67 protein-coding genes and 1 tRNA gene (2 of these 68 running past the window's edge) are annotated in these 53,360 nt (G+C 60.8%); 25 read left to right on the top strand and 43 right to left on the bottom strand.

From position 1 onward, the window contains the following. From PAN31117_RS15440 to PAN31117_RS15555, 25 genes are all read right to left on the bottom strand, one after another. Positions 1-581, bottom strand: partial view of a phage tail tape measure protein gene (locus PAN31117_RS15440; protein WP_150738949.1) — the start only. The gene continues 1,537 nt to the left of window position 1, outside the view; only the first 581 of its 2,118 coding nucleotides appear in the window; its start codon is at positions 579-581; its stop codon lies off the left edge, out of view. Continuing rightward, positions 578-892, bottom strand: coding sequence for a phage tail assembly protein T (locus PAN31117_RS15445; RefSeq protein WP_150738950.1), 315 nt, complete (start codon positions 890-892; stop codon positions 578-580). The genes PAN31117_RS15440 and PAN31117_RS15445 overlap by 4 nt, the downstream gene beginning before the upstream one ends. After that, entirely contained in the window at positions 892-1,215 is a 324-nt protein-coding gene (locus tag PAN31117_RS15450; protein ID WP_150738951.1) for a hypothetical protein, read from the bottom strand. The genes PAN31117_RS15445 and PAN31117_RS15450 overlap by 1 nt, the downstream gene beginning before the upstream one ends. A 7-nt stretch (positions 1,216-1,222) precedes the next feature. Continuing rightward, positions 1,223-1,705, bottom strand: coding sequence for a phage tail tube protein (locus PAN31117_RS15455; RefSeq protein WP_150738952.1), 483 nt, complete (start codon positions 1,703-1,705; stop codon positions 1,223-1,225). A gap of 63 nt (positions 1,706-1,768) precedes the next feature. Next, positions 1,769-2,131 carry a DUF3168 domain-containing protein gene (locus tag PAN31117_RS15460; protein WP_174990975.1) on the bottom strand — a complete coding sequence of 121 codons (363 nt, stop codon included), beginning with the start codon at positions 2,129-2,131 and terminating at the stop codon, positions 1,769-1,771. An 11-nt stretch (positions 2,132-2,142) separates the two neighbouring features. Continuing rightward, positions 2,143-2,655 (bottom strand): HK97 gp10 family phage protein, encoded by a 513-nt coding sequence (locus tag PAN31117_RS15465; RefSeq protein WP_150738954.1) that lies wholly within the window; start codon positions 2,653-2,655, stop codon positions 2,143-2,145. Continuing rightward, complete coding sequence (locus tag PAN31117_RS15470; protein ID WP_174990976.1) at positions 2,648-2,983, bottom strand: head-tail adaptor protein; 336 nt, start codon at positions 2,981-2,983, stop codon at positions 2,648-2,650. Before PAN31117_RS15470 ends, PAN31117_RS15465 begins: the two co-directional genes overlap by 8 nt. Position 2,984: 1 nt before the next feature. After that, positions 2,985-3,296: a head-tail connector protein gene (locus PAN31117_RS15475; RefSeq protein ID WP_174990977.1), complete on the bottom strand. Its 312-nt coding sequence runs from the start codon at positions 3,294-3,296 to the stop codon at positions 2,985-2,987. A gap of 771 nt (positions 3,297-4,067) precedes the next feature. After that, positions 4,068-5,270: a phage major capsid protein gene (locus PAN31117_RS15485; RefSeq protein ID WP_174990978.1), complete on the bottom strand. Its 1,203-nt coding sequence runs from the start codon at positions 5,268-5,270 to the stop codon at positions 4,068-4,070. Between the two features lie 9 nt (positions 5,271-5,279). Continuing rightward, complete coding sequence (locus PAN31117_RS15490; RefSeq protein ID WP_246189109.1) at positions 5,280-5,999, bottom strand: head maturation protease, ClpP-related; 720 nt, start codon at positions 5,997-5,999, stop codon at positions 5,280-5,282. Between the two features lie 142 nt (positions 6,000-6,141). Further along, positions 6,142-7,440, bottom strand: a complete 1,299-nt coding sequence (locus PAN31117_RS15495; RefSeq protein ID WP_150738959.1) for a phage portal protein — start codon at positions 7,438-7,440, stop codon at positions 6,142-6,144. Next, a complete protein-coding gene (locus PAN31117_RS15500; RefSeq protein WP_150738960.1) occupies positions 7,437-9,155 on the bottom strand; it encodes a terminase large subunit in 1,719 nt (572 codons plus the stop codon). Before PAN31117_RS15500 ends, PAN31117_RS15495 begins: the two co-directional genes overlap by 4 nt. Further along, the gene (locus tag PAN31117_RS15505) at positions 9,148-9,564 is read right to left on the bottom strand and encodes a P27 family phage terminase small subunit (protein WP_150738961.1); all 417 of its coding nucleotides are present in this window, start codon (positions 9,562-9,564) and stop codon (positions 9,148-9,150) included. Before PAN31117_RS15505 ends, PAN31117_RS15500 begins: the two co-directional genes overlap by 8 nt. 79 nt (positions 9,565-9,643) lie before the next feature. Beyond that, positions 9,644-9,928 (bottom strand): HNH endonuclease, encoded by a 285-nt coding sequence (locus PAN31117_RS15510; RefSeq protein WP_217429661.1) that lies wholly within the window; start codon positions 9,926-9,928, stop codon positions 9,644-9,646. Positions 9,929-10,017: 89 nt separating this feature from the next. After that, positions 10,018-10,194 carry a hypothetical protein gene (locus PAN31117_RS27165; protein ID WP_174990980.1) on the bottom strand — a complete coding sequence of 59 codons (177 nt, stop codon included), beginning with the start codon at positions 10,192-10,194 and terminating at the stop codon, positions 10,018-10,020. A 346-nt stretch (positions 10,195-10,540) separates the two neighbouring features. Continuing rightward, positions 10,541-10,900: a sigma-70 RNA polymerase sigma factor region 4 domain-containing protein gene (locus PAN31117_RS15515; RefSeq protein WP_150738963.1), complete on the bottom strand. Its 360-nt coding sequence runs from the start codon at positions 10,898-10,900 to the stop codon at positions 10,541-10,543. A gap of 181 nt (positions 10,901-11,081) precedes the next feature. After that, the gene (locus PAN31117_RS15520) at positions 11,082-11,480 is read right to left on the bottom strand and encodes a Ref family recombination enhancement nuclease (RefSeq protein WP_150738964.1); all 399 of its coding nucleotides are present in this window, start codon (positions 11,478-11,480) and stop codon (positions 11,082-11,084) included. Next, on the bottom strand, positions 11,477-11,824 hold the full coding sequence (locus PAN31117_RS15525) for a hypothetical protein (protein WP_150738965.1): 348 nt from the start codon (positions 11,822-11,824) through the stop codon (positions 11,477-11,479). Before PAN31117_RS15525 ends, PAN31117_RS15520 begins: the two co-directional genes overlap by 4 nt. Continuing rightward, a complete protein-coding gene (locus PAN31117_RS15530; protein WP_246189110.1) occupies positions 11,821-12,303 on the bottom strand; it encodes a DUF1064 domain-containing protein in 483 nt (160 codons plus the stop codon). The genes PAN31117_RS15525 and PAN31117_RS15530 overlap by 4 nt, the downstream gene beginning before the upstream one ends. Before the next feature lie 175 nt (positions 12,304-12,478). Continuing rightward, a complete protein-coding gene (locus tag PAN31117_RS15535; protein ID WP_150738966.1) occupies positions 12,479-13,138 on the bottom strand; it encodes a DUF6475 domain-containing protein in 660 nt (219 codons plus the stop codon). Continuing rightward, complete coding sequence (locus PAN31117_RS15540; RefSeq protein WP_150738967.1) at positions 13,135-13,941, bottom strand: helix-turn-helix domain-containing protein; 807 nt, start codon at positions 13,939-13,941, stop codon at positions 13,135-13,137. The genes PAN31117_RS15535 and PAN31117_RS15540 overlap by 4 nt, the downstream gene beginning before the upstream one ends. After that, entirely contained in the window at positions 13,938-14,201 is a 264-nt protein-coding gene (locus tag PAN31117_RS15545; protein WP_150738968.1) for a helix-turn-helix domain-containing protein, read from the bottom strand. Before PAN31117_RS15545 ends, PAN31117_RS15540 begins: the two co-directional genes overlap by 4 nt. Next, positions 14,198-14,350, bottom strand: coding sequence for a hypothetical protein (locus PAN31117_RS27170; protein WP_174990981.1), 153 nt, complete (start codon positions 14,348-14,350; stop codon positions 14,198-14,200). Before PAN31117_RS27170 ends, PAN31117_RS15545 begins: the two co-directional genes overlap by 4 nt. A gap of 8 nt (positions 14,351-14,358) precedes the next feature. Further along, positions 14,359-14,607 (bottom strand): hypothetical protein, encoded by a 249-nt coding sequence (locus tag PAN31117_RS15550; protein ID WP_150738969.1) that lies wholly within the window; start codon positions 14,605-14,607, stop codon positions 14,359-14,361. Further along, positions 14,604-15,044: a phage regulatory CII family protein gene (locus PAN31117_RS15555; protein ID WP_150738970.1), complete on the bottom strand. Its 441-nt coding sequence runs from the start codon at positions 15,042-15,044 to the stop codon at positions 14,604-14,606. Before PAN31117_RS15555 ends, PAN31117_RS15550 begins: the two co-directional genes overlap by 4 nt. Positions 15,045-15,185: 141 nt before the next feature. On the opposite strand from PAN31117_RS15555, the gene PAN31117_RS15560 reads away from it, so the two are divergent. Beyond that, positions 15,186-15,449, top strand: a complete 264-nt coding sequence (locus PAN31117_RS15560; RefSeq protein WP_150738971.1) for a hypothetical protein — start codon at positions 15,186-15,188, stop codon at positions 15,447-15,449. Then, the gene (locus tag PAN31117_RS27515; protein ID WP_246189111.1) at positions 15,439-15,918 is read left to right on the top strand and encodes a hypothetical protein; all 480 of its coding nucleotides are present in this window, start codon (positions 15,439-15,441) and stop codon (positions 15,916-15,918) included. The genes PAN31117_RS15560 and PAN31117_RS27515 overlap by 11 nt, the downstream gene beginning before the upstream one ends. A 17-nt stretch (positions 15,919-15,935) precedes the next feature. On the opposite strand, the gene PAN31117_RS15570 is transcribed toward PAN31117_RS27515, so the two are convergent. Further along, positions 15,936-16,190 carry a helix-turn-helix domain-containing protein gene (locus PAN31117_RS15570; protein WP_150738972.1) on the bottom strand — a complete coding sequence of 85 codons (255 nt, stop codon included), beginning with the start codon at positions 16,188-16,190 and terminating at the stop codon, positions 15,936-15,938. A 22-nt stretch (positions 16,191-16,212) separates the two neighbouring features. On the opposite strand from PAN31117_RS15570, the gene PAN31117_RS15575 reads away from it, so the two are divergent. The 9 genes from PAN31117_RS15575 to PAN31117_RS15610 all read left to right on the top strand — a co-directional run bounded on the left by PAN31117_RS15575 (position 16,213) and on the right by PAN31117_RS15610 (position 22,286). Continuing rightward, on the top strand, positions 16,213-16,659 hold the full coding sequence (locus tag PAN31117_RS15575; RefSeq protein WP_246189112.1) for a helix-turn-helix domain-containing protein: 447 nt from the start codon (positions 16,213-16,215) through the stop codon (positions 16,657-16,659). A 374-nt stretch (positions 16,660-17,033) separates the two neighbouring features. Continuing rightward, on the top strand, positions 17,034-17,471 hold the full coding sequence (locus PAN31117_RS15580) for an HIRAN domain-containing protein (RefSeq protein ID WP_150738973.1): 438 nt from the start codon (positions 17,034-17,036) through the stop codon (positions 17,469-17,471). A 414-nt stretch (positions 17,472-17,885) separates the two neighbouring features. Next, a complete protein-coding gene (locus PAN31117_RS15585; protein WP_174990982.1) occupies positions 17,886-18,227 on the top strand; it encodes a hypothetical protein in 342 nt (113 codons plus the stop codon). A gap of 86 nt (positions 18,228-18,313) precedes the next feature. Next, a complete protein-coding gene (locus PAN31117_RS15590; protein ID WP_246189113.1) occupies positions 18,314-18,547 on the top strand; it encodes a hypothetical protein in 234 nt (77 codons plus the stop codon). Between the two features lie 297 nt (positions 18,548-18,844). Next, a tRNA-Gly gene (locus tag PAN31117_RS15595) sits at positions 18,845-18,918 on the top strand. A gap of 526 nt (positions 18,919-19,444) precedes the next feature. Beyond that, a complete protein-coding gene (locus tag PAN31117_RS27175) occupies positions 19,445-19,591 on the top strand; it encodes a hypothetical protein (protein ID WP_174990983.1) in 147 nt (48 codons plus the stop codon). A 255-nt stretch (positions 19,592-19,846) separates the two neighbouring features. Then, positions 19,847-20,758, top strand: a complete 912-nt coding sequence (locus PAN31117_RS15600) for a recombination-associated protein RdgC (protein ID WP_150738975.1) — start codon at positions 19,847-19,849, stop codon at positions 20,756-20,758. A gap of 92 nt (positions 20,759-20,850) precedes the next feature. Next, positions 20,851-21,756, top strand: coding sequence for a ParB/RepB/Spo0J family partition protein (locus PAN31117_RS15605; protein ID WP_150738976.1), 906 nt, complete (start codon positions 20,851-20,853; stop codon positions 21,754-21,756). 2 nt (positions 21,757-21,758) lie between these two features. After that, on the top strand, positions 21,759-22,286 hold the full coding sequence (locus PAN31117_RS15610; protein WP_150738977.1) for a hypothetical protein: 528 nt from the start codon (positions 21,759-21,761) through the stop codon (positions 22,284-22,286). Here PAN31117_RS15610 and PAN31117_RS15615 read toward each other — a convergent pair. Continuing rightward, on the bottom strand, positions 22,246-22,923 hold the full coding sequence (locus PAN31117_RS15615) for a hypothetical protein (protein ID WP_150738978.1): 678 nt from the start codon (positions 22,921-22,923) through the stop codon (positions 22,246-22,248). The two genes, PAN31117_RS15610 and PAN31117_RS15615, sit on opposite strands and share 41 nt — an antisense overlap. A gap of 366 nt (positions 22,924-23,289) precedes the next feature. Between PAN31117_RS15615 and PAN31117_RS15620 the strand changes: the two genes are divergently transcribed. Next, entirely contained in the window at positions 23,290-23,910 is a 621-nt protein-coding gene (locus PAN31117_RS15620) for a hypothetical protein (RefSeq protein WP_174990984.1), read from the top strand. Between the two features lie 97 nt (positions 23,911-24,007). On the opposite strand, the gene PAN31117_RS15625 is transcribed toward PAN31117_RS15620, so the two are convergent. Beyond that, entirely contained in the window at positions 24,008-24,604 is a 597-nt protein-coding gene (locus PAN31117_RS15625) for a hypothetical protein (protein ID WP_150738980.1), read from the bottom strand. Between the two features lie 31 nt (positions 24,605-24,635). Between PAN31117_RS15625 and PAN31117_RS15630 the strand changes: the two genes are divergently transcribed. Next, on the top strand, positions 24,636-25,319 hold the full coding sequence (locus PAN31117_RS15630; protein WP_150738981.1) for a hypothetical protein: 684 nt from the start codon (positions 24,636-24,638) through the stop codon (positions 25,317-25,319). Between the two features lie 5 nt (positions 25,320-25,324). Here PAN31117_RS15630 and PAN31117_RS15635 read toward each other — a convergent pair whose 3' ends face one another. Then, on the bottom strand, positions 25,325-25,660 hold the full coding sequence (locus PAN31117_RS15635) for a hypothetical protein (protein ID WP_150738982.1): 336 nt from the start codon (positions 25,658-25,660) through the stop codon (positions 25,325-25,327). Positions 25,661-25,692: 32 nt separating this feature from the next. On the opposite strand from PAN31117_RS15635, the gene PAN31117_RS15640 reads away from it, so the two are divergent. From PAN31117_RS15640 to PAN31117_RS15650, 3 genes are all read left to right on the top strand, one after another. Beyond that, the gene (locus PAN31117_RS15640; RefSeq protein WP_150738983.1) at positions 25,693-26,526 is read left to right on the top strand and encodes a DNA adenine methylase; all 834 of its coding nucleotides are present in this window, start codon (positions 25,693-25,695) and stop codon (positions 26,524-26,526) included. Continuing rightward, positions 26,523-27,833, top strand: coding sequence for a DNA cytosine methyltransferase (locus PAN31117_RS15645; protein ID WP_150738984.1), 1,311 nt, complete (start codon positions 26,523-26,525; stop codon positions 27,831-27,833). The genes PAN31117_RS15640 and PAN31117_RS15645 overlap by 4 nt, the downstream gene beginning before the upstream one ends. Positions 27,834-28,170: 337 nt before the next feature. Then, complete coding sequence (locus PAN31117_RS15650; RefSeq protein WP_150738985.1) at positions 28,171-29,160, top strand: tyrosine-type recombinase/integrase; 990 nt, start codon at positions 28,171-28,173, stop codon at positions 29,158-29,160. A gap of 240 nt (positions 29,161-29,400) precedes the next feature. Here PAN31117_RS15650 and PAN31117_RS15655 read toward each other — a convergent pair whose 3' ends face one another. The 3 genes from PAN31117_RS15655 to PAN31117_RS15665 all read right to left on the bottom strand — a co-directional run bounded on the left by PAN31117_RS15655 (position 29,401) and on the right by PAN31117_RS15665 (position 32,504). Continuing rightward, positions 29,401-30,570: an alpha/beta fold hydrolase gene (locus PAN31117_RS15655; RefSeq protein ID WP_150738986.1), complete on the bottom strand. Its 1,170-nt coding sequence runs from the start codon at positions 30,568-30,570 to the stop codon at positions 29,401-29,403. A 100-nt stretch (positions 30,571-30,670) separates the two neighbouring features. Then, on the bottom strand, positions 30,671-31,465 hold the full coding sequence (locus tag PAN31117_RS15660) for an inositol monophosphatase family protein (protein ID WP_150738987.1): 795 nt from the start codon (positions 31,463-31,465) through the stop codon (positions 30,671-30,673). 79 nt (positions 31,466-31,544) lie between these two features. Continuing rightward, positions 31,545-32,504, bottom strand: coding sequence for a phosphatidylinositol-specific phospholipase C (locus tag PAN31117_RS15665; protein WP_174990985.1), 960 nt, complete (start codon positions 32,502-32,504; stop codon positions 31,545-31,547). 65 nt (positions 32,505-32,569) lie between these two features. Between PAN31117_RS15665 and PAN31117_RS15670 the strand changes: the two genes are divergently transcribed. Next, positions 32,570-33,616 (top strand): LacI family DNA-binding transcriptional regulator, encoded by a 1,047-nt coding sequence (locus tag PAN31117_RS15670; RefSeq protein WP_150738988.1) that lies wholly within the window; start codon positions 32,570-32,572, stop codon positions 33,614-33,616. Positions 33,617-33,634: 18 nt separating this feature from the next. Here the strand turns inward: PAN31117_RS15670 and PAN31117_RS15675 are convergent, their stop codons facing one another. Genes PAN31117_RS15675 through PAN31117_RS15685 form a run of 3 tightly spaced genes read right to left on the bottom strand, consistent with a single transcriptional unit; the run spans position 33,635 to position 36,627 of the window. Further along, the gene (locus PAN31117_RS15675; protein WP_150738989.1) at positions 33,635-34,471 is read right to left on the bottom strand and encodes a carbohydrate ABC transporter permease; all 837 of its coding nucleotides are present in this window, start codon (positions 34,469-34,471) and stop codon (positions 33,635-33,637) included. 20 nt (positions 34,472-34,491) lie between these two features. Then, positions 34,492-35,364 carry a carbohydrate ABC transporter permease gene (locus PAN31117_RS15680; protein WP_150738990.1) on the bottom strand — a complete coding sequence of 291 codons (873 nt, stop codon included), beginning with the start codon at positions 35,362-35,364 and terminating at the stop codon, positions 34,492-34,494. A gap of 15 nt (positions 35,365-35,379) precedes the next feature. Beyond that, a complete protein-coding gene (locus tag PAN31117_RS15685) occupies positions 35,380-36,627 on the bottom strand; it encodes an ABC transporter substrate-binding protein (protein WP_150738991.1) in 1,248 nt (415 codons plus the stop codon). Between the two features lie 309 nt (positions 36,628-36,936). Here PAN31117_RS15685 and PAN31117_RS15690 point away from each other — a divergent pair, with 309 nt between their 5' ends. Then, positions 36,937-37,656 carry a hypothetical protein gene (locus PAN31117_RS15690; protein ID WP_150738992.1) on the top strand — a complete coding sequence of 240 codons (720 nt, stop codon included), beginning with the start codon at positions 36,937-36,939 and terminating at the stop codon, positions 37,654-37,656. 70 nt (positions 37,657-37,726) lie between these two features. On the opposite strand, the gene PAN31117_RS15695 is transcribed toward PAN31117_RS15690, so the two are convergent. The 3 genes from PAN31117_RS15695 to PAN31117_RS15705 form a co-directional block, all read right to left on the bottom strand. Further along, positions 37,727-39,292, bottom strand: coding sequence for a complex I subunit 4 family protein (locus tag PAN31117_RS15695; protein WP_150738993.1), 1,566 nt, complete (start codon positions 39,290-39,292; stop codon positions 37,727-37,729). Between the two features lie 386 nt (positions 39,293-39,678). After that, positions 39,679-40,305 carry a flavin reductase family protein gene (locus tag PAN31117_RS15700; protein WP_150738994.1) on the bottom strand — a complete coding sequence of 209 codons (627 nt, stop codon included), beginning with the start codon at positions 40,303-40,305 and terminating at the stop codon, positions 39,679-39,681. A 73-nt stretch (positions 40,306-40,378) separates the two neighbouring features. Further along, entirely contained in the window at positions 40,379-40,894 is a 516-nt protein-coding gene (locus tag PAN31117_RS15705; RefSeq protein WP_150738995.1) for a cupin domain-containing protein, read from the bottom strand. Between the two features lie 267 nt (positions 40,895-41,161). On the opposite strand from PAN31117_RS15705, the gene PAN31117_RS15710 reads away from it, so the two are divergent. Both PAN31117_RS15710 and PAN31117_RS15715 read left to right on the top strand, forming a co-directional pair. Beyond that, positions 41,162-41,815, top strand: a complete 654-nt coding sequence (locus PAN31117_RS15710; protein ID WP_150738996.1) for a DsbA family oxidoreductase — start codon at positions 41,162-41,164, stop codon at positions 41,813-41,815. A 6-nt stretch (positions 41,816-41,821) separates the two neighbouring features. Then, entirely contained in the window at positions 41,822-43,240 is a 1,419-nt protein-coding gene (locus PAN31117_RS15715; protein WP_150738997.1) for an MFS transporter, read from the top strand. Positions 43,241-43,337: 97 nt separating this feature from the next. Here the strand turns inward: PAN31117_RS15715 and glmS are convergent, their stop codons facing one another. Continuing rightward, positions 43,338-45,167, bottom strand: a complete 1,830-nt coding sequence (gene glmS / locus PAN31117_RS15720) for a glutamine--fructose-6-phosphate transaminase (isomerizing) (protein WP_150738998.1) — start codon at positions 45,165-45,167, stop codon at positions 43,338-43,340. A gap of 159 nt (positions 45,168-45,326) precedes the next feature. On the opposite strand from glmS, the gene PAN31117_RS15725 reads away from it, so the two are divergent. The 4 genes from PAN31117_RS15725 (at position 45,327) to PAN31117_RS15740 (ending at position 49,159) form a co-directional block, all read left to right on the top strand. Beyond that, positions 45,327-45,821: an Lrp/AsnC family transcriptional regulator gene (locus PAN31117_RS15725; RefSeq protein ID WP_150738999.1), complete on the top strand. Its 495-nt coding sequence runs from the start codon at positions 45,327-45,329 to the stop codon at positions 45,819-45,821. A 103-nt stretch (positions 45,822-45,924) separates the two neighbouring features. Beyond that, positions 45,925-46,683: a DeoR/GlpR family DNA-binding transcription regulator gene (locus tag PAN31117_RS15730; RefSeq protein WP_150739000.1), complete on the top strand. Its 759-nt coding sequence runs from the start codon at positions 45,925-45,927 to the stop codon at positions 46,681-46,683. A gap of 60 nt (positions 46,684-46,743) precedes the next feature. Next, positions 46,744-47,703 carry a glycerophosphodiester phosphodiesterase family protein gene (locus PAN31117_RS15735; RefSeq protein ID WP_150739001.1) on the top strand — a complete coding sequence of 320 codons (960 nt, stop codon included), beginning with the start codon at positions 46,744-46,746 and terminating at the stop codon, positions 47,701-47,703. Between the two features lie 220 nt (positions 47,704-47,923). Further along, the gene (locus PAN31117_RS15740) at positions 47,924-49,159 is read left to right on the top strand and encodes a porin (RefSeq protein WP_150739002.1); all 1,236 of its coding nucleotides are present in this window, start codon (positions 47,924-47,926) and stop codon (positions 49,157-49,159) included. Positions 49,160-49,247: 88 nt separating this feature from the next. On the opposite strand, the gene PAN31117_RS15745 is transcribed toward PAN31117_RS15740, so the two are convergent. The 3 genes from PAN31117_RS15745 to PAN31117_RS15755 all read right to left on the bottom strand — a co-directional run bounded on the left by PAN31117_RS15745 (position 49,248) and on the right by PAN31117_RS15755 (position 51,320). Then, on the bottom strand, positions 49,248-50,138 hold the full coding sequence (locus PAN31117_RS15745; RefSeq protein WP_150739003.1) for an AraC family transcriptional regulator: 891 nt from the start codon (positions 50,136-50,138) through the stop codon (positions 49,248-49,250). Between the two features lie 137 nt (positions 50,139-50,275). After that, positions 50,276-50,575 carry a DUF4148 domain-containing protein gene (locus PAN31117_RS15750; protein WP_150739004.1) on the bottom strand — a complete coding sequence of 100 codons (300 nt, stop codon included), beginning with the start codon at positions 50,573-50,575 and terminating at the stop codon, positions 50,276-50,278. Between the two features lie 253 nt (positions 50,576-50,828). Continuing rightward, a complete protein-coding gene (locus PAN31117_RS15755) occupies positions 50,829-51,320 on the bottom strand; it encodes an Rrf2 family transcriptional regulator (protein ID WP_150739005.1) in 492 nt (163 codons plus the stop codon). A 306-nt stretch (positions 51,321-51,626) separates the two neighbouring features. On the opposite strand from PAN31117_RS15755, the gene PAN31117_RS15760 reads away from it, so the two are divergent. Then, positions 51,627-52,706, top strand: a complete 1,080-nt coding sequence (locus tag PAN31117_RS15760; protein ID WP_174990987.1) for a GNAT family N-acetyltransferase — start codon at positions 51,627-51,629, stop codon at positions 52,704-52,706. Positions 52,707-52,760: 54 nt separating this feature from the next. On the opposite strand, the gene PAN31117_RS15765 is transcribed toward PAN31117_RS15760, so the two are convergent. Further along, positions 52,761-53,360, bottom strand: partial view of a transporter gene (locus PAN31117_RS15765; protein ID WP_150739007.1) — the 3' portion only. Its footprint extends 135 nt past the window's final position; the window shows 600 of its 735 coding nt (coding positions 136-735); its start codon lies off the right edge, out of view; the stop codon is at positions 52,761-52,763.

Raw genomic sequence — 53,360 nt, forward strand, 5'->3', positions numbered from 1 at the left:
GTGAAACTGTCGACGCTATCGGCCATGTCGTTCAGGACCGGCAGCAGATTCGCGCCAGACTTTCCGAACAGATCCGTAACGAGAGCTGTTTTAGCTGCACCGTCTTGATAGTTCTGAAGACTCTTAGCGACGTCGATCAGTACCTGCGCAGGGTCGCGGAGGCTTCCCCCGGCGTCTTTTGCCGCAACACCCAGCGCCGCGAGCGCCTTATTGGTCTTGTTCGACTCATCATCGACAGTCGCCATCCCCTTCGCAAGGCGGCCGATGGCGCTATCCACTTCGTCAAAGTTGTGGTTGAACGCCATCGTCGACTGCTGGATCTTCGACAGGTTCTCCACTGATGCGCCGGTCTTCTGAGCGGCATCATCCAGAGCGGCCAACTGATCGATCGCATTCTTTCCGATCAGTACGGCAGCGCCACCGGCAGCAGTGAGCCCGAGGCCAATTCCGACGCCCAGGCGTGCGAACGCTGCATCGATCTCCTTGGCTCGCTTCTCGGCAAGCTTCGCGGCACGGTTTACGTCCGTCTCAAAGCTGCCGGTCTTGGCGAGAAGATCGACTGTGATCGTTCCAATGCTCATACTCGGCGCCCCGCTGCGCGGAAAATGTCAATATCTGCTTGGGTGTGTTTCGGCTTTTCAGCGGCACTCGGCTGCAACCATTCGAGGCGCTTGCGCATGGTGTCTTCCGGGTCGTCGCCCGAAGCCATAGCGCCCGCGATAAGTGCTGCGGGCCTGTGAAACCGGTGATAGTCGTCAAACGGCCATGCTTGGTAGAACTCGGCCCAGCGCTGGAATTCCTGGTCGCCCATCGCCGCTTTCCACTCGGCGACCGTGCGGCCACCGAGAGCCAGCGCCAGAACGTGCCAAAGCCATTCCTCGCCCCGGGCCATTATGCGTTTCCCGGTTCGTCCTCCTGGCGCTTGTTCAGTTCGAGCGCGACAGCAAACAGACGCTCCAGCACGCCCTCTTCGAGGTCCTTCGCCTTTTCAAGCGAGAGTGCCGCTTTGCCATCGGCATCGCAGAGGCTGGCCGCGACAAGGACGTGATACGCCATCCCGCGATCGTCGATCGAGGGAGATCGTAGGCAGTTCAGGAAGCGTTGGTAGTCATAGGACGACACGCGACGGAAATACAGCTTGTGCGTCGAGCCGTCCTTGAGTTGGACGTCCTTGCCGACGACCTCGGGGCTTACGAAAAACGATTTGTCGAGCATGCTCACCTCACACCGTGCTCAGGTCGAACGACACCTTGCCGGAGCGCTGGATCGTGATCGTGCCCTTCCAAATGTCGTTGCCCTGGATGTCGATGTTGATATCCGACACATACCCCTCGAAGATCGCCGAAGCGCGCCCAGTGACCGGCTGCAAAGTGCCGTTGCTGTCGACGGTCGGCGCCGTCGTCCCGTCGGACGAATAGATGCCCCACGACACGGTTGCACCGCTGTCCTTCAATGCAAGCAGGTCTTCGTGGGCAACCTCGTTTTTGTGGACGTTGAACGCCACCGAGACTTGCCCCGGGTTACCGAGACCTGCCACGAATTCACGGTCGCCGGTGTTGTCGAGGCACGTGATATCAATCTGGTCACGTGCACCGCCGAGCCCGGAGATCGACGTAGCACATACGACGCGCTCGACCGTATGGGCCGTCGGCTTGACGAAGTAGAGTTCGGTCCCTTGGGACTTGATGATTTCTTCAGCGGCCATTCTCGGCTCCAGAAAAAGAAAAACCGCCTGGAGGCGGTTTAGTACAAAGCAATTCGGTTACTGTCAGCGCGGCAACCACCAATCGAAGACCATGGAGATTCGATATTTCTCGGTCTGAGCGTCGCGCTCGTCGGCCACATACCCGACGCACAGGGCGTACGGCTCCAAGGCTGCACGAACTGCGGCGGCGAGCAACTCAACCTCGGCATCGTCTTTGGACCAGCAGTCGACCTGCGCGCGAAACTGATCTGCACACGCGCCTTCAAGCGCGTTCTCAGGCGCGCCGCCAGGGAACGAAAAAGTCAGATACGGAGAAGCAACACCTTGGGGCGCACTGCCATGCCGATACGCCCGTACGGGCGACGTTCCGACAAGGTCAGTGACCGCCGCGCTCGCTGAGAGCGCCTTGAATACCTTCGGGTACACGTCCGCTCGCCTTATGCTTGACTGGACTTCGACAGCCGCCGAATGACCCTGTCGATTCCCTGATTCAATTCGTAGACCACTGTGCTCAACGCCTGCTCACGAGCGGCGAAGAACGCCGGAGCCATCCAAGGCGTTGGCGCACGCTGCTCGGTGCCGAATTCCAGGTATCGAGCCGTCATGATCGTCTTGATTTGGTGCTTCTCGCGAAGCGTTTCCGGATACACATACTTCTTGCTCCGGCTGATGAGCACGCGATAGCGCTCGTTCGCACCACTGCGCTGGGGGTTCGGATCACGCCGAACCGCAATCGACTGTGCAAGCAGGTCGGTGGAAACGTAGTGATCAGGGTCGGGCTTCCGTACGATCGCGCGGACCTGGCGCTGCGCCTCCTTCTGGATGACGACGGCCCCCTTGCGCAAAGCCGTCTTCACCGGTCCGCCACGTTTCGAGACGATCTCGGCCGGCAGGCTCTTGAGCGCCGCCAGCGTGCCGTCTAAGCCGTGGAGTGTTCTGGTGTCAGCCATCGAGTACGCCAGCCTTCACCATCAGCGTCATGTCGTGGCGCCCGGTTCGATCCAAGATCGGCGGCGCGATGATCGACCATACTTGCCCATCCCAGAACACGCGCATGACCGATGTCACACCCGGCAGGTAGCGAATGATGAATCGTCCATCGGCTTCGGCATGCACTGTGCCAGACGCGGCAAACTCACGCCCCGGACCGGCCTTAAACTCCGCTGGCACTTCGTCCTGAAACAAAGCCCACGTCGTCGATACCGCGCCGGTCTCTGGATCCTGCGTGACCGCCTTTTGGTCGATCCGGATTCGCTGACTCAGTCTCGGACCAAGCACGTCAGACTCCCAGACCGACGCGATACGGCATAAGAAGCGTTTCGGCAGACCTGCGCAGAGCGTCGATCTCCGAAGCCGTCGCGGCTTCGTACTTGCCGCGAACGAGAATAGAGACTGCCGTAACGACGTCAGGTTCGACATCCGCACCATCAGGATCTGAGGACTGCACGTCTTGCATCGGCAATGCCGCCAGATTCATGAAATGGATGGCCTCCCGCTCGGAGGCGTCGAGATGCCTTTGCAGCATGTCGTCGTCCGCGTCATGGATTACTCGCAGATCCTGCTTGACGACTTCCAGTTTGATGATGCTCATGCGCCGCCGTTTAGGCCTCATTCAGAAAGGCATGACTCCAGGGTGCGCCTGGGGAACGAAGAGAGCGCAGTCTGCCGACTGCAATTTATGACCGGCGTGTTGCGCAAGCGCGCAGCCACGTTGGCGAAATGATGCGGCCAGTGTTCCAACGATCCGGCGTTGCCTAGGCCCTTCGGATGGTCTCCGTGCCAGTGTGCTCGACCGTGTGTTCGTTGGACGTCATAGCCCAACAACAGAATGGAACAAGCCCCCCAGTGGGCCGCCAGCAAAATCGCGCCAGCACCTGAGTTCTTGCTCAAATCCCACCGGACCCGCTCCACATCCTTGACGCCGGACGCAACGGTAACGCGAGCCCCGGCACACGCGGCTTTAACTTCACTGCCGTACATGTCCCACCAGTCCTTATCCATCGCATACACGGCGTCAGCCCATGGGGCGGCGCGAAACGACGAATTTACGACGACGACCCGCCGCCCTTCTTGTTTGCTGCGCCACGCGCGGACTGCTTCGCAGTCGGCTGCTTCGAGGCTTGGGCCGCTTGCGATGCAGACGACTGTTGCGTTTCGCCAGCGGCCGTCGGAGGGACGTCACCGTCTCCCAAAATGTGAACGAGATTCGCCCGCTTCAAGCCAGTTGCATGCGCGTCACTCACTTCGAACTCTTCACCGCGGCGGCGAGGGCCACCGTGGTCGAAACTACTCAGAGCCAGAACTTTCGGCATTTCCCTTCTCCTATAGCGTCAGTGAGACGGGGCCGAAGCCCCGTTCAGTATTAGGACGCCGGGGCGTCCTTCAAGTCGCCCTTCACGAAGGCTTCCGGACGGAACACCGTCAGCCCCACGCGCTCCTCACACAGGATCGTGACCATGTTCTTCACGAAGTTGTCGCGGTCCTGGTTGCTGATCGTGATGTTCGCGTCTTCGCGATCCCAGCCTTGCACGCCCAGTTGGAACGAGCCAGTGAGAAACTCGTTGTGATCCATCGCCTGCGTAGCGACGACGGGGCGGCCCCACAGCCCGGGAGTTGCCAGCCCGCGCGGCGTAGCGAAGAGATACGCGTTGTCAGTCGTCTTCGTCAGTTCGATGCCGGTCCAGTCGATGGGATTGAGCACGATGCCGTCGGCCTCGTACTCGGCCAGCGTCACCTGCAGCATTGCGATGCGCAGCCGATCAATCGGCGTTTCGCTCTGCACCGTCACGCCCGGATTCGCGTACGCCGTTGCCTGCGTGTAAAGGCCGTTGAGATTCAGACCGACGCCGGAACCTTTCAGAAGCTGAAGCTCTTCCTTCAGCTTCAGCCCGTACATCAGGCGACCGTTGATATAGGCCTGCAACATCGCTGCATCGGCCAGCACCTGCTTGGATGCGCGGATCCAGTGAGCGATGGTCACAATCGGCGCTTGATCGAGCTCGAACGTGATGTCCGATTCCGGCTTCGGGTTTGCCGGATTTTCCGAGACGACGTTGGCGTTGTTGGTGAAGCCCTTTTCACGCACGTACTCGATGCTGTTCGAGCCGGTCCGGCCCCAGTTCAGCAGGTCTCGAAGAAACAGCCGTTGCTGGGGCGGCATCAGGATACCGGGCAGGCGCGTCGGTTGGATCAGTTCGCCGGCCGACGCGTCGTTGCTGGTCACGGCCGCGTGGATCGAACCCACTTTGACGCTCACGGAGCCCTGCATCCCCGCGTTGAACGCCTTGACCTGCTCGGCCTCGGCGACAATCTCGCCCAGAGATTTCGGCGCCGCCGGCGAACCACCGCCGTTTTCGAGCTTCACGATCGCTTGCTGCGCAGCCCGCAGATCGGCTTGCAGTTCGCCTTGCTGGACCAGAAGTTGGTCGACCTTCGCTTTCGACTCGGCCGACATGTCTTGATGTGCCTTGAGGTCCTTCTGGGACTGCTCGGCGTGCGCCTTGAGTTGGTCATTGACCTTGCCCAAGTTCGCATTGATGGTCTTGATATCTTCTTCCAACGGCATGATTTGCTCCTAGTTCGGAAAGTTGAGTGCGGCGGCAAGCGCCATCGTTTCGCTAAGAACGGTGGGATCTCCCTCACCGGACGCAGCGGGATCACCCTCGCCGCCGCCAGCACGCAGGCCGGACTTGAATTCGGAAATGAGCCGCATCGCCTCCGACTTCGGAAGGCCAGACGCCCGTAGCGCCGCCTCCAAACGCCGGGCTGTTCCAGCCTTGGCGGAAGCGCTGTCTCGGTCAACCTGATCCGAAGCCAGAAGCTCGTCAGCGAAACCCTGATCGATGGCAGCTGAGCCGCCCAGCCAGGTTTCCTTGTCCATCAGCTTCGCGATCGCCTTGGCGTCGCCGCCCGCGCGAGCGGCATAGATATCCGCCATCGCCGCGTCGAAAGGCTCCAACATGTCCGCAACGTCGCGAAGGTTGTGACGGTTTCCAACAGCCATCAACCACGCGTTGTGGATCATCAGGAAGCCGGACCGCGCGATCTGAACTGTGTCACCGGCCATCGCGATGACGGACGCAGCCGAAGCAGCAAGTCCAAGCACTTTCACGGTCACTTCACCCTCGTGCTCTCGCAGGAGGCTGTAGATCGCAAGGCCCTCGAACATGTCGCCGCCGGGGCTATTCACGTTGACGGTCACCGGCCCGCTGCCCATCGTGCGAAGTGCGGCCGCGATCCGCTTCGCCGTGACTCCCTCGCCAGTCCAGTAGTCTTGTCCGATGACGTCGTACATGCTGATCGTTCGATCTTCGCCAGCGGAAGACGCTTGTACACTCGCATCCCAGCGATCAAATGCCGCCATCGAAACGTGCGAACGAATGCCGTCATGCGGGCGGCCGTAAGGCACGCTCGGCAATGTGCGAAGGCTCATTTGGTTATTCCCTTGTGGATGTGTCGTCTTGCAGGCCGAGTAACGTGCGCAAGTGCGCCCGCGCCTGCTGCATGGGATCGTCGGCGCCGATCGCGTCAAGCATGGTCATTGCGGACTGAACCGTCAGAACCGCCGCATTACCCCCCATCGGCTCGCGCTCTTCCAGTTCGCGCACTTCGTCACGAGTCAAGATCCCGTTGTTGACCATCACGGAATAGAAGGTCGCGCGTGCAACGCTGTCAGCACGCAACAAGCCCTCGACCGAGAACTTGGCGTAGTAACGAATACGCTCCGCCGGGGTGAGAAGGTCTTTGCTGATGGCCTGCTCAATCCTCTTCAACCATGGCGCGAGCGTGAACGTCAGGAAAGCGATCATCTGCTGCTCGATCCCAGTTCCCCAACTTGTCGACTTCTCCGAGTGACCCACCATCCAAGGCGGCACACGGAACCATCGGCAGATTTCTTCAACACTGAACCCGCGAGACTCCAACAACTGGGCATCGGACGGATTGATGCCCACCGACTCGGTTGACATTCCACCTTCGAGCAGCGGCGACTCACCGGCGTTGAGTGCGCCGGTGATCTTCTTGAGGTTCTCTCTAAAGTCTTCGCGCTGCGCCGGGGTCAGCACGCGATCCATCTTGAACGCGACAGCGGGCAGAAGTCCGCTCTCGAAAGTCTTGTTTGCAGCAACGTCCGCCGCCTGTGCGGCACCGAAGACATTGGCTCCATACTGGATGACAGAAACGCCGCTCTCACCGTCAAGCGAGAAGCCGGGGATCAGCCAAATCCTGTCCGCAGGAATATCCCGTTGTCGGCCATCTTTTTCGGTATAGCGGTAGCTCAGCGTGCCGTTACCACGCTTACTTATTGCGAGTCTCTGAGGAGCCAGAAAATTGAGGCCCACGACCTTTCCGCCGAGCACGAGTTTCTCGGCACGCGCGTTGCCGCGCAGCAACATAGCCGCGACAACTGACTCCCAGAACACAGACGCAGTCGTGTCGGCATTCGGCTGGTCGTGAATGATCCAGTTGAGCGGATGCGTCGACGCCGCGCGCTTACCTTTACCCGTCCGCTCATACATCGATAGCGGCAGCGTTGAGATCGTCTCGGAAATCAGACGAACACAGCCCCACACGGCCGACAACTGAAGCATCGATTTTTCAGTGACGGCCTGCCCGCTGGATGATCCGGCGGCCAGATATGCATCCCAGAATGCACCGTCTGAAAGGCCGATAGGCACGCCGAGCCAGTCCAGAACAGCGGCTTTAATCCGCCCTGGCTTCTTTGCAGTTCCTTTCATGCGATCAGGGGTGCTCTCAGGAAGTCATCGAAGTTGCCCTCTTCACTGTCGCCAGCCATAGAAACGCCGACGGCCATCAGGAGAGCGACCATGTCATCAATCTTGTCGGCGGACCGCTTCCGGTCAGGCGCCATATTCAGGTTCTGGTCCCTGCGTGCAACAAGGTTCGACGCACACCATGTAAGGACGGGGTCACCGCCGTGGGCGACGTTCCTGCCTACGTATGCACGCTCCAACGCCTGCATCGCGGGGTGATACGACTTCGGCCCCTGTACGAACTCAATCAGCGGCACTTCCTGCTCAACCAGACGATTGACCAAATCGGAAGCGTTCCATCGGTCATAACCGATAGTCTGAACGTTGAAGCGAGCAACCGCGTCGAGTACGGCGGCCTCAATGACGGCATAGTCAGTGACGTCGCCGTCTGTTTGTTCGATGAGGCCAGCGGTCACCCATGCTTGGTATGGAACGGTGCCGCGCTCAGTACGCTGCGAAACCGCATGCGCAGGCACCCAGCGCCGCCCCCACGTGAGGAATACGTCACCGACGCGCCAGACCAAACGCAGCACGGTCAGGTCGCTCGTGCTCGCAAGGTCCAACCCTCCCCAGCACGGACAATCGGCCAGAGAATCCAAGTCCACCTCACCAGAGCATTCGCCCCACCGAGTAAGATCGATCCACGTGTCAGCCGAACTGGCTGGCCGATTCAGTCTCTTGATCTTGAATTCAGCGTACTTCGAGGGCATTTGCTTCGCCTCGATCGCCTCTTTCCTGATCGCGTTCAGCAAATGCGGGTTCGCATCGAGCAGAGGATTGGCCTTGATCCAAACCCTTTCGTCGAAGTCTTCGTCGGCCTTAATCCCCGCCGATTTGTCCTCTTCATCCACCGCATAGAACACCACCAGGAAGTGGTCTGCGGTCGTGCCAAAAACACCAGCGAGCAACTTTTTCGCGAATTGCCGAATTTCCGCCCAAGGCCCTGGGTTCGTGTAACCCTCCGTCGTGGTGTAAAGCCAAAGCGGATTGCTGCGCGCACCTGCTGCCGACGTCAGAACGTTCAGGAGGTCGGCGGACTTGTGAGCGTGGATCTCGTCCAGACCTACATGCGAAGGATTTAAGCCGTCCTGTGTCGACGCCTTGGCGTGAATTGGCTTAAAACTCCCGAGGGTCTCCGCGCGCGAAATTGACTTTGCCCAGACGTCCAAACCGAACGCGGCCCGAAGGTCGCTCGTCTTCTCGACCATCTTCTTCGCAACGCCGAAGATGATCGAAGCCTGAGGGAATGTCGTCGCAGCGCTGATAACTTGCGCGCCGGGCTCTTCCTCGCAGCACTGGCAGTAGAGCAAGATAGCGGCAGCCAGAGTGGACTTGGCATTCTTCCGCGCAACAGCGAACAGTGCCGACGTGAAGCGGCGACCACCGTCTCGATTCCGGAACCCGAAAAGCTGCACGACGAAAAAGACGTGCGACGGGTGCATGACGATCTCCGGCGTCTCCCACTTCCCTTCGACGTGGGGGAGCTTCTCAATGAAATCGCACGGGTCGCATGCATGCCACTCGTCGAAAATGAACGGATTACCCCGCTTCTTCGCTCGCTTCAGGTCGTCAAGAAATCGCTGTGAGGCTTGCCGGATGAGCTTGCCGAACTTCTTTCGCTTCTTGTCTGCGACCGCTTCCTTGGCGTAGTCGGTTGCGATCTTTACGTAATCACGCACTGCGACGACCGTTTCCTGCGAACTTATTGCCAGCCGGCTTCTCGCCGCCGCTCGAAACCTTGCGACGCGCTGCTGGCGTCATGCCGAACTCAGAGAACAGGGCTTTAAGCGCCTGGTCCTCAGACGCGGTCAACCCCATGCCAGCTTTTGCTTTCTGGCGAAATTGCTGCCACGAGAAACAGAGTTGCTCAAGCGCGTAGAGGTCGACGACCTGCAACACCGAAGCTTTCACCAGTTGCGGCCCCAGTCGATTCCACATCTCCATTCCGTCAGGATTGAGATGCATCGGCGGTTCCGGGAAACTGTCGATCAGATCAAACGAAGGTGCATCCGACACCTCGCGATCCGGCCGATCAGTCCCGGCCAATACCTTGAGGTGCGGAGCCGTCGGCTTCCGTCCCCGTGTCATTTACCATCCTCAGAAAACCATTTTCGAATTTTGACGGTGCGAAAATTTGACTACGCGCCCGTGCCGGGAGCAAAACGATTCAAAGTTTTGACCTCCCCCCACCCATCAAACGAGAATCACTCTCATTTGAAGGGGAATTTCCAAACCCGCCATTCTCTTTCGCCGTCTTGGCCGAGTGGCAAGGCACGCAGAGCGTCTGCCAGTTGCTGCCGTCGGGCGGGTTGTTGTGGCTGTTGCCATCGATGTGATCGACGTGCGCCTCGCCTTTCCCTGCGACGATTCGACCGCATGACTGGCACGTGAACCTGTCGCGCGTCAGCGTGAAGTCGCGAATCGCGAGCCACCGCTTGACGCCGGTGTGCATCTCGCGGCGCGTCTGCCGACTCTGTTCCGGCAGTTCGTGTCGGGCCGTCGAGGGTAACGCTGGCCTGTGCCGCGTCGGTCGCGTTGGCATTACCCTGCGAGACCGCCGTAACTCGGCGCGACGTCTTCCCGCATTTCTGGTTCAGCGCCATCGACCATTGCGTTCGTCAGGGCTGCCAGACCTTCAACCAATGCGAAGTTGCTTCGCGCATGCTCTGCCAGCGCATCGATGAGTGCTTCGATCTTGGCTTCGAGAGGATGCGGCATAGCGGAATAGAAAAAGCCCGCCGAAGCGGGCAAAGATCACACGTCGAGGAGACAGCGGGAAACGAAAAAGCCCGCGAGGTTTTCACCTTGCGGGCTTGCAAAATATGAGGGATGGCACGATTCGAACGTGCAACCGCATTGCGTGGCCGTACCAACCGATCGACGACCGGCCGCCAAGCGAGCAATGCCCGCATTCAGCTTTAGCCTACATCCCAACTCATCGCACCAGAGAAGCAAAAGCCCGCGAGGTTTTCACCGTCGCGGGCTTTGGAGGCACTGATTCAGCCTTTACGAAATGATACGTTTTTTGCCGATTTTGTATAGCGCGAAGATGTATAGCGCCACGCTATACACTTTCCACCATTCGGCAATAGGCTCGATACGCCTGTGCTCGGCCGCTATCCACGCGCTTGTAAAACGCGTCTCGCGAGATGCCCAGCGCGGAAGCCACGCGCTTGATATGAGAGACGCGGTGGATGTAGAAGAGGTACAGCGCTTCCTTCTCAGGGCTCTCGGGCAGCGACAATACAGCGAGATTGAAGAAGCTGAGCGTCGACGAACAGATCGCATCCGGCTCAGGTCCGACCTTGCGTGGCTGCATACCCGCAAGCAGACCGGCGGGGAGCGGCGGCATGAAAATGCGGCGCGTGCGGTGCCAGGCAGCCCAGTCTTCGCAAAGCGCATTGAGGTCGCGTTTCAAGGTCATGCTTCGTCCGTGTACAGCACGCATCGCCTCATGTTCTTCGTGCCGGGTTTGGTCTGCTCCTTGGCGCAATACTCCAGTCCCCATAGCGTCAGCTTGTGTAAGCAGCCCTTGCATGTTTTGCTCTCCTCAATTTCAATGACTTTTGCCGGGTCCAGATAGAAATGTGTGGGCAGGACCGCCATCACGCCACTTCCGGAGCAACGCTCGCGAATATGCGGTGCGCTACCTCGCGCCGCGTTTGCTCCAGCAATTCGGCTTCGGTGCCATACCGACGTTGGAATTCAGCAGGCCCCGCGTGAAAGGCGATGCCGTAGCCGCCGACCCTGTGATGCTGCGGACATAAAGGGATCGTGTCCGCATGCTCCGCGCGCTGCCCACCACCAGCCAGAAATCGCACGTGATGGACTTCTGCCGGACTCTCGCTATACCCAAGATTCCGGCAAACGATGCAGTTCAGCCCAGCGACAACGCCCATATGCTCGCGCTCTGCCTTCTTAGCTCGCTTGCGAGACTTGCGTTTGAACGGCGACCGGGCGAGCGGCACGTTACTTCTCAGTGGCTTCTTCCTAGCCCAGCTCATCGCATTTCCTCGCAAAGTTGCTGGAGGGAGCAGGCATAGGCACCGTAAGCCATCATTGGCGTCCACTCCGGTCGGTAAGGACCAGTGGCGATAGTCGGTTTCGCGACCCGCGCTGTTACCTTTGATTTCGCTGTCGGTTCAATGCGAACCGCCGGGGCGGTAGACCGCGTAAGCGCCAAACCGAACTCAAACGCGCGCGCTTTCCGCATGACAAGAAGACCTTCGTTCACGAGTTCCACAACCAATCCATCAACCTTCTTGCGAGCCACGCCACTCAGGTCTGACAGTGCTTGCCTGTCGTACCAGCCGCCTTTGTCCATGCAATCCAGAATCGCGCTCTTCATTTGATCTCCGTGATCGTGAGCCCATGCAATGCCATGAGGTGCCGTTTCATTCGATACATCTGCGTCAGGAACCCCTTCACGTCCTCGATGACCGTCACTTCCTCCCGCTGGTACACGAAGTCCGCCACGTAGTAGCGAGCCGCCCGCTTACGACCATCGATCACCACTGCGGCGGCGATCTCGAATCTGACCTGCCGAAGTAACCCCGATATCAGGCCTGCCTTCTCTTCAGCGACGAGCACCTGCCAACGATGCATTTCCTTCTCGCTATCGAACTTCTCGCCGTCGAGCTCGCACGGCTTGTTGCCGTACTTCGACCGCTTCTTCGCAACCATTCCGAGAATGGGCTTAGCAAGCGATGTGGGTGCCGATGATTCAAGCGCGGCAGCGGTAGCACCGATCTGCTCGCGAATCCGCGCCGTACCCACTCGTCCATTGCTCACCGAATGCTCAGGAAACGTCAGCCCTTTTCTGCTCACTTGCCCTTCCTCCGCAAATGCTCGATGTATGCCCGCAACTCCCTCTCCTGCCGGGCCGCTACCTCGTCGCCAAAGCGCCGACGCACTGCTGCGATCAATGCCCTAGCCAGGTCGCCGCGCCCATCCAGCGCCGCCCTCGCCGCTTCATCGAAGCGCCGCCAGCACTTGGCTTGCTCTAAGCGCTGAGTCGTGGTGCATCTCCCGGCAGCTGGGCGATCCGCTGGAACTCATCGCCCGTCATGCGCGTGTACCCAACGAGCGGCGTTGCACTACCGCCAAGCATTACCCTTCGCGCGATTTCGGCATTTCCGATCAGTACCGGCGCTGCAGACTGAAAGTGATTCCGTGTGTTGGCGGCTTCGGCAATGCCGACAAGCACCGGCGGATACTCAGGCACCTGGCTGCGACCGCGATATCCGCGATACCGATTGACGAACTCGTTGCGAACGAACGGCCATTCCTTGTCGTCCTTCCCACCGATCAGCACCCATCCGCCCATTTCGAAAACCACCCGGTGGATCAGCGCGTCATCGAACACCACGGAAACATGCGTGCCAACCTCGCGCACCGCCTTGTCGGTCTTGTGCCATGCCAGAAGCGCGGAGTCCTGCGTTGATCCCTCAAGCATCTTCACGACGTCGGCCGGCTTCGGCAGGAACTGTCCGGCGTCAGGGTTGGCGGCATGACGGCCCAGCGCATCACGCACTGCGGCGAGATCGAATACCTTCATTGCGCCCCACCAGACCTGCCCAACGAAGTCCGAGTAGTCCTGCCGATAGAACGCGTACACGTTGCTGATCAGCGAAAAGAACTCGGTGGAATCAGTCGGCTTCATGCGTTCTCCCCGGCCATGATGCGAGCGGCCTGCGCGGCAGCGATCTCGCGGTTGCGTTGCTCAAGCTGCTCCTGCTTGTTCGGCGCCCCACCTGCACCGCCAATGGCACCATTCAGCGGCTTCTCACCACGAACCCAATTGCGCCACGTCGCTTCCCAGTCCGATTTGCGCGCCTTCGCGCCAGGGATTGCGACCCAGTAGTCGCGGAATTTTTCGGCGATGCGGCGAACGTGATCGGCAGTCCATGTCGGTTGCTCCTTCAGCGCCCAATCGCCCCAAGTCTTCGGAAGGAGCCAGTCTTTGGGCAGTCGCGCACCGCGCGCACTGCTGTTCCCTTCCTGTTCATTACTGTTCCCTACTGTTACGTGTCCCAAATTCGGGCCTCTTTCCGGGGAAAATTGGGACTGTTTAGGGGCGGAATTGGGACTGTTTCCAGTGGAATCCGGTACTGTTCCGTTTCCGGAACTGTTCCTGTTCTGGGACTGTTCCGTTTTCGGGACTCTTTGATTTCGCGGGCCTACCTTCACCTCGACGCCACGCTCCGGATTGATCTGGTACACGACGATCTGCTTCGTCCGGCCGGTGCGTTCACCTGTATCCGTGATCCAGCCGGCCTCCTTCAGGCGGTCGATGTTCGCGAGCACAGTCTTTCGATCCTGCTCAGTCCAAGCGATCAGTGTGTCGATGCTCGGGAACGAGACGAACTCCTCGCTTGCGAAGTCAGCCAGCGCCATCAGCACAGACTTGGTCGGCCCCTTCCCCACCTTCTGGTGGCGAGCCCATGTGATTGCGTCGAGACTCATGCCAACGCCTCGACCTTCACTCGGTACAAGGTCACGCCGCGACGGACGGGCATCGTCACGATGTGACCAGCCGTTTCGAGCGCACGGATGGACTCACGAACCGCCGATTCCGACAGGCCGCAGTCACGCGCCAAGCGGCTGACCTTCGGCGACGATTCGCCGGTCGACATGACCGCGTGATGGCTCAGTGCCAACAGCACAATCTTCTCGGTGTGGCGCAGCTCGACGCCCCACGCTTGATGAACACGGTGTGCACTCATCGCGTCCTCCCGGCGATATAGAAGCCCAGCGCAAACGCGACGGCGGCGAAGAACTCCCACGAAGGAGCCGCTGCAATGCCGACGAGCTTCAGAAACGCGCCATATGCTGCTGCCAAAATGTAGGGCATGAGGTTGTGAAGGAGTTTCATGGCGCTCCTCAGTGATCGCACGGCAGGCTGCCGTCTTTGTTGACTTGCGCGCCACACGAAATGCAGATCGAACGGCGCTCGGACCCGAGCTCTAGAACCAGATTGCCGGCGTGATCAAACGCCTGCATGCCATTCGCATTGAAGACGACCCTGCGCAAGGTCTTCGCCGATTCGTGGTCGCCCATGCAACTCAAAATCGTTGCCACACCGCACACGGCAAGATTGGCAATCTCCTGCTCAAAATCCGAGTTCGTCATTCGGCCATGCCCTCCAAGCGCGCTGCGATGTTGAACAGCACTTGCGCATGCGCGAAGATCCGCCCCTTCACCCGAGCGACCTCCTGAAACTCGACGCGACCGTCTTCAAGCGTCTTCACGATTTCCTTACCAACCTCGCCGTGCGTCTCCCATGCCCGCGCCATCATCTCGACGATCGCCGAGTCACAGCACTCCGACAGATGCGGGATCTTCACGATCGCGGATCCGCGTTCGGCTGCCCACGCCTCCAGCACGCGCTCATCGTTCGCAACGTCTGTTGCCTTCACGGCTTCGTTCAGGCTCAGGTGATGCGTCTGGTTATTCGGGTTAACCTTGTTTCGCAGGACGGCCGCCGACATCCCCAAGCGCGGCGCAAGCGACTCGCTGCCGCCGGGGTAGTCGTGAACCAGTGCGTGTGCCGCGTCAGTGATGTTCATTTGCGTGTTCCTCGAACGTTTTTATTTGCTTCTCAGGCCGCTACGATGGCCTCATGAAAACCGCTATATCTGGCGAGTCCCCCGACGGTGCTATGCTGGTCGCTCATCACTTCGTACAACACAACATCCATCGGGGTACTCATGGACGATCCAAACTACGGAAAGAACATTCAGGCCTTCACGACCCTCGCGCTTGCGCATCAGGTCACCATCGCAGCATCAATGGCGCTGGCGGTTCGTGATATGCCCCACGGTAGAGATCTGCTCAATAGCTTCGAGAGGGATCTACTCTCCTCGTCAATTTGGCAACTTGGGAACAGCGACGCACCGGCGGAAGTGGGCGAGCTGTATCGCAAGGAGGTCGCGAAAATCTTCAGCCGCGCCCGCGCCAACAATGGGTGGTGATCTCTCAAACATCGATGTGATTTGCCGGGATATGGATCGAGATGCGGCCCATCTCTTCGGCAATAAACTTTGCTTCTTGGCCGGCCCGCAGATTCAATGCGGGCTGGATCAGCCACAGTACAAACCGCGCGTACAGTCGTTTCATTTCTTCGCTCCATCCGCCATGAAGACCTCAGCACAAATCCGCGAGATTGCCGACGACATTGAAAAGATCGTTAGAGAAAACGACCTGGCCGTTGCCAACCCTTCCGCGATTCGCCAGCTTGAATTTCAATACGGGCTCATGCGAGCCCACTGCCACTACTGCGCCGAGAAAGCCGGAAAAATCGCAACGCTCGGCAAGACCTTCTACAGCGCGCGCAAACATCAAAAGCACCCGCGAGGCGCAGAAGGCGTACTGCGGGAAATGCATATGAACCTGGACTCCATCAGGTCGTGGGCAGAGGTCTGGGAAGACAAAGGCAACTGACCAATTCCACGCTCCGGTCATTTGCTCTCTCCAGTAGCGCCGCCCGCCAGCTCGCAAGGCATCTCGCATTTAGGGACCTCGCCTGCCGCGATGCAGCGACGCTCGTACAGCAACTTCAGCGAGAGCGACAGGCGATACGACGGCCGCTTCTTTCCGAGGCGACCGCTTTGAATCTCGGAAATCGTGGGTTGCGAACAGGCCGCAGCGCGCGCGATATCCACTTGGCTCATGCCAAAGCGTTTCAGTTCGAGGGTGATGAATTGGAGATCCATGCGCAGAAATATAGGTTTGCCGATGTTTAAAGTCAATAGGCAAACCGATGTTGGTTTGTATAAGAATGCCTATATGACTACTCTCAGCACATTCGGCCGACGTCTGCGCTACGCGCGAAAGGCGGCCGGACTCACCCAAAAAGAACTGGCGGACAAGGTCGGCCTAAAGCAAGCGACAATCTCCGAGCTCGAAACGGACGAGTATTCGGGATCCGCCAAGACTGCTGCGATGGCTGAGGTGCTGGGCGTAACAGCCCTCTGGTTGGCTGAAGGAAAAGGCAACCGCGATGGTAGTGCGCCAATGGTCGTGAATTACGAGGCGGCTATCGCGGCGGCCAGCGAGAGTGCGCGCAATCTCATAGATGCGATCTTGAGAGCCGATCTCGCCGGAGAACCTGAAACGACGTTTAACCTGATACTTCGGATGATCCCTCAAGAAGACGAGCCGATTGGCAGACTGAATCCGTAGCTTCCTCGGAGGGTTCTCTGCGCTGACCGCCGATAGGCTCTAACGCCCAATCATCCGCAATCATCGAGCGCGCCACCACGAGATGACAGCGATCTTCACTCACTGAGAAGGCGGGGCCATCCAGCAAGTATACGAGCCACTCCGTGGACGAGTATGAGCGCCGAATGAATACCAGCCGGCCTTCCAGCAGTTCATTCCATGCTTTCTTGATTCGTGCTAAGTCCCCTGGCTTGCAGCGCAGCGCGGGTTGAGCCTGATGCATCGTCGACGCCTCGGAGCATTTATTACTGTTTATTTGTACAGTAGTTTCTCCCGACGGGTTGAGTTGTGTCAACCACGTCGAGCATTGAAATCGAGGTTCAGTGGAGTGTTGCATGTGGCAGTTCATTTTCTTGGCGTTCATCTTCGTCACGGTCGCGGCGTTCCTGAAACTCAACCAGAAGAGTCGACGGCATGCGGAATTCGACGTTTCCAGCCGCTTAACCACAGGCAGCGACTTTCGATTTCCAATAGTTGGTGAGTCCTCCTATCAAGCAGCGCTTCGGCATGCGCTCGGCAATGAGGACGGCCCTCTCCCCGTGCTTCTCGTTCCAGAAGACAGCAATCCGCACGATCATCTAGCGGTGAGGGTGATGTATCGTGAAACGACCATCGGTTATCTCTCGCGCCTAGACGCACGCGCTCTTCGAGGTGCGATAACGCGCATGGGCTTCAACTTCTCATCCGTCTCCTGCCTAGGGAAGCCATTCGGCGGAACGCCAGACAAGCCGACCATTGGTATCTGGCTGAACATCTCAATCCCCCAAGATTAACGACATAGCCGAGCGGAATGGTCCGAAAACCGATATTGGAAAAATATCGGTTTTCCTATTGACACACATAATCGGTTTGCCTATATTTCAATCCAACGCAGCACACATCGCTGCCCGCCCGCTGGTTGTGGCGCTCCTTAAAAACTCAGTTACCGATAGAACACGCCGATGGCGTCCGCACTTCGCGGGCGCGGCTAGGCGCAGGGCGGAACCCTCTACCCCTGAGACAAAGACCGGAGGCTATCCAAGCGCCGCCTGGCTGCTCACGTGGCTATAGAACGTCGATTGGATTGAAGAGATGCAGCGCCGCCGGGAGCCGACTCAGTCGGGTGTAGTCCGGGGCGCTGCGTCCAAATGCTGTATCTGAGGCGGCTTTCTTCCGAGAGCCGCGCCATATACACGAGGAGAGAAACCATGATTGAGCTGGCAGACCTGACACGGCAAGAGAAGAGCTTTCTGCTCTATGCGGAGACGTGCTGCGTCGAATACGGCGGGCTGCTCGAAGGCTTGCGTATGAACGGCGATGACATGGCCGCCGGTCGGCGCTTCAAGGAACTGGGCATTATCAACTTCGGTCGCGTTCCGGCCGCCTTGCTCGGCACATTCAACGGCCGTGCCGCCTCGAATTGGGTGACGTTCACCGACGACGCTTGGCGCCTCGCTCATCTCGCACGCCGAGAGCGTGCGGCCAAACCTCATGCAGGTCGTAAGCGCGTCGATGACGAACTTGCCGAGCGGGCAGCAATTCCTTACTGACACCTCCCCGGCGAGGGAACGCCCCCGATGATGCAGGCGTGACGGTCGCCGGAGTGCGGCACCCTTTTACTCTCAAGGAGCAGCAGATGGGCATCGAGGAAATGAAGGGCAAGGAGGGCCGAGAAAAGCACCTCGCGTCCCTGCCGAAGCTATCCGAAGCGGAATGGCTCGACCGTTGCGCAGCCCGCTTCCGCGAGCGCGGCGGCGTCGACTCGGCAAATGCGATCGCGATGGCGAAGGGCTGCCTCGAAATGCGCGACGGCTTCGAGGACGATCCGGAAGGTGCGGCCGACGAAGACATGTCCTATTGGAACACCTGAGTTTCATGCCCGCTACTGCGGGCACCCTCAAGCGAGCAGATCCGACGGCGGCGCGGCGTCGATACAAAGCCCGTAGTTTTGCAGGCATTCGGGTCTGCTCTCTTGAGGGTGAATGCGCGAGTGCTGATCGCGCTAATCAGATGAGCGAGAACCTACCCGGTGTAGCGATACGACGCGGGTGTAGCGGCCGAGATGGGTATGGTTAGGTCGCACGGTAGGGTGTAAAACGAGGCGTCGTCACCAGCACGCCTATCGCCGTCAAGCCGGATATCAGCACCGGCCACTCTCTTCATTTTTGCGGGCTTGGCCGAGCGGTCAGGCACCAGCCTTCCAAGCTGAGTACACCGGTTCGATCCCGGTAGCCCGCTCCAATCTCACTTTCAGATGCCCATTCTCTTGATTCTGCTGCCGCTCCTCTGGGCGCGGGCGGCGGCGTACCCGCGCCCTCCCCGCTCGACGCGGCGGCGCATTCGATCAACAACTAACCCTGCGGTGCCTATGGACTACGGCTAGCTGCGCTGAACGCGCCCACATTCGGTTTGGCTTCTGTGATTGAACCAGAACTGCCGACGTGAAAGCCGGACGAAACGCGGCACGGGATATCAGTTGCCCGATGGCTGGAGGAGTGCCCACCCTCTTTACGCCAGATGACGGCGCCCAAAGACAAGAGCAGTAGAGCGAGCCTGACCGCTCACAGGCCCATGACGGACATGGTTAAAGCCGTAGCCCCGGTGTTCTGCCGGGGCTTTCCCACCTCTCTGGAGGAATTCCCATGTTTGCAGCAGAGATTCGCCAATTTCAGTTGGGCTGGAACGATGCCAGATGCGGCCGCCCCTGCCAATCCACTGATCTCGCTTACCGCATCGGGTACGGCGACGCTACCCACTGAGGCGCAGCATGTTTCAGCGCCTCATCGTCGATCCCGTGAACGCCGTCTTCCTCCGCTACAACCAGTGGACGATCTATCACAAGTGCGCGGCATGGGCATGCCACCTGTCTGCACTCGTCGGCGCGATCGTCGCGAAACTTGTTTTCGACGTATGACCTCTGCCGCAAAGCGAGCTGCGGCCGCGCGAGCGTGGAAAGAGTTGCGCCCGCTCATGAATCACCGGCCGTCCCGGCTTCCTCCTCGTCCCGGCTCGCCACGTGTTCGCGAGGAATTCGAAGCCAGACAGGCACGCCGCGACGCTCTTGAGAAGCATGCGCCAATTCTGATTGCAGCCCTCGCCCACTTTATCAAGGCCAACGCTCAAGGTGACGAGTGAGCGAAGCCCATCCACCAACGCAAGGAAACTGTCCATGTGGTTCCGCAACCTTCAGATTTATCGCATCTCCGATTGGACCCTCAGCACTGAGAGCCTGATCGAACGCCTCAGCAAGCACTCCTTCCGCAATCCGAACACGATTGAGATGCACACGGCTGGCTGGGCGGCACCGCGCGAAGACGGCGAACTCGCCCACATTGTGAATCGCCAGATTCTGATGACGATGCGCACGGCGAAGAAGCTACTACCCGCCTCGGTCGTCAACCAAGTGACGCGCGTCAGAGCCGCAGACCTTGAAGAACAGCAAGGCTTCAAGCCTGGGCGCAAGCAGATGCGGGAACTCAAGGAACAGGTCACCGACGAGCTCTTGCCGAAGGCGTTCGATATCCGACGCGATACGCGCCTCTGGATCGATCCAGTGAATCGCTGGCTCGTCATTGATGCGGCGGCGCCGTCGAAAGCCCACGACGTCATCGGCCTGCTGCTGAAAACGATCGACGTCGGGATCGCCCAGGTGCAACTCAATGAAGCGCCGGTCGCCGTCATGACATCGTGGCTCGCGGGCAACGACGCGCCCGCAGGCTTCACCATCGACCAGGACGTCGAGCTGCGTTCGAACTCCGACGAGAAGGCCGCTGTTCGCTACGTGCGCCTGCCGCTCGACGGCGACGATATCCGCCGCCACATCCAGTCAGGCAAGCGCTCTACGCGCCTCGCGATGACTTGGAATGACCGCGTCTCGTTTGTGCTAACCGACGCCTTCGTCATCAAGCGCGTGGCGCCGCTCGACATCCTCAAGGATGCAGCCGATCCGACCGCCGAGAACGAAGCCGAGCGCTTCGACGCTGACTTCGTGCTGATGACTGGCGAACTGTCCCGTCTCATTACCGACGTGGTCGAGGCCGTCGGAGGCGAGCGGCCGGACGAACGCCCTCTCCTGCCCTGACACATCAAAATCCACTACCCATACGGCGGACACCCTTCTAAGGGATTCCGTGAACACATCCGTACCGCCGTCGACCGCGAACGAGGAAAGAAATGACCGCCGTACCGTCCTTCAAACAGAAGATCAACGACAAGGAAATCCGCCGCGCAGACGCGATGAAGATCCGTCACGAGGATATCCACGTCGAACCCGGGTTCAACCTCCGTGTCTCGCTCGATCTGCTCGAAGGCGAGGCGCTCGAACAGGCCAAGGCGGATGACGAAAGCCTGTACGAACACATCATGGACGGCGGCAAGATCCCGCCGCTGGAGGTTCGCCCGCGCGCCGAAGGCGGCGTCTGGCTCGTCGACGGACACCGCCGCCACGCCGCCCTCGGTCGCGCCGATAAGGACGGTGCGCCTCTCCGGGATCGTGACGGTGAGCTGATGGTAAACATCGTGGCCTTCGACGGCAACGACGCGGACCGCACCCTTCGCATCCTGTCGAGCGTCAGAAACCGGCCGCTCCACCCGCTTGAAAAGGCGTTCGGATATCAGCGCCTGAGCCGGTTCGGTTGGGACAACTCGCGCATCGCGGAGAATGATCACGTGTCGCCTCAATGGGTGGGAAAGATGCTCGTCCTTGCGGGTGCAAACGTGGACGTTCACCGCCTGGTCTTCGGCGGAAAAGCTTCAGCGTCTGTCGCGGCAGATGCCGTCAGGCAGCACGGCGAGCAGGCCGGCGCGTTTCTCTCGGGCGAATTGGAAAAGGCGTCGGCTGGTGGCAAGAAGAAAGTCACGGCCGGTTCGATCAAAGGGAAGTCCTACCCGCGTAAGGCCGTCAGCGCGTACGTCGAGCGAGTCGGCGCATTCGTTTCGGCTTTTCCCGAAGCGCAGCTCACGGCCATCGCGAAAACTGAAACTGACTTTCAGGTGACGGTCAGCGCGATGGCGCTGCGCGAGTTGCTCGCCGCCCATACCGACATCAGCGCCAAGGGCGCGAAGCCGAAGGAGGCATGACCATGCGAATTTGGATGCCCAAGCTGGTCGCATGCACGATCATCGGCTACGCGCAGCTCACGCCCTATTTCGACCTGAAGGGGTATATGCGCCGCTGGTGGGTTCGCAAGCCCAAGGGGCACGACGCGAGCGCCGCCGCCGACGGCCGTCGCGATACCTCATGGGGCGCCCGCGTGCACAACACGCTCCGTAGCGACGAGGGTCGGGATCTGCATGACCACCCTTGGTGGAGCATCTCTATCGTGCTGCTCGGCGGTTACTGGGAAATCATGCCGACCGAGCAGGAGCAGCCCCCGCGGCTGGATAGCCAGCCGGAAACGTCATTGCTGCGCGGATATCGCCGGGTCTGGCGTGGCCCCGGCTCAATCGTGTTCCGGCGAGCCACCGACCGACACCGACTCGAAATCCCCGAAGGCGGCGAAGCCTGGTCCCTGTTCATCATGGGGCCGTGGCAGCGCAACTGGGGCTTTCACACTGATCGCGGATGGGTCAACTGGCGGGAGTACTCGAAGGCCCCGGGTCGGCGCTAGAAACCGCAGGCTTCCGCTTTTGCATGGCGTCTCGCATGTAGCGACTTTCACGGATAGAGATATCTAGAAGCTCATCTCGCACAAACATGGTCAGTTCAACGGCCTTATCAATAGCCGTCTTCGATACGCGTGCCGCCTTGATCTTGTCGTAACTAGGAACATTCTGCGTTGCAGCACATACCCGCATGGTGTCTATTACGGACGTCGCCTGGTCGCCGGCTACTCCAAGGGCGAGCGCGAGCGTCTCGAAGAGCGGAAGGAGCGCCAACTGCTCCTCGCGCGAACTGATGGTGAGATGCTCAAGCTCTGTGGCGATGTAGGCGTATCGCCCCGGATCAAGCTCGACTACGGTGCCCTCTCTTAGCGCCCCCTGGACTGCCTCCAAAGTCGCGACAACGTTAATCATCCGGTAATGCAGGCCTACCGCTGTCAGCCTTGCCGATGCATGGCCGCTGCTGCGCCTTTCTCTCAAGTCACGGGTCGCAACCCAGATCGTGCCACCAAAAGCTGCTGCGGCGGCAACGGCTTGCGCCCAGCCCGACCAATCTTGACTTGATGTTGGCTGGTACTGCCATGCCTTGGCCAGAAAAAGACCACCGACAGCGCCGCCTAGAAAGCTATAGACCCCGAATCGCATAGCTGCGTACCTCATCATATTTTTCGGAATCCTAGCATGAGCCCCTACGAACCCCGCCCCGAAGGGCTGAATACCCAGCCAGCGCCGCCGCCTGTGGTCGAGACGCTCAAGCCCCGCACCTGGCACGGGGGAGCGCCTCCGCATGTGGGGTGGTGGAACGCAACGGATCTGCCCGAGGAAAGTCGGACCGCACCTCCGCTTGAGCGATGTAGTCGAAGCTGCGAACGCACCTCGTGAACATCCTCAGCCCGTCGTGTGGTCCGACTACTGGCCCGAGAACGCACGCGTGCCGCGCGTCAATCCGAATGAGGTGGAAGCATGACCTGCACGCAAGAGCAGTTCCTGAAGGATGTCGGCGCACACGCGATGACGGTGGTCCGCGACAGTGGCACCGACCGGCACATCAAGTTTCGGAACACCGATGGCGGTTCGCCGTACTGGTTCGAGATCCTGACGTGGCCCGGCGCGCTGTGCATTCGGGGTGACATGGGCACCTACGTCTTCTCACGCCTTGCCGACATGTTTGAGTTCTTCCGGACCGATGATCGCGGCGATCCGGCGAAGCTGTACATCAACAGGGGGTACTGGTGCGAGAAGCTCCAGGCCGTCGACAGCGACGGGTACGGTCGTGGCCGCGCCGACGAATTCTCGTACGAGAAATTCGAGAAGCGCGTGAAGGAACGTGTCGAGAGCCATCTGGAAGACGCCGAAATTTCCGATGAGCGCCGCACTGAACTGATGGCAGAGATTCAGGAAGAGATCCTGTCGCCCGTGCTCGACCACCGGGACGAGGGTGACGCGTTCAGGCGCATGAGCGATTTCCACGCCCGTGACTTCCCTGACCTCTTTGCCGACTGCTGGGAATGGAACTGCAAGGAATACACCTTCCATTTCGTCTGGAACCTGTACGCGATCGCCTGGGCAATTCGTCAATACGATGCTGCGAAAAAAGCGACAGCCGACAGCTTGGAGAACCAGAATGCCTGACCTCAAGACTGTGACGTTTGATGCGAGCCAGTAACGGCAGCCTCCTGCAGTCCCCCAGCGCAGCTAGCATTGGGCAGGTCCGCTGTGGCGCGAAAGACTAGCGATCAATACCGGCACCGTCAAGCACTGTGCCAAGTTGCGCTTGCGCTAGCTCAAACTCGACGACGAGCCGGTCGATCGCCTCTCTTTCGTCCATCAAAATTTGGATTCGATCCGATTCGGACGCCGATCCAAGAATATTGAGATGCATATCGAGTTCTAACGCAATTCTTTGCAAACTCAGAAGCGCTCGTATTGCCATGGGATCCAACAGACGCTCCCATGAAAATGCGCGCACTGCTCCGACCTTATCCTTGAATGCCGCCCACTCCCCGATACCTCGCACAAACATTCGATTGTGCGTTCCCGTCGCTGCAATGGACAAAGCGGCAAGGTCTTCCCTCACAAGATCGAATAGAAGACGCAACGTTATGAGCGGTTCCCTCCGTCGAGCTTCGCCTTCAATTCTTCTTTGCCGCCAGGGCACATAGATTGCGATGCCAATTGCGCATATTGATCCGATTGCCTGAACCCACGCGGCCCAATCAGATGCAGAGAGTTCGAAAACCGAGCGCGTCGCGATCACACCAACGACGACCAACGTGCCTGCGACACAAGCCCAAAGCACTACTGGCAACCCGAACCAAGACTTCATTCTGTATCCCCAATTTTCGAGGCATCCTAGCATGAGCACCGACGCCACACGCCCGGTACGCGAGCGCCCTATCCTTTTCAGCGCGCCGATGGTGCGCGCAATCCTCGACGGCTCGAAGACCCAGACGCGGCGCGTGATGAGGCCGCAGATGGTCTACGGCGACGTGTGCGGCATCTTCCCGTCGTGGTATCTCCCTACCGGGCCGGACAGCGGGACGCTGTGGCCCAATGGCAAGGTTCAGATTCTGGCGACGTGCCCATACGGCGGCTCCGGGGACCGCCTATGGGTGCGCGAAACAACGTACAACGTCGAGGGTAACGGCTTTCGAGGACCTGTATTCGTCGAGTCTGACGAGGGACGTTACGCCGCAGAGTGCGGCTACGGCGAGTACGACGACCCTGATCAGATCGAGCCGCATCAGCTTCGCAAGCGTCCGGCAATCCACATGCCGCGATCAATGTGTCGGCTCGTGCTCGAAATCACCGACGTGCGCATCGAGGGGTTGAATCACATCAGCGAGTCAGACGCTCGCGCCGAAGGAGTGACGATCGAGGATCGCCACACTACCGGCTACTGTGCCGGTGCGTATTACCCGCCGAGCATTCGCGCCTTCCGGGATCTGTGGGAATCGATCAGCGGCCCCGGCTCGTGGGACGCCAACCCGTGGGTGTGGGTGGTCGAGTTCCAACGCGTCGACAGCGCTAAGGGCGCGTGATGCGATCAGACAACTCGAAAGTTTCCACCCCACAGAGGCTGATATTCGTCGTAGCGAATCGAATGAGTGTCTTCGTCGAAAAAGATCCCACTCGCGAGTGCGCTCGATATTGCCCGGCGACAAACCGCTTCGATCTCATCGGAATCAGCACGGATCCCAGTGCCCTCGGGCAGATCAACACCGAAACTTTCACGACCGACGGTACCGTCGATGCGATTGAATACAACCGTGTATGCCGCGTCTCCCTCGCGAGCCACGATGCCAACGGAATACTTAGATTCGCCCCCTTCAAGCGGCGGGTAAAACGTAAAGCTAACTGCGTCAAGACGTCCCGTTGCCATGTCATCCCTCCAGCGTTTCGAGGAATCCTAGCATGACCTCCCCTACCCGCCCCATGATGCGATACCACGGCGGCAAATGGCGTTTGGCCGACTGGATCATCGCCCAGTTTCCGCAACATAAGGTCTACGTCGAGCCGTTCGGTGGCGTGGCATCCGTTCTCATGAAGAAGCCTCGCAGCCACGGCGAGGTCTACAACGACCTCGACGGCGACATGGTCAACGTCATGCAGGTCATTCAAAACTCGTGGTCGCGTGATGCCCTCGCAGAAGCGCTCACGTTCACGCCATACGCGCGCGCCGAGTTCGAAAAGGCGTGGGAGTTTACCGACGAACCGATCGAGCGCGCGCGACGCACGTTCATCCGCGCAGAGATGGGCTTCGGCTCAGCCGGTGCCACGAAGGGCACTACGGGCTTTCGCATCGATACCAAGCGCAACTACGGGACAGCGATGCAGGTTTGGTCTCGCGTTCCCGAGGGTCTTCGCGCGTTTGGACTTCGGCTCCAGGGCGTGCTCATCGAAAACCGACCAGCCCTGCAGGTGATGCGCGATCACGATACGCCGCACACGCTCTTCTACGTCGATCCGCCGTACGTCCATGACACCCGCAAGATGGGCTCAGCGTGCTACCGACACGAGATGAACGACGATCAGCACATCGAAATGCTAGACACATTGCTCGAGCTGGACGGGATGGTCATTGTGAGCGGCTACCCGCACCCAGCTTATGACTCGCGCCTTTCTGGCTGGCGTCGCGTGGAAACGAAAGCGCGTATGGCTGCCGGGCGCGGCACCGGCACCCGCACGGAGGTGTTGTGGATCTCGCCCAAGGTGCCGCAATCGGGCCTTTTGCTGGAGGTGGCATGAACGCACTACGCTATCTGTCCGTCTGCTCGGGCATCGAAGCCGCGACTTGCGCATGGCATCCGCTCGGCTGGCAGCCGTGGGCGTTCTCGGAAATTGAGCGCTTCCCCGCCGCCGTGCTCGCGCACCACTACCCCCACGTGCCCAACCTGGGCGACATGACCAAATTCAAGGACTGGCCCGATGCAACTATCGATCTTCTCGTCGGCGGAACCCCTTGCCAGTCCTTCAGCGTCGCTGGACTCAGAAAGGGACGGGCAGATCCGCGTGGCAACCTCATGCTCACCTATCTTGCCATTGCTCGCCGCTACGCTCCCCGCTGGCTGGTCTGGGAAAACGTCCCCGGCGTACTGTCATCGAACAAGGGGCGGGATTTTGGCGCCTTCCTCGGGGGCCTGGCAGAACTCGGGTATGGGTTCGCCTACCGCGTTCTTGACGCTCAGTACGTCCGAGTGGAATCACACTCTCGCGCCGTCCCTCAACGACGCCGGCGTGTGTTCGTTGTCGGATATCTTGGAGACTGGCGACGTGCCGCAGCGGTACTTTTTGAGCGCGAAAGCATGCTCGGGTATCTTGCGCCGCGCCGCGAAGCGGGGCAAAGAACTGCCCCCACCCTTAGCGCGCGCACTCGCGGCGGTGGCGGCCTCGGAACCGATTTCGACTGCGACGGCGGATTAATTCCCGAAGTCGGCCGCGCACTCACTACGAGTAATCAGAGAATCGATGCGGAGACGGAGACGGAGACGTTGCTCGTTGCCGAACCTTACACGCTCGCGATTCGCGGGCGCGATGGCGAGCATCAGCTCGAATACCGTCAAGACGGTACAGCGAATGCCGTGCTAACGCCGAACGGTGGCCGCGCGGGAATCGGCGTCGGTGCCATCGCATTTGACACCACTCAAATCACGAGCCCGGAGAACGGCAGAAATCCTCAACCGGGTGGCCCATGTCACCCGCTGTCCGCGTCCGCACATCCTCCGGCCATCGCCTTCGACTGCAAGGCGAGCGGACGCAATGGCTTCGCCGTAGGCGACATCGCCGCGACTCAGCGGTCGATGGGCCATGCCAACAGCCACACAAACGGCGGCGGCCATCAGGCCGTCATGGTCGGCTCAGCAGTGCGCCGACTCACGCCACGCGAGTGCGAACGCCTTCAGGGTTATGAGGACGATTACACGCTCCTGCCAGGCAAAGCCCCGGATGGCCCGCGTTACAAAGCCCTCGGCAACAGCATGGCGGTGAACGTGATGCTATGGATCGGCGAGCGAATCCAGAGCGTCGAGAACTTGGAAATCGAGAAGGCAGCATGACCACCCACCCGGCCACGGCCGAAGCACTGAAAGAGATTCTGCGGGTTACTACGGGAGATTGGGGAATTTAGACGTGAGCGCCGCCGGCGCACGATTGGATAGCGGGGACGCCCTTGTTAGCGCGTCCCCGTTTGCATTGAAGCGCGGGTGACCGCGAGAGATTGGAGGATTGGAACATGGGAAAACTCGTTCCTGTGGCTGAAGCAGCGGCAATCCTAGGGGTCCCAGTAGCGTTCGTCTGCCGACTGGACACCGAGGGCCGCATGATTCAGCGGTTCAAACTGACCCGTAAAACACACGTATACGACATCGACTCACTGTATAGATATCTCGAATCATGCCGATCGAAACCATTGCAAAATCCGGTAAGAAGCGTTTCCGCTGGACGTTCGAGCGCGTCATCGAGGGCGAGCGTATCCGCAAAACAAAACTCCTCCCTGCTGGAGTTACTGCGGCCGAAGCGGACAAAATAGCGCGCGAGTGGGAGGCAGAAGTCTACGCCATAGCCACGGGCGCGCGTAAGCCTGTTGTGACGATCGGCGAATGTGTTCGAAAGCACATTACCGACAAGCAGGGCGAATGGAAGGACGCCGAGGCCCGCGTGCGGATCTTGGAGAAATGGCGCGCCGAGTACGACGACTCGCCGGCCGATGACCTGCACGATTGGTCGGTGAAATTCATCGGGTATCTGCGCGCGAGTCGCGATCATGACGGAGATCCGAAGCGCGCCCTCACCGACGCGTCGATCCGGAACATCCTTGCCTATATCCGAGCGGCGGTGAAGTACATGCACAAGATAGGCAAGATCGAACATGACAACACGAAGCGGATGGTATTCCCGGCCGTCAACAACGAGCGACATGCCTATCCGCAGCGAGCCGAAATGCTGCGGATAGCGCGCGTGTGCAAGAACCGAGAGGTTCGCGCCGCCATCCTGATCGCCTTCTATTCCGGAATGAGACGATCGGAGATCCTACGCGCAAAAGTCACGAAGAAAGGCTTCTCGCTGGCAGACACAAAGAACGGCACGCCTCGCATTGTTCCCATCCATCGCAAGGTAGCCGTCTGGGCCAGGCGCGTAAAGTTCACGATCGGCGACGTCCACTTTTCCGATGTGTGGGACCGTGCGCGCATAGCCGCCGGACTGCCGAACGTCCGATTTCACGACCTTCGGCACGGGGCTGCGTCGGAGATGATTAATGCAGGGGTGGACCTGTACACGGTAGGCGCAGTTCTAGGGCACAAGTCGATGGTCTCCACGAAGCGCTATAGCCACCTCGTAACGGATCGACTTAGCGCCGCCGTGGCCAAGATCGGCAAGCGGTAAAAGGTGTGGGTTTTTCTGCCTTCCAAGACACTTTACTGTCGGTAAACACAGTATTTCATGCATCGCTAAGTCATTGATTTTACGTAAGCGCATGAAAATTCACTGTGTTTGCATACACGCGTAGGTGACTTTTAATCCGTTGGTCGCAGGTTCGAATCCCGCACGGCCTACCAAACGAATTCAAAGGGCTGCACATTGTGCAGCCCTTTTTCTATTGCGGTCGGGTATGGTGCAACTCGCTTACCGCGTCGCCCCCGGCGCGGATGTCGCAGCACCTGTGATCACCGGACACGACGTCGGCAACGTGCGGCCGAACAACACAGCGAGACCGCAGGCAGATGTAAACATGCCAAGTCCGTCATGTCCGACGCCAGGCACTTCTACGACCTTCTGCGCGAGACCGTCCGGATGCCGCTGCTTCAGGTAGTCGAAATACGCTAACCCTCGCGCGAGCCGGTATGGGCCTTGCGCCATTCCAGCACATGAACGATCGATGAAGTGCGTGTACGGATTCGTGTCGGCCTGCCCGAGCAGGTACACGACATCGCGTGACACGTAACGCGCTTCCAGGTCGCGCACGTCCTGCGACGCAACGTAGGGAGGTGCCGACTTCAAGCCGTACTTCCATTGCGTCGCACGCGGACAACTGCCGTTCGCAATCGCCTGGCCGTTCGGACGCTCGTCGTCGAAATACAGATAGCTCGACGGATTCGCCACCACATAGCGCAACGCAATGCCGACACGGGCGAGTGAATCGCTCTCCCGCCCAGTCACGGCGTAGCGCTGCAACAACTGCGCGCCCGCGGAATGCCCCATCACGACCACGGTGGATAAGGACGGATACAAGCGACGGTCGGCGAAATGTGCGAGCAACGCATCGAGCGCCTCGAACGAGCTGACAAGGCCTGGCGTGCGTGCGGGCTCGCCGCCTTTCCACCCTTCTTGCGACCACGCGAGTGTCGATGCGGGCAGCGAAAACGCCCGCGTATCGGCGAGCGTCAGAAACTGCGGCGCAACAACCATCGTGCCCTTGCGCTCCTCGTCGGCCTTCTCGACAACCTGCAGCCCCGAGGCGTAGTAAACATCGGCATTGCGCAGTGTGCCGTGAATGACGATGAATACGCGCATGACGTCGGGCGCAGGCTGATCTACCGGATGGTCCGCATAGACGGGCAACGTACCGCTACCGTGCGGCGTATCGACGGCAATGCGCTGATCGGCGACCGCCTTAACAGAGGCCTCAAGACGCGCCCGCTCGCTGGACGTAGCTGCCTGGACCGGATGTGCGCAACCCAACACGCCTAAGATGGCGCTGGCTCGCAAAAACGGAACGACTCGCCTCAAGACGCTACCGATCGACATCTTCAGCAACGGCCGCAACGGTGCGACGGCGAAGGCAATGAATGGCATGGTGACGGCCCCATTGAATTGGACGAAACATAAGAGACGCGGCGGAAGCACCCGCGTAGCTTACCTCGCCAGTTGACTTGTCACTTACCTTACATTTCAATCACTGCACCGTCCGGCTATACCCGGCCAACTTCGGCAACATCTGCACGTACACCGCCGGGTTGCCAGCGACGATTTCGCCGAGGCGCAGGAAATCGCCGCCGCCTGCGTAATCACCCACACGGCCGCCCGCCTCGGTGATCAGCAAACTCCCCGCGGCCATGTCCCATGCGTTCACGCCCTGCTCGAAAAAGCCGTCCAGACGGCCAGCGGCGACGTTCGCCAGATCCAGTGCGCACGCGCCCGGCCGACGCAGACCCGCGCACGCACCGCTCATCTCGACGAACAACCGTGTATAGCGCTCAACGTCGTCCGTGTCCCTGAACGGGAAGCCGGTGCCGATCAACCCATCGGCCAGTTGGTCTCGCGCCCCCACCCGAATCGGACGCTCGTTCAGAAACGCCCCGCCGCCGCGCGTCGCCGTGAACAGCTCGTTCGCGTTCGGATCGTAGACCACCGCCAGCACCACTTCGCCCCGATACGCCAGCGCAATCGACACGCAGTAATACGGGAACCCATGGATAAAGTTCGTCGTGCCGTCCAGCGGATCGATGATCCACTCGAAGTCGGAACCGCCAGCCTCGCGTCCGGACTCTTCCGCCAGAATCGCGTGATCCGGATAGGCCCGTCGAAGCATTTCGATGATCGCCGCCTCCGACGCCTTGTCTACCTCCGTCACGAAATCGTTGTGCTGCTTCTTGCTGACGGTCAGCCGGTTGAGATCGCCCGAGGCGCGATGGATGATCTGTGCCGCGCCAAGGGCGGCATGGATCGCGACATTAAGCATGGGATGCATGGAACGAAATCCTGATGAAAAACGGCGACAACCGCCGCTCGGGGGGATGAAACGAAACACAAGCGTGCGTGACGGAGCATCACGCCTCCATGGAGCGCGGGGCATCGTCGGCGTCGGACAAGACGCGCCGCCAACGCGCATTTCGCGCCACCAGCTCACGCACCAGCGCCCAATCAGCGTGCTCGCAGAAGTCGAGCATCATCGTGCCGCACGGCCCGTCGAACGTGGTCAGCCGCGCGCTCAGCATGTCGTTGATGCCGCGTTGATCGGGCCCGACACCGCCACATGCCACGCGATACGGATTTGCGCCCATGCCCGTGCCGCTGCAAAAGTTGACCACCCAGCGCTCAGCAGCAAGCGCATCGCTGCGAGCCAGCAGTGCATCGATCCGCTGCCACTTGAAATCGATGGACGCTTCCACCGGCACACGGTATTCATCCTGAATGGCAAACGACGCACCAGCACGCTCAATATCGAAGGTCGCGTTGTCCGGCCACGCCGTGAGATCGATCCCCATCGGCGCAATCGCCGTCGGCGCATAGGCAAAGCGCCGCCACAACACAATCGCCCCGCGCACATCCCCCAGACGAGGAATCGTGTCGCCCAGATACCAGCGGACATGCGCCGCATAGCGCCGGACGTACGACGCAAAGGTCTGCGCAAAACTCCGCGAGCAGTGCCGGTCGCCACATTCGTCCTTCACCGACATCACGATGCACTCGCCCGGATGGCGCGCGAAAAACGCTGCACACGTCGCGATGACGTCGTCGAACATCAGCCCCAACGCAATGCGCTGATGATTGATGTGAAACACATCGTCCTCGTGACGACATCGAATATCGAGCACCCGTACACCGCGCGCCAGTTGGACCACCAGACTCGCACGTTGCGTCCGGGCGAGCGCGTCGTCCACGGTGTAGGCGCACGTGTCGTGACTGCCAGGCAGCGTGAGGCGATTGAGTGCAATGTCGTCCGGCAGATCCGTCATCCAGGCGGCGGGTGCGACACGTGCTACCGTTGCATCTTGTTCATTCGTCATCTTCTTGCCCTTTTCGTCGTGCACGCTGCGCGAAGCAAGCTTTGCGTCCCCTTACTCGCCACGCCATGCCGAAGAAACAAACGTCCTGGGTCACCGCCGCCGACGTCGCCCGCCGCGCGGGTGTGTCGCGCTCCGCCGTCTCGCGCGCGTTCTCGCCGACTGCCAGCATCGCCCCGGAGACCCGCGAGCGCGTCATGGAAGCCGCACGCTCGCTGGGCTATCAGGTCAACCTGATCGCCCGCGAAATGATCATGCAGCGCAGCAGCATGGTCGGCGTTGTCACCGCTGGCTTCGAAAACCCGTTCCGCGCGAAACTCCTCGCGCAAATCATTGCCGCCCTCGGCCGTCACAAACTCACCCCCATCTTGGTGAACGCGGAAGATCCGGTGCAAATCCAGCAGTCGCTCGACATGCTGCTGAGCTACCGGATCGGCGGCATCATCATGACGTCGGCCTCCCCCCCGCTCGGACTCGCCCGCCAGTACCTCGAAGGCGAGATTCCCGTGGTGATGATCAACCGCGCATCGAACCTGCCCGGCGCAGACGTGGCAGTGAGCGACAACGCCGAAGGCGCCTCACTCGCGGCTCGGCTCCTGATCGATTCCGGCGCGACACGCCTCGCCTTCGTCGGTCCGACCAAACCCAGTTACAACGGTCGCGCCCGCTGCGCTGGCTTCCTTCGTGCGACGCAACACATCGCCAAGGAAGACCGGAAGCTCGCTCACCCGGTTGAAACCCTCAACACGCCCGGCGACACCTACGAATGCGGCGTCGCTGCTGCGCACGCCCTGCTCTCGCCGCAAAACCGGCCAGGGCAAGCCCCACGCCCCGACGGCGTGTTCTGCTCGTCCGATCTGCTCGCGCTCGGCTTCATCGACACGGCGCGCCAGCACTTCGGTATGCGCGTGCCGGAGGACATCCGCATCGTCGGCTTCGACGACATTCCCGCCGCGAACTACGACAACTACCAGCTCACGACTATCGTTCAGGACACGCATGCGCTGGCGGACACCGCCATCGAACTGCTCATCGACCGTATGAACGCGTTCTCGGGTGCCTCGCGAACGCGTATCGTCCCGGTCACGAGCGTCGTGCGCAGAACTTGCGCCTGACGACCTCGACCTTGTCCATCACTTGAGTCCGCCGGAAAATCCGTGCAGCAAATAGCGCTGCACGTATCCCGCGACGGCTAACGTCGGCAGCGACGCGATCATGCCCACGCTCATCAGATCGCCCCAATCGATGCCGTTCTCCGTGACGTAGCCCGCCACTGCGAGCGGCAACGTGAACTTGCTGGGCGACGAGACGAACAGCAGTGCAAGCAGAAACTCGTTCCACGCGGCAATCAGCACGAAAATCGCCGTCGCAACCAATCCCGGCGCACACAGCGGCAACATGATGTCCACCAGCCGACGAAAGAGTCCCGCGCCATCGATACACGCCGCTTCGTCGTAATCGACGGGAATCTCACGCACGAACGACAGCAGCATCCAGATCGACAGCGGCAACGTGTACACCTGATAAGCAAGCATCAGCCCGACTTCCGAGTCGAGCAGATGCAACGTTTTCGCCAGCGAAAACAGCGGCACAGCGACGGTAATCGGCGGCATCAGCTTGACCGCCAGCACAAGCATCAGAAACACCACGTCGAGCCGCCCCGGAAAGCGCAAACGCACGAGCGCGTAGGCCGCCGGAAACGCCAGCGTCAGCGACAGCAGTGTCGTGCCACAGCTCACCAGCAGGGAATTGAGCACCTGACGTCCGATGCCGCTCTCCCATACCGTCTGGAAGTGCTGCAAGGTCGGTGTCTGCGGCCACAGCGCCAGCGGATGATCGAGCCGCTCCAGCGTCGGCGTGAACGCCGCACCGAGCATCCAGACACACGGCAGCAGCAACATCGCCAGCGCAGTGATGCGCAACGTCCATAGCAGCGTTTGCTGCCCTGACCGACGAAACGTGAGCGACATGGGAGACGGCGCACCCTCACTCATCGCGCCCCCCGCTTACGAATCGACATCCAGACATTGACCGAAACGAGCACGGACGCGACGAGCAACATCAGCACCGACGCCGCACTCGCGGGTCCGACACTGAAGAAGCGAAATCCGGTGTCGTAGACGTACGTCGACAATGTCTGCGTCGCATTGCCAGGGCCGCCGCCGGTGAGCGCGTAGACCTTGTCGAACAGCTTGAACGTGTCGATCGAGCGCAGCAGCATGGCCAGCACGAACTGCGGCACGAGCAGCGGCAGCGTGATGTCTCGCAGACATTGCCACTCGCTCGCGCCGTCGGTGCGCGCCGCCTCGAACAACTCCGGATCGATGGACTGAATACCCGCGAGCACGATCAGGAACGCCATGGGCGTCCATTGCCAGACGTCCACAAGGATCAGCGACCAGATCGCCAGCCCCGGATCGGACAACCATTGCACGCCCGGCAAACCGAACTTCGCGAGCAGCGCATTCAGGAATCCGCTGAAATTCAGCCAGTTGCGCCAGATGGCCGAGCACACCAGCGTGGAGAGCATCATCGGCAGGATCAACAGCGGCATGACGAAGCGCCGCCCGCGAAACGCTCTGGAGAACAGCAACGCCAACGCTGCGCCGAGCACCACCTCGCACACCGACGCCACGATCGTGAAGTGCACCGTGTTGAAGAAGCTCGCGGCGAAGTTGTCGTCGGCGAGCACCGTCCGATAGTTCTTCAGCCCGGTGAACGCCCGGTGCCCCGACGCGTAGTCGACCTGGAAGAACGAATCGAACAGCACTTGCAGTACCGGATACAGCGCCAGCACCGCGATAACGAGGAAAGCTGGCCCCACCAGCCAGATCAGGGGCCACCAGCGACGTGCAGCATGCATGGAATCGTCGGGACGTTAGTTGGCCGCGGTCGTCAGCACCGGCGCGATCTTCTGCGACGCCTGACGCAGCGCAGCTTCCGGCGTGAGCTGCCCCGTAATCACGAGTTGCAGGGCGTCGCCGAGCAAGCTCTCGATCTGCTCCCAGTTCTTCACACGCGGACGCGCACGCCCGGCTTCAAGCGCTTTCAACTGATCCGGATACCAGCGGAATTGCTTCACGAGCGCGGGATCTTCGAACACGCTCTTGCGCGTGGGCGGAATGCCCATGACGGCCAGACGCGTCTGCGTATCGCGCGACGTCAGATACGCCAGGAATTCCTGTGCGAGCGCGGCGTGCTGCGCGTCCTTCGGAATGGCCATCTGCCAGATACCGAGCATCGGCGCCGGCCCCTTGACCTGCCCCGGCGGCGCCTGCAACGCGACCTCGCCAACCACGCGCGACTGCTTCGGATCGTCCAGCGCGGGCACCCACGCCGGCCACACTTCGATGGCTTGTGCCGCCGCGCCCTTTTGCAAGGCATCGCGCACTTCGGCCGCGCCGTAGACCGCAACGTCCTTCGGCGCATGCGCCTTGAGCGCGACGAACATCTTCAATGCCGCGAGCGCTTGCGGCGAATCGATGGCAGTCTTACCGTTCGCATCGATCACGTCGCCGCCGTACGCCCACAGAATCGGCAGGAACCCGGTGACCACGGGATTGCCCTTGGTGCCGCGAAACACCACGCCGGACACGCTCGCGTCGGTGCCGGTCGCCTGGGCGATCTTCAGCACGTCGTCCCAATTGCGCGGTGCTTGCAGCTTGTGCTTCGCGAGCAGATCGCGACGATACGCAAACATCTCGACGTTGCCGACCACCGGCAGCGCGTACAGATTGCGGTTCGGCGCACGGCCGAGCGCCACGGTCGATGCGACCATGTCGGCGTCGACCAGCGTCGCTGGCAGCGGCTTGAGCCAGCCGTTGGCCATGAATTCGGGCGACCACGTGTCGTCCATCATCACGAGATCGTAGGCGCCCGTGCCCTCGCGCAACGACAGCTTCAGCTTCTGATAGAGGTTCGCGTTCGGCAGCTTCAGCAGCTCGATGTCTGCGGACGGATGCGACTTCTTGAAGCCAGCGACGGCTTCGGCGAGGCCCTTGCCGTAAATATCGTCACGCCCGGCGATCACGAGATCGGCCGCGCTCACGCTCGTCGTCACGACGAACAGGCCAACGGCGGCGGCAACAGCGGCTGACAAGGCGCGCAGACGGATAGACAGTTTCATGCGATCTCTCACTGGGTTGACGATGGCATCGAGCTTTGTTTGCACACGTGTGCAAACTCATCACTGAAAAATGCCACTTGCATGGCATGACCGTCATTCTGGCGAGGGATCGTTAAAGAATTGTGGCAAGCGAGCGGCCCAGCCTCGCTAAAGTTTTCGGCTCAGGTGCCGAAGAAAGACTTCATGCCCCGAAAAGTTGAGCATTGACGTCATGCGAACAAAGGTTGCGATGAAATGCATGACTTCGGGGTACACACGGGGAAAGGCAGCGGTACGCCTTGGAAGTCAGATGTCGAGGAGAAAAATTATATGTGGGTGAAAGCAGTGCTGTGCACGCTTGCCAGTGTGGTGATGATGCAGGCGGCGCATGCCGACGAAGCGGGAGACTGGATGACGGTGGCGGAAACACCGAAGTCGGTCTGGCAAGGAAAGCGCGGTAGCGGTTCGATGACCAATGTCGACGGCAAGAAGAACAACGGTTACAAGTACCTCTATCAGAAGAAGAATAAGACGAACAACACCTACGACTACGGCCAGGCCGTGGTGTTGCTCGAAGCGTGCCGCAAGGGTTACGGGTTCGTGTACTACAACGGCATGGAAGGCCAGTACGTGAGCAAGGACCAATTCGTTCGATTCGGCCCGACGGTGGCCGACAACATCGGCTCGATGGCCTGCCTCAGTTGGGACAACGAGACAGGGCAGATCTCGCTTGCCGAGAAGAAAGACGCGTGGGAGTTCATCGCGTCGGTCAAGGACTCGGGCAACAAGGTCTATCTGAAGAACGATACGGCACGCAAGCGCACGTACAAGGGCAAGCCGTCCGTGTCGATTTTGTCGCGCTTCGACAATCTGCGTGACAACACTTTCGATTACAACGAGGTCATCATTGCGTCGTCGGATTGCGAACGCGGGTACGGCACCCTGTACGAACTGAATTTCGACGGCGGCGTTTCCGACAAGTGGGATATCGCGCTGAACGGCAAATCGGTCGCTTCAGCGGTTGGCGATGCAGTCTGCAGCAAACGATGAGGCAATGATTCGCTAGCCGCAAATAAAAATGGGCGCATCACAGCGCCCATTTTCATTGCGTCACGACGGATTACGCATCCGGACGCGCGCCCTTCATCACCACGGCCGCGTGTCCGGCAGCATCGCCGTGGCGACGCCCTGCCATCTCGCTGCTGCCCGGATCGCCAGCAGGCAGACGGTGATTTTCGATGTCCTGCACGACCTGAATCGCCGTGGCGTCGATGCCATCGGTCAGCGGCTTCGGATCGAGGCCGATACCCAGAACCATCACGGCCATCGCACCAAGCAGTGCGAACTCGCGGCGGCTCACATCCTTGAGCGACGCCACACGGGCGTTGCCCACACGACCGAAGATCACGCGCTTGTACATCCACAGTGTATAGGCCGCGCTCAGCACCAGCGTGAGCGACGCAAGCGCGCCGATCCAGAAGTTCGCCTTGATCGCGCCCATCAGCACGAGAAACTCGCCGACGAAGCCCGAGGTACCCGGCATACCGACGTTCGCCATCGAGAACAGCATTGCGAAGGTCGCGAAGCGCGGCATCGTAGCGGCCACCCCGCCATAGGCATCGATGGATGAGCTACCGGTGCGGTCGTACAACATGCCCGTGCACAACAGCATGGCACCCGAGACGATGCCGTACGAAATCATCTGCATCACGGCGCCATCGGTCCCCATCTCGGAGAAGAGGAACAGACCCAGCGTCACCAGCCCCATGTGCGCCACCGCCGAGTAAGCCAGCAGCTTGCGCAAATCGGTCTGCACCAGCGCCACCAGACTCGCGTAGATCACCGCGACCAGCGAGAGCACCACCATCAGCGGCGCGAGGAAATGGCTGGCGTCCGGCAGCAGCGGCAGGTTAAAGCGCAGCAGCCCGTAACCACCCAGCTTAAGCATGCCGAGCATGACGGCCGCACCGGTCGGTCCGTCGAGGTGCACCTCGGGCAACCATGTGTGGACCGGCCACATCGGCACCTTGACGGAAAACGCGCCAAGAAAGCCGATGAACAGCATCACCTGTATCGCGAGCGGCAGGTGCAACGTCTGCCAGCGTGCAATGTCGAAACTCTGCGTCTGCATGTACAGGTAGAGCATCGAGACCAGCATCATCAGCGAACCGGTCAGCGAAAAGAAGAAGAACTTCACTGCTGCGCGCGTGCTGTTAGCACGACCGTAAACACCGATCAGCAAGTACAGCGGCAGCAACGTCGCTTCGAAGAAGACGAAGAACAGCATGCCGTCCTGCGCTGTGAATACGCCCTGCATCAGACCGGAGAGCACAAGGAAGCTGCCGAAGTACGCACTCATGCGCGTGGTCACCGCACGCCACGACGCCAGCACGACGATGATCGTCGTCACACCGGTCAACGCCACGAGCCACAGCGAGATGCCGTCGATGCCCACATGCCACGACGCGTCGAACGAGTCGATCCAACGGAAGCGCTCGACGAATTGCAAACTGGAAACACTGGTTCGGAACCCGCGCACGAGGGGCACGAGCGGCACAGCCGATATCACGGCGGCGACGAGCGACGCCCAGCGAACGGTATTGGGGAATCGATCCCGGCCGAGCAGCATGACGAGCGCGCCAGCCACGATGGGAAGCCAGATCAGAAGGGACAGGATGGGAAACATGGGGGGTCCTGGTGTGCCGCAACAAAAAACGAGCGCAAATGCGCTACGTTGACGGCGCCAGGGGCGAACCTACCCCGCGCGTATCGCGAGAGCGAAACGCGCAAATCGAGGCCGTTCAATGCCTGCGGGAGGGGACGCCGGGCGCAGGGGCGTCAACGAAGGTGGCAAGCATACGCGTCCGAAATAGATTTTGCATCGCAGCAAATTTTACAAATGATTGCGAGCGATTCGTCCGACCGGCCGGTCGGCAATTGTCGCGTCGACGAGAACGCCGCGCGACAAAGGGCCGCGCTCCGGATGCGCACGCGCGTGACAAAGTCAATCGATGCGCGCGCCGATTTCGTCAATAACGCATTGTGGAATTCGAGGACAGTACGGCGCGCTGCTCAGACCTTGGGGCGACGCAGATCGAACATCGGACCGATCTCGGCATAGTCACCGAGATAGCCCGCGCGCATGACCGGATGCGCTTTAGCCGTATCGAAGAGACCGTCTTCGCGCAGGAACTCGCGACGAATGTGCACGCCGACCACCTGCCCCAGCGCAAGCCAGTTGTTCATCGGCTTGCCGTCCAGATCGTGCATACGCACGATCTGGAGCAACTTGCATTCGAGCGACGCGGGCGACTCTGCCACGTGCGGCACGTCCACATTCACGCCGGGGGCTTTGGTCAAGCCAGCCAGTTCGAATTCGTCAACCTCGTGGGGCACGGGGGCGGACGTCCGGTTCATCTGCTCGACGAGCGACTTACTCGTCAGATTCCAGACGAACTCCCGCGTGGCTTCGATGTTTGCGATGGAGTCTTTGTAGCCCTCGCTGCAAAACCCGATGATGGCCGGGAACGACGCGAAGGCTCCGAAGAAGCTATAGGGCGCGAGGTTAACGCGGCCTTGCGCATCGCGGCTCGAAATCCAGCCGATCACGCGCGGCGCGACAATCGCCTTGAACGGATCGTGAGACAGGCCGTGGCCTTTGGCCGGGTCGTAGAAGTGAACGTCGTCGGGATGGGGCATGGGGTCAGTCATCAGCTGTGTTGCGGGATTGCGTCGATGCTATCGCACTCTGCAAGGTTGCGTCGGCCGACCATTATTCAGAAGGTGCGCCACGCCCAAGTCGCGCAATCAGCTCGCCGTGCGCTGGCCACTGCGCAGCGAGCGCCATTGGGTCGGCCATCTCGAAGTCTTCGAAGGCGAAGCCCGGCGCGACGGTGCATCCGACCAGCGCAAAACTTGTCGACGGTGCGGGCTGCGCCGCGAACCAGTGGCCTGCGGGCACCACATGCTGCAACTGCTCGCCGTTCACGACATCGTGCCCGAGACACGTTGTCGTGAGCTGGCCGGACGGATCGATCTCGTGAATCCAGAGCGTGCCGCCGAGATGAAAGTGCCAGACTTCGTCGCTGCGAATGCGATGAAACGCGGAAAAGTCGTTCGCTTCGAGCAAATAGAGAATTGCAGTGGAGATGCTGCGCGGACCGGAGAAACCACCTGACAGCGCATCGGCGGCGACCGTACCAGCGGCCCGATACGTCTCGCGATAATGCCCACCCTCGGGATGTGGCACGAGGCCCAGCGAGGCGACGAGATCGGGGGCAGACGGCATATCGGACTCCTTGTAGGTCAATCGGGGGGAACAACGGAGGCGCTCGCAATGCCGATTCATCAGCCGAAACAATTATTCCGACCATCAAAACATCCATCTGCGTAGCGCGATCCCGTCACCTTAGCCCAAAATGCGCGCGGGTAAAGGGTTCCGCACATGGCGGCGGGGGAATCGGCGAGATTTATCGATTTGTGCGACGATTGCCATGTTGCGTCGCGCAAGGCGACGCGTTTTTCATTGCACGCGCCGCTTTGGCGCCGTCAGATCATGCCTGCCACTCTCAAGATTGACTTTGTCTCCGATGTCGCCTGCCCGTGGTGCGCCATCGGTCTTGCCTCATTGAAGACCGCGCTCGCCCGTCTGGGCAACGAGGTCGAAGCCGATCTGCATTTCAGCCCGTTCGAATTGAACCCCGACATGCCGGTCGAGGGTGTTCCGCTTGCCGACTATATGTCGCGCAAGTACGGCCTCTCCCCTGAGCAGTTGGCGCAGAATCAGGCGAACATCAGCGCCCGCGCCGCCGCCGAAGGTTTCCCGATGCGCATGGATCTGCGCACGCACGCTTACAACACGTTCGACGCGCATCGACTGCTGCACTGGGCGCAGACCCTGGGCAACGACAAACAGCTCGCCCTCAAGGAAGCCCTGTTGCGCGCGTACTTCGTCGACGGCAAGCGCACGAGTGATCCGGAAGTACTCGTCGACGCCGTACAACAGGCCGGTCTCGACACGGCACGCGCGCGCGAGATTCTGTCGACGGACGAATACGCCGATCAGGTGCGTGCGCTGGAGCGCCACTATCAGAATCTCGGCATCAGTTCGGTACCGGCGATCATCTTCAACAACCGCCATCTCGTGAGCGGCGGTCAGCCGCCGGAAGTCTTCGAGCAAGCCATCCGTCAGATTCTGGCCGAGGGCTGATCCGTCATGTCGTCGCTGCCTCCGACCGCCGACACATCGACGGTAAGCGCGCCGCCCGCCCCTGCCGCGGCGCAATTGCACGAGCCTCCCGCCACCGGACGCGGGCTCGCCATGACGGCGATTTTGCTCGCCGTCTCGCTCGCCAGTCTCGATACCGCCATCGCCAACACGGCCTTGCCGCAGATGGCGCTCGATCTGAATACGACGCCGTCCGCCTCGGTATGGATCGTCAACGCTTACCAGTTGGCGATGGTCGCAACGCTGCTGCCCTTCGCGTCGCTGGGTGAACGCGTCGGCCACAAGCGCGTGTTCATGTGGGGCGTGGCGGTGTTTCTCGCGGCGTCGCTGCTCTGCGCGCTCTCGCCGTCACTCGGCTTCCTTGCGGGTGCGCGGGTGTTGCAAGGGGTGGGCGCCGCGGCGGTCATGAGCGTGAACATCGCGCTGATCCGCTTTCTGTATCCGGCAGCGCAGTTGGGACGCGGTGTCGGGCTAAACGCGTTGATCGTGGGCATCTCGTTCGCCATCGGGCCGACGGTCGCGTCGCTCGTGCTGGCGTTCGCGAGCTGGCCATGGCTGTTCCTGATCAACGTGCCGACGGGATTGCTGGCGCTGGCATTCTCGCGTCGCAACCTGCCCGACACGCCGCGCAGTGAGCATAAGCCGGACATGATTGCGGCGTTGCTCAACGTGCTGACGTTCTCGCTGCTGATCTTTGCGCTTAGCCAAAGCGCGCAGCAGGCCGACTGGCATCTGACGCTGGCCTGCTTCATCGGCGCGCTCGTCTTTGGCTGGGCCTTGATCCGACGCGAACGCGACCATCGCGCGCCGATGCTGCCGGTCGATCTGATGCGTCTGCCTGCGTTTGCGTTGTCCACGCTGACAGCCATCTGCGCATTCGCGACGCAAGGGTTGGGACTGGTCTCGCTGCCCTTCTACTTCGAAAACGTGCTGCATCGCAGCCCCATCGAAACGGGCTTCCTGATGACACCGTGGCCGTTCTTCGTGGCCGCGATTGCACCGGTGGCAGGACGTCTGTCGGACAAATATCCCCCGGGTGCGCTGGGTGCGATCGGTCTGGCGATGCTGAGTGCGGGTATGGCGTTGCTGGCGATCATGCCGGAGCATGCGCAGTTGTGGGATATCGGCTGGCGTATGGCGTTGTGCGGGCTGGGCTTCGGCTTCTTCCAGTCGCCGAACCTGAAGGCGTTCATGCACAGCGCACCGCCGGAGCGCAGCGGCGGCGCGAGCGGCATGGTCGGGACATCGCGTTTGCTGGGTCAGGCGACGGGTGCCGCACTCGTCGCACTGGCGCTGGGCCTGTTCGGCACGCACGGTTCGACGTGGGCACTCGCATGGGGTGCAGCGTTCTCTGCGGCAGGATGTCTGGCGAGTGGGTTGCGACTTGTTGGAAAGCGCGCGCACTGACTGACGTTAGATCCCGTCGTAAAACAAAGCCCCGCCGAGCGCGGGGCTTTGTCGTTTCTGGTGACCTGCAAGGGTTGCCAGATGCACGCTGATCGATTCATTCCACCGTCACCGACTTCGCCAGATTCCGAGGCTTATCCACGTCCGTCCCACGCGCGACGGCGGCGTGATACGCCAGCAACTGCATCGGGATGGTGTGGAGAATCGGGGACAGCAACCCGTAGTGTTCGGTCAAACGAATCACCTCGATATCCGGGCCCGGCGATAACCCGCAATCGCTGTCGGCGAAGACGTACAGCTTGCCGTTACGCGCGCTCACTTCGTGCATGTTCGATTTCAGCTTCTCCAGCAGACGGTCGTTCGGTGCGACCGCCACCACCGGCATCTCGTCGCTGACCAATGCGAGCGGCCCGTGCTTGAGTTCCCCCGCCGGATACGCCTCCGCGTGAATGTACGAAATCTCCTTCATCTTCAGCGCCCCTTCCATCGCTACCGGAAAATGCAGGCCGCGTCCGAGGAAAAGAATGTCCTGACGCCGCGTCAGTTGCTCAGCCCACGCAATGATCTGCGGCTCCAGCGCCAGCACTTTGGCAATCGCATCCGGCAAGTGACGCAACGCTTTCAGATGCTGCTGCTCGTCCTCGTCCGACAACCGGTTACGGCTCTGTGCCAGCGTCAGCGCCAGAATGAATAGCGACACCAGTTGCGTTGTGAAGGCTTTCGTCGACGCCACGCCAATCTCCACACCCGCCCGCGTGAAGAACGTCAGCGCACACTCGCGCGCCAGTGCGCTCGTCGCCACGTTGCAGATCGCCAGCGTGTGCAACATCCCGCGTTGCTTGGCGACGTGGACCGCGCCGAGCACGTCCGCCGTCTCCCCGCTCTGCGAGACCGCAACGACCAGCGTCTTCGGATTAGCCACGCTGTCGCGGTAGCGATACTCGCTCGCGATCTCCACATTCACCGGCACCTGCGCGAGACTCTCGATCCAGTACTTCGCCGTGAGCGCCGCGTGATAGCTGCCGCCGCAAGCGAGCAACAACACCGAGTCCACCGCGTTGAACACGCGCCACGCGTTATCGCCGAACAACTCCGGCATGATCGACGTAACATCCAGCAGCGTGTCGGCCACGGCGCGCGGCTGCTCGAAGATCTCCTTCTGCATGTAATACCGATACGGCCCGAGATCCGCCGCACCACTGTGCGCCGCCACCCGGTTCACCGCACGCTCCACGCGCTGTCCCTGAGCATCCACAACCCAGTAGCGATGCAGTTGCACGTCGGCGATGTCGCCGTTCTCCAGATAGACGATCCGGTCGGTGACGTTGGCAAGCGCAATCGCATCGGACGCGATGAAGTTCTCGCCGTCACCCACGCCGAGAATCAAGGGCATGCCATCGCGCGCCCCGACCAGACGATGCGGCTCGTCGCGACAGATCACCGCAATCGCATAACTACCGCGCAGTCGGGCCGCCGCCGACTTCACCGCTTCGAACAAGTCACCGTCGTACAGATGATCGATCAGATGCGCGATGACCTCGCTGTCAGTCTGGCTCGCGAAGACATAACCTTGCGCCTCAAGCTCCGAGTGCAGTTCCTCGTGGTTCTCGATGATGCCGTTATGCGAAAGCGCGATACGCGGAGTCTCGGCATTCGGCGAGAAGTGCGGATGCGCATTGTCCGTGACCGGCTTGCCATGCGTCGCCCAACGCGTGTGGGCAATGCCGGTGTATCCCGTCAAGCCGAGACGACCGACCTCCTCCTGAAGATTCGCCACGCGCTCGACGCTGCGGGCACGCACCAGCTCACGCTCGCGATACAGCGCGACGCCACATGAGTCGTACCCGCGATACTCCAAACGCTTCAGACCGTCGACCAGATTGGGAACGATGTCCCGTTGTGCGACCGCGCCGATGATTCCACACATAACGCTTCTCCGAAATGATTCGTTGCCAGCCAGTGAAGCGATGGTAGAGTTGGCGCCATGAAATTAATCATCAATCTTTTTAAATTTATGAAATTTAAATTCACACACATGTCAGACTGAAATAAAATTTCACTTCATCAGCATCTGCCCAGAAACCTCATGCCAAGCCTCACCCTCGACGATCTGGACTTAAGAATCCTCGGCGCGCTGCAACTGGACGCATCGATCTCGAACCTGGAACTGTCGCGGCGGGTGCACGCCTCAGCCCCCACCTGCTTGCGACGCGTGCGCGCGCTACGGGAGGCGGGTGTCATTGCCCGCCAGATCACTATCGTCGACGCCGCGAAGCTCGGCCCAACGCTGACGGCCGTTGTCGAAGTGAGCCTCGACCGGCAAGCCGCCGAGGATTACGACACCTTCGAGACCTACATCTGCAACGAGCCGTCTGTGACACAGTGCTACCGCGTCTCGCCGGGACCGGACTTCGTCGTGATTGCGGAGGTACGGGACATGGCCGCTTACGACGAACTCGCCCGGCGGCTCTTCAAAAGCTCGGCCAACATTCGCAACGTGCGCACATTCTTTTCCACGCGCCGCGCGAAGTTCGAAGCGAATGCGCCTGTGACGCCAGTTCAACCGAACCCTTCTCGATGAATGAAAATGTTCATTTGAACATTTGATATCGTCATTTGAATGTCACTCTCGGCTGTCAAAGTGGCGCCCATTCCAGAACGAATGTGCACATCACGACCGCCCGATGGACCTTTCAGACCGTCAGACCCGCATCGTCGCCCTCTTCCGCCAGCACGGCGAAATGAGTGTCGACGCCCTCGCCGAGCACTTCAGCGTTGCCACGCAGACGATTCGTCGCGACGTGAATGCGCTATGCGATGCGAATGTGCTGCGCCGTTATCACGGCGGTGCGCGTCTGATGACGCCGGGCGCCAACCAGCCCTATGAAGTACGGCGGGTGCGCAACCTCGAAGGCAAACTGCGCATCGGTCACGCGGCGGCTGAACGCATTCCTGACGGTGCGACCGTGTTGCTCGGCATTGGCACCACGCCGGAACAGGTGGCCGTGGCGCTCGTGCATCGCAAACGTCTGTGCGTCATCACGAACAATCTGCGTGCCGCACTAGTTCTGGCGAGCAACCCGGAACATCGCGTGATCGTCCCCGGCGGCGAACTACGCTCACCCAACCCCGAGATTCTGGGCGACGAAGCCGACCGGCTGTTTCGCGCCTATCGTGCCGACGTCGGCGTGTACAGCGTGGGCGGCATCGACGACGACGGCACGCTACTCGATTACGACCGCGTTGAAGCAGCCTCACGCGAAGCGCTGCGCGACGCCAGCCGCTATCGCATTCTCGTTGCAGACGCGTACAAGTTCACCCGCAAGCCCAGCGTGCGCGGTGGGCAACTCGACGAGCAGGATCTCGTCATTACCGACGGCCCGCTGCCTGCCCCGCTGCACCATCGCGTATGCGGGGACTCGCCCGAAATTCTCGTCGTTTGATCAGACCGCTCCGAACACTCCGACACTCATCGCTCACGCCCTCGCCAGAGACCGCACATCATGTCATCCGCTTCGTTTCGCGCTTCCACCGTCCGCCTCGCTGCCATCAGCGTGGCCGCCCTCGCCTGCGTCTTCGGTGCGCTTGCGTCGTCTGCCGCCAGCGCCGCCCCGTTGATCGTCGCGCATCGCGGCGGCACGGGCGACACGCCTGAAAACACCGTGAGAGCCTTCACCAACGCGCTGCAAAACGGCGCGCAGGCGCTGTGGATGACGGTGCAGGTTACGCGTGACGGTGTGCCCGTGATGTATCGTCCGGCCGATGTCTCGGCACTCACGGACGGTCGCGGCAAGCTCGCCGATCTCGACTACGCCGACGTGAAGAAGCTGAACGCCGGTTACGCCTTCTCCCACAAGGACGGCAACGGCCAGATCGTCTACCCCTTCCGCGACCATCCGCTGCCGATCCCCACGCTGCGCGAAGCGCTGGCCGCCGTGCCCGGCAACGTGCCCGTGCTGCTCGACATGAAGCAGACGCCTGCCGCGCCGCTGGTCGAAGCCGTCATCAAGGTGCTCGACGACACGAACGCCTGGTCGCACGTGCGTCTCTACTCGACGGAGGCGGAGGCCACGGACCGCATGCGCGCCCGTCGTCCGCAAGCGCAACTCTTCGAGTCGCGCGATGCCACCCGCAATCGTCTGGTTGCCGCCGCCCTCGCGGGCCAGTGCGCCGCGCCGCCCGCCCCGGGCACTTGGGCGGGCATCGAATTCCATCGTCAGGTCGAAGTGGTGGAGCGCTTCACGCTCGGTGAAGGCGTGTCGAAGATCGTCGCGAACTGGTGGACACCGGCCGCCGTGCAGTGCTTCAAGTCTCGTGGCGACGTGCACCTCGTCGCGTTCGGCGTTGAAACGCCGCAGGACTTCGAAGCCGCATCGCAACTGGGCTTCGACGCCGTGATGACAGACTCCCCGGCGCGTTTGCGCGCCGCGTTGGTGAATCAGGGGAAAGACACGGCGAAGTAATACGCGCACTCACGACAGAGCAACGTAAAAACGTAACACCGGGGACGCGCGTCGATATCTGACGCCCGCCCCGACTTCCCGCTGATCCTTCGTCTTACGCATGCGGGAAGCCGAGTTTCATATTTTTAGGATTCCTAATTTCTCATGTGACGCGAAATCCCGGGAAACGACACCGGGCCGCGCCTCACCCTTTAGCCTTGCCTCGCTCAGGAAACACGCCATGAAGGTTTTCGTCCACTCGCCCCTCGCCCGTGCCGTCGCACTGGTCATCGGCTTCGGCGCCGCTACGCTCGCGCACGCCCAGTCCAACATCACGCTTTACGGCATTGTCGACGGCGGCGTCGGCTACGCCAGCAATGTCGCCAGCGTGACACGCTCAGGTGCAGCGGGCCGCCCGGCCACCATGACCGGTGCATCGAACTATGCGTTCCAGAGCGGAACGTGGCAAGGCAGCCGCTGGGGCATGCAGGGCACGGAGGATCTCGGCGGCGGCCTGAAGGCATTGTTCCGCCTCGAGAACGGCTTCAATCTCGGCAACGGCACCGCCAGTCAGGGGGGCGCAGAGTTCGGCCGTCATGTGTATGTCGGCTTGCAGGACAAAGCGTACGGCACCGTCACGCTTGGCCGTCAGTACGATCCGCTGATCGATCTCGTCGGCTCCGTCGGTGGCACCGCACTGCTCTCGGGCGTTGCCGCTCACCCGGGCGACGTCGACAACCTCGACCACAGCTCGCGCGTGAACAACAGCGTCAAGTACCGCTCGCCGACGTGGGGCGGCTTCACGTTCGGAGCGATGTACGGCTTCGGCGGGCAGCCCGGCACGATGGGACGTCAGAACACCTGGGGCCTCGCAGGGCAGTACGCGAACGGCCCGCTGACGTGGGGCGTCGGCTTCTCGCACGCCAACAACGACAAGGCGAGCGCCACGGACACGACCATCGGTAGCTGGGCGGGTTCGTCCGAGTCGGCTTTCGCGTCGTCGATCAATGCAGGCTACGCCAGCGCCAGGGCGCGCGACGTGATCGCCACGTCGATGACCTACCAGATCGGCGACACCACGCTGGGCGCGAATTACAGCCACACCGAATATTCGGCGGGTACGTACTCGCGCTTCACGCGCACGGCGAAGTTCGACACGGTAGGTGTGCTTGGGATGTATCGCTTCACGAACGCCTTCCGTCTGGGTGGCGGCTATAGCTTCACGAACGTGAACGCCCCGGCGGCGAACGCTTCGGGCGCGAAGTATCACCAGTTCAACCTGGCGGCGTTCTACAACCTGTCGAAGCGCACGGAGCTGTATGCGCTGGCGGGCTACCAAAAGGCCTCGGGCAGCACGCTCGACGCCTTCGGCAACGTGATCGACGCGACGGCCTCGGTCGGCGACGCCGCGAACGGCATGTCGTCCGCCACCAATTCGCAGACGGTGGTGCGCCTGGGCGTCAGCCACGTGTTCTGAAGCGGGGGCGGGATACGGACAACGGCCCTCGCGGGCCGTTGCTACCGTTGCCACCCTGGGACGTCGGATGGCGCCGAACGAAATCGGATTACGCCGCCTGCGCAGGCAACGCCGGGACAATCTCTACGCGCGGACGCGGCAACGTCGTGACCGCGTGCATCTGCGCACGCAGCCAGTCGCGCGGACTGCTGCCGGTCTTGCGACGGAAGGCGCGCGCGAGCGCCGACGCACTGTCATACCCGACCTCCTCCGCCACGCGAGCAATCGGCTGACCGTCGCGCAGACGCTTTTGCGCCAGACCGATGCGCCAATCCAGCAGATAGTCTGCAGGCGACTGTCCAACCACCTCACGAAACTGCGCGGCGAAGTTCGCGCGCGACATGTTGGCAGTGCTCGCCAGCGACTCGACCGTCCACGCTTCGCCGGGTTGATTGTGAATGACGTTCAGTGCACGCGCGAGACGCGGATCGCCCAGCCCCGCCAGCATGCCGAAGCTCACCAGACGATGCTCAAGCACATGTCGCAGCAACTGAATCACGAGAAGCTCGAACAGACGGTCCATGACGGCCAAACGTCCGCAGTTCTGGCCGAACGCTTCTGCGAACAGCCAGTTCAGTGTGAGTTCGAGCGTGGAGAGCGATTTCGTCGGCAGGACGAGAAACTCGGGCAATGCGGCGACCAGCGGATTGTTGTGGCCACCGTCGAACGATAACGACCCGCACACCAGTTCTGTGCGGTCCGCCTCGCCCGAGAGCAATTGATGATGGTTGCGGCGCGGGAAGAAAATCAGCGACGGCTCGACGATCTGTTGTCGCGAACCGTCCTCCATCACGAGCGCGACTTCGCCCGAACGGAGCAAGTGTAGGTGGCCGCCGTCGTGGGCGTCGACACCGTAGCTGGCGAGACCGCAGAGGCCGCCGCTATGAAACACACCGGCGCGAACGCCGAAATTCGAAATCAGGGTGGAGAGCCGGTCCATGGCGCACTCGTCGAAATAACCCGGTGCGCCGATTATGGAGGATTTACGCAACCCTTGCTTGGACCGCTCTTCGCCCCGCTCCTTGCCCTTGTCATGCCTTGGCAGAAGCTCAACTAACGTATTTACCCGACACGCGATCAGGCGCGATTGTCGGCGGCAGCAGCGACCGGCGTGGCCGTCCCGATTTCCGAACGCACTTCCGCGCGCGAGCGACCAACCGACGCACCTTGTTGCAGCAGCGACGGATACGTTTGCAGCGATTGATCCAACTGGCCAGATGCGCGTGCCACACGCAATTCTTCCAACACTTGTGCGCGGCTCACACCTTGCGAAGCAACGGGTTGACCGGCGTCAGCGGTTTGGGTTTCGGCAAAAGCCGAAACGGAAGCCAGCGATGCGGTGGCGATAAGGGCAGCGGCGAAAATACGAGCGTTCATGATGAAACTCCTTTCGGTCGGCAACGTGTGCCGTAAGTCGTTTTCCCTTGTGCGTCCGTCCGAATCACCGGAGGAGCGCTAGCGGGCATGACTAGAGATTACGAAAGGACAGCGCGGCTTGCACGGCAGGACGTCTGCAAGATGCGACCATTCGTCCAGTTCTGACGAACGTGATTGGCGCGCGCTATGGCGTCGATAGCGAACGCTGATCGGATGGCCGAAAAAGGGGGGATTACGGCTGTTGCGCAGCGTCTCAGACGCTGGTGGCCCGCCGTCTGACTTTGATGTCCGAGACCGGAACAACCGCCGCCGCCGCATCACCAAGAAGACGACGCAACACATTCGGCTGGTTGACGAGGTCGGCCAGCGTGTAGCGGTCGAGCACCGCGAAATACGAACGCAGCGCCTCGCCCAGCACGCCGCGCAGATGGCACGCCGACGTGATGACGCAAGCGTTATCGCCCTGATGGAAGCACTCCACCAGCGCGAAATCGGGCTCCATCGCGCGCACCACTTCCCCGAGTCCGATGCGCTCCGGCGCGCGGCCCAGACGAATGCCGCCCGAGCGCCCGCGCACGGTATGCAGAAAGCCCAACTGGCCGAGCTTCTGCACGATCTTCACGAGGTGATTCTTGGGAATGTCGAAGGCGTCCGCCACGGACTGCACGTGCACAAGCTCGTCGGGATGAACCGCGACGTAGATCAGGGTGCGCAGACTGTAATCGGTATGGTCGGTAAGTCGCATCGACGGCGGACAAGGAACGGCGGCGGGAACAACTGAGGCGTCACAGCACTGTGATGCCCCGGATGATGTTGCGAGGCAGTTTAACATGGCCCTGACATGCATCTTATCCCTCATGCCTGGCGAATGGCCGCAGAGGATTTGAGTGAAAGACGATGCGATATTGCAGGTGCACTCCCTCAAGACAGTACGCGTGACTAATTCATGAAAGCGCGCACGCAACGGGGATCGGACGATACCAACGCTCCGGACACCCGTGCAGACATCGGCGTTCTGGCGCGCTCTAACCACCTAACGAACGGAGTCTCCATGGAACGCTCCCCCGCGACCAACATGCATAGGCCGGCCAATCTCCTCAGCGCAAACGAACTAACGCCCGCATCTCGTCCAACGAAGCACCTTTGGGAGGAACTGTCCTGCCTATTTCTCACCGACAAGGCACTCGATGCATCGTCAGCGCTCCAACTACTAGTCGAAGCAACGTCGGCATCGCAACAAGTCACTGCGTTTCCCCGCTTGGCACAATGTGTCGCCCCGGCATATTCGGACGCTTTGCATTGGCGAGTTCGCGACGGCGAGCCCCCAAACTTTCACGTCGGCAATCACATCGTCGGAGGTTGTACCGACTGGATGTCGCTTACCGATGCTCCGATCTCGCTACCCGACGAAGACCGAGTGCTGCTACGCAATACCCTTCGGAATCACGCGCTTCCGACAAGCGAGTCAGGCACTCGCTCGAATTTGAACTTGATCCTGGAGATGCTCGATACCACTTCGCGCTTAGAAACACCGAGAGATCAGACTCCCATAGCTCGTGATGTAACCCCCACCCCGATGGTGCGCAATGCTTCACTACGCCCGCTCAATATTCAGGTCAGGGAATTGACCTCAGACGACGCACCGATTTTTCAGAATCTGCGACTTCATGCACTTCAGCGGAACCGATCTTCGTTCGAAGCCAATCTCGAGGAAGAAGCCACATTGAGCGCCACGTCAGCGTGGACCAAGGTCACAATGAATCCTGCGGGAATCATCTTGGGTGCATTCGATGGCGGCAAGCTGGTCGGGACCGTCGGGCTGCGCTTCGCGCTCGCGCAAAAGCGTTCGCACATCGGCACAGTCTGGGGAGTGTACGTTCACGAAACGGCAGCGAGGCGAGGCGTCGGACGTCAACTGCTTTTGTCCGTGATCGCCATCGCTCGCTCAATGCCCCAACTGGTGCGCCTCAGTCTTACGGTCAATACCGCCTCGACAACAGCAGTCTCGCTTTATGAGTCCCTAGGCTTCGTGAAATTTGGGAGGGATCCGGATGCGCTTCGTTGCGATGGTCAATCTTACGATCGTTTCCATATGCATCTCCCGTTGGATAGCACCTTCACTCCGACATAGATGCACGGACACTTCACCCGCCCCCGAACCCTCCCAACTCCACACCCCATAGACTTACCAACGCATCGTCAGCCCGCCCATCCACGAATAATCGTAGGTTTGCGGGTTCAGACCGCGTCGATACCCGACATCGAGATCCATCCATGACGTCGGGCTATAGATGGCTCCGAGAATCATGAAAGCCGGGTTCGTCTTCTGCGCAAAATCGGGGTTTTGCGACGTACCAACGTCCAGAATCAGTTGCGTCGACGGCAACACGCGATACAACACCGCTGCCGACGCCTTCCACACCCCCTGCCGCTGCCCCTGACGGTTCGCCTGATAGGCACCGCCGGCGTTGGCCAGGAAGGTCCAGTCGTCGATCTGATACTGGGCGAGCAGCGTTGCACCGGCGTTCACCCGTCCCGTGCCCAGTCCGCGCTGATCGTTGCCCGTCGGAAAGCTCAGATACGGCTTGAGGCCGATGCTGAACGCTCCGTCGTCGTACATGCGCCACTTGGCCCCCGTCTCCACGTCGCCAACGCCACTACCCGCGCTCTCGGAGCGGTTCTGGATATTCGTATAAGGCACGTTGACGTACAGATCGAGCGCCTCGCCGACACCGCGCGTGAGCGTGCTGTTCCAGAGCGTCTGACGACCGATGTCCTCCTGCTT

Source organism: Pandoraea anapnoica (assembly GCF_902459765.1).
GTDB lineage: Bacteria > Pseudomonadota > Gammaproteobacteria > Burkholderiales > Burkholderiaceae > Pandoraea > Pandoraea anapnoica.

Excerpts from the sequence above, each read along its gene's own strand:
- PAN31117_RS15525 (WP_150738965.1), bottom strand. The coding sequence starts at position 11,824 with ATGAAGAGCGCGATTCTGGATTGCATGGACAAAGGCGGCTGGTACGAC.
- PAN31117_RS15705 (WP_150738995.1), bottom strand. The coding sequence starts at position 40,894 with ATGCCGTCTGCCCCCGATCTCGTCGCCTCGCTGGGCCTCGTGCCACAT.
- PAN31117_RS15755 (WP_150739005.1), bottom strand. The coding sequence starts at position 51,320 with ATGCGACTTACCGACCATACCGATTACAGTCTGCGCACCCTGATCTAC.
- PAN31117_RS15570 (WP_150738972.1), bottom strand. The coding sequence starts at position 16,190 with ATGGATCTCCAATTCATCACCCTCGAACTGAAACGCTTTGGCATGAGC.
- PAN31117_RS15630 (WP_150738981.1), top strand. The coding sequence starts at position 24,636 with ATGAGCACCGACGCCACACGCCCGGTACGCGAGCGCCCTATCCTTTTC.
- PAN31117_RS15575 (WP_246189112.1), top strand. The coding sequence starts at position 16,213 with ATGTTTAAAGTCAATAGGCAAACCGATGTTGGTTTGTATAAGAATGCC.
- PAN31117_RS15560 (WP_150738971.1), top strand. The coding sequence starts at position 15,186 with ATGGACGATCCAAACTACGGAAAGAACATTCAGGCCTTCACGACCCTC.
- PAN31117_RS15695 (WP_150738993.1), bottom strand. The coding sequence starts at position 39,292 with ATGTTTCCCATCCTGTCCCTTCTGATCTGGCTTCCCATCGTGGCTGGC.
- PAN31117_RS15445 (WP_150738950.1), bottom strand. The coding sequence starts at position 892 with ATGGCCCGGGGCGAGGAATGGCTTTGGCACGTTCTGGCGCTGGCTCTC.
- PAN31117_RS15750 (WP_150739004.1), bottom strand. The coding sequence starts at position 50,575 with ATGAACGCTCGTATTTTCGCCGCTGCCCTTATCGCCACCGCATCGCTG.
- PAN31117_RS15680 (WP_150738990.1), bottom strand. The coding sequence starts at position 35,364 with ATGCATGCTGCACGTCGCTGGTGGCCCCTGATCTGGCTGGTGGGGCCA.
- PAN31117_RS15635 (WP_150738982.1), bottom strand. The coding sequence starts at position 25,660 with ATGGCAACGGGACGTCTTGACGCAGTTAGCTTTACGTTTTACCCGCCG.
- PAN31117_RS15495 (WP_150738959.1), bottom strand. The coding sequence starts at position 7,440 with ATGAAAGGAACTGCAAAGAAGCCAGGGCGGATTAAAGCCGCTGTTCTG.
- PAN31117_RS15730 (WP_150739000.1), top strand. The coding sequence starts at position 45,925 with ATGGACCTTTCAGACCGTCAGACCCGCATCGTCGCCCTCTTCCGCCAG.
- PAN31117_RS15655 (WP_150738986.1), bottom strand. The coding sequence starts at position 30,570 with ATGCCATTCATTGCCTTCGCCGTCGCACCGTTGCGGCCGTTGCTGAAG.
- PAN31117_RS15725 (WP_150738999.1), top strand. The coding sequence starts at position 45,327 with ATGCCAAGCCTCACCCTCGACGATCTGGACTTAAGAATCCTCGGCGCG.
- PAN31117_RS15465 (WP_150738954.1), bottom strand. The coding sequence starts at position 2,655 with ATGGCTGACACCAGAACACTCCACGGCTTAGACGGCACGCTGGCGGCG.
- PAN31117_RS15690 (WP_150738992.1), top strand. The coding sequence starts at position 36,937 with ATGTGGGTGAAAGCAGTGCTGTGCACGCTTGCCAGTGTGGTGATGATG.
- PAN31117_RS15540 (WP_150738967.1), bottom strand. The coding sequence starts at position 13,941 with ATGAGTCTCGACGCAATCACATGGGCTCGCCACCAGAAGGTGGGGAAG.
- PAN31117_RS15605 (WP_150738976.1), top strand. The coding sequence starts at position 20,851 with ATGACCGCCGTACCGTCCTTCAAACAGAAGATCAACGACAAGGAAATC.
- PAN31117_RS15685 (WP_150738991.1), bottom strand. The coding sequence starts at position 36,627 with ATGAAACTGTCTATCCGTCTGCGCGCCTTGTCAGCCGCTGTTGCCGCC.
- PAN31117_RS15515 (WP_150738963.1), bottom strand. The coding sequence starts at position 10,900 with ATGACCTTGAAACGCGACCTCAATGCGCTTTGCGAAGACTGGGCTGCC.
- PAN31117_RS15740 (WP_150739002.1), top strand. The coding sequence starts at position 47,924 with ATGAAGGTTTTCGTCCACTCGCCCCTCGCCCGTGCCGTCGCACTGGTC.
- PAN31117_RS15745 (WP_150739003.1), bottom strand. The coding sequence starts at position 50,138 with ATGGACCGGCTCTCCACCCTGATTTCGAATTTCGGCGTTCGCGCCGGT.
- PAN31117_RS15510 (WP_217429661.1), bottom strand. The coding sequence starts at position 9,928 with ATGCACACCGGCGTCAAGCGGTGGCTCGCGATTCGCGACTTCACGCTG.
- PAN31117_RS15585 (WP_174990982.1), top strand. The coding sequence starts at position 17,886 with ATGATTGAGCTGGCAGACCTGACACGGCAAGAGAAGAGCTTTCTGCTC.
- PAN31117_RS27165 (WP_174990980.1), bottom strand. The coding sequence starts at position 10,194 with ATGCCGCATCCTCTCGAAGCCAAGATCGAAGCACTCATCGATGCGCTG.
- PAN31117_RS15505 (WP_150738961.1), bottom strand. The coding sequence starts at position 9,564 with ATGACACGGGGACGGAAGCCGACGGCTCCGCACCTCAAGGTATTGGCC.
- PAN31117_RS15700 (WP_150738994.1), bottom strand. The coding sequence starts at position 40,305 with ATGCCCCATCCCGACGACGTTCACTTCTACGACCCGGCCAAAGGCCAC.
- PAN31117_RS15450 (WP_150738951.1), bottom strand. The coding sequence starts at position 1,215 with ATGCTCGACAAATCGTTTTTCGTAAGCCCCGAGGTCGTCGGCAAGGAC.
- PAN31117_RS15670 (WP_150738988.1), top strand. The coding sequence starts at position 32,570 with ATGCCGAAGAAACAAACGTCCTGGGTCACCGCCGCCGACGTCGCCCGC.
- PAN31117_RS15715 (WP_150738997.1), top strand. The coding sequence starts at position 41,822 with ATGTCGTCGCTGCCTCCGACCGCCGACACATCGACGGTAAGCGCGCCG.
- PAN31117_RS27170 (WP_174990981.1), bottom strand. The coding sequence starts at position 14,350 with ATGAAACTCCTTCACAACCTCATGCCCTACATTTTGGCAGCAGCATAT.
- PAN31117_RS15735 (WP_150739001.1), top strand. The coding sequence starts at position 46,744 with ATGTCATCCGCTTCGTTTCGCGCTTCCACCGTCCGCCTCGCTGCCATC.
- PAN31117_RS15590 (WP_246189113.1), top strand. The coding sequence starts at position 18,314 with ATGGGCATCGAGGAAATGAAGGGCAAGGAGGGCCGAGAAAAGCACCTC.
- PAN31117_RS15615 (WP_150738978.1), bottom strand. The coding sequence starts at position 22,923 with ATGCGATTCGGGGTCTATAGCTTTCTAGGCGGCGCTGTCGGTGGTCTT.
- PAN31117_RS15660 (WP_150738987.1), bottom strand. The coding sequence starts at position 31,465 with ATGCATCCCATGCTTAATGTCGCGATCCATGCCGCCCTTGGCGCGGCA.
- PAN31117_RS15675 (WP_150738989.1), bottom strand. The coding sequence starts at position 34,471 with ATGTCGCTCACGTTTCGTCGGTCAGGGCAGCAAACGCTGCTATGGACG.
- PAN31117_RS15545 (WP_150738968.1), bottom strand. The coding sequence starts at position 14,201 with ATGAGTGCACACCGTGTTCATCAAGCGTGGGGCGTCGAGCTGCGCCAC.
- PAN31117_RS15620 (WP_174990984.1), top strand. The coding sequence starts at position 23,290 with ATGACGGTGGTCCGCGACAGTGGCACCGACCGGCACATCAAGTTTCGG.
- PAN31117_RS15640 (WP_150738983.1), top strand. The coding sequence starts at position 25,693 with ATGACCTCCCCTACCCGCCCCATGATGCGATACCACGGCGGCAAATGG.
- PAN31117_RS15580 (WP_150738973.1), top strand. The coding sequence starts at position 17,034 with ATGTGGCAGTTCATTTTCTTGGCGTTCATCTTCGTCACGGTCGCGGCG.
- PAN31117_RS15710 (WP_150738996.1), top strand. The coding sequence starts at position 41,162 with ATGCCTGCCACTCTCAAGATTGACTTTGTCTCCGATGTCGCCTGCCCG.
- glmS (WP_150738998.1), bottom strand. The coding sequence starts at position 45,167 with ATGTGTGGAATCATCGGCGCGGTCGCACAACGGGACATCGTTCCCAAT.
- PAN31117_RS15475 (WP_174990977.1), bottom strand. The coding sequence starts at position 3,296 with ATGAGCATCATCAAACTGGAAGTCGTCAAGCAGGATCTGCGAGTAATC.
- PAN31117_RS15650 (WP_150738985.1), top strand. The coding sequence starts at position 28,171 with ATGCCGATCGAAACCATTGCAAAATCCGGTAAGAAGCGTTTCCGCTGG.
- PAN31117_RS15610 (WP_150738977.1), top strand. The coding sequence starts at position 21,759 with ATGCGAATTTGGATGCCCAAGCTGGTCGCATGCACGATCATCGGCTAC.
- PAN31117_RS15600 (WP_150738975.1), top strand. The coding sequence starts at position 19,847 with ATGTGGTTCCGCAACCTTCAGATTTATCGCATCTCCGATTGGACCCTC.
- PAN31117_RS15555 (WP_150738970.1), bottom strand. The coding sequence starts at position 15,044 with ATGAACATCACTGACGCGGCACACGCACTGGTTCACGACTACCCCGGC.
- PAN31117_RS15625 (WP_150738980.1), bottom strand. The coding sequence starts at position 24,604 with ATGAAGTCTTGGTTCGGGTTGCCAGTAGTGCTTTGGGCTTGTGTCGCA.
- PAN31117_RS15760 (WP_174990987.1), top strand. The coding sequence starts at position 51,627 with ATGGAACGCTCCCCCGCGACCAACATGCATAGGCCGGCCAATCTCCTC.
- PAN31117_RS15535 (WP_150738966.1), bottom strand. The coding sequence starts at position 13,138 with ATGAAGCCGACTGATTCCACCGAGTTCTTTTCGCTGATCAGCAACGTG.
- PAN31117_RS15550 (WP_150738969.1), bottom strand. The coding sequence starts at position 14,607 with ATGACGAACTCGGATTTTGAGCAGGAGATTGCCAATCTTGCCGTGTGC.
- PAN31117_RS15455 (WP_150738952.1), bottom strand. The coding sequence starts at position 1,705 with ATGGCCGCTGAAGAAATCATCAAGTCCCAAGGGACCGAACTCTACTTC.
- PAN31117_RS15520 (WP_150738964.1), bottom strand. The coding sequence starts at position 11,480 with ATGAGCTGGGCTAGGAAGAAGCCACTGAGAAGTAACGTGCCGCTCGCC.
- PAN31117_RS27175 (WP_174990983.1), top strand. The coding sequence starts at position 19,445 with ATGTTTCAGCGCCTCATCGTCGATCCCGTGAACGCCGTCTTCCTCCGC.
- PAN31117_RS15485 (WP_174990978.1), bottom strand. The coding sequence starts at position 5,270 with ATGCCGTTGGAAGAAGATATCAAGACCATCAATGCGAACTTGGGCAAG.
- PAN31117_RS15645 (WP_150738984.1), top strand. The coding sequence starts at position 26,523 with ATGAACGCACTACGCTATCTGTCCGTCTGCTCGGGCATCGAAGCCGCG.
- PAN31117_RS15490 (WP_246189109.1), bottom strand. The coding sequence starts at position 5,999 with ATGTACGACGTCATCGGACAAGACTACTGGACTGGCGAGGGAGTCACG.
- PAN31117_RS15665 (WP_174990985.1), bottom strand. The coding sequence starts at position 32,504 with ATGACGAATGAACAAGATGCAACGGTAGCACGTGTCGCACCCGCCGCC.
- PAN31117_RS27515 (WP_246189111.1), top strand. The coding sequence starts at position 15,439 with ATGGGTGGTGATCTCTCAAACATCGATGTGATTTGCCGGGATATGGAT.